At 59.5% G+C, this 55,546-nt stretch carries 58 protein-coding genes and 1 pseudogene (1 of these 59 only partly in view); 42 read left to right on the forward strand and 17 right to left on the reverse strand.

Translation table 11 applies throughout. The features are described from left to right. The 3 genes in view from pdxA to BT119_RS23355 are tightly spaced (each overlapping or abutting the next) and all read right to left on the reverse strand, a layout consistent with a single transcriptional unit that may run on beyond the window. Positions 1-683 carry the 5' portion of a 4-hydroxythreonine-4-phosphate dehydrogenase PdxA gene (gene pdxA, locus BT119_RS23345; RefSeq protein WP_003433247.1) on the reverse strand. It extends 307 nt beyond the left edge of the window, so 683 of the gene's 990 nt are visible here — the first part of the coding sequence; the start codon lies at positions 681-683; the stop codon falls past the left edge of the window. Next, positions 680-2,002: a peptidylprolyl isomerase gene (locus BT119_RS23350; RefSeq protein WP_003433245.1), complete on the reverse strand. Its 1,323-nt coding sequence runs from the start codon at positions 2,000-2,002 to the stop codon at positions 680-682. The genes pdxA and BT119_RS23350 overlap by 4 nt, the downstream gene beginning before the upstream one ends. Next, positions 1,983-4,763, reverse strand: a complete 2,781-nt coding sequence (locus BT119_RS23355) for an LPS-assembly protein LptD (RefSeq protein ID WP_060708352.1) — start codon at positions 4,761-4,763, stop codon at positions 1,983-1,985. The genes BT119_RS23350 and BT119_RS23355 overlap by 20 nt, the downstream gene beginning before the upstream one ends. A 129-nt stretch (positions 4,764-4,892) precedes the next feature. On the opposite strand from BT119_RS23355, the gene BT119_RS23360 reads away from it, so the two are divergent. From BT119_RS23360 to BT119_RS23370, 3 genes are all read left to right on the forward strand, one after another. Further along, the gene (locus BT119_RS23360) at positions 4,893-5,915 is read left to right on the forward strand and encodes an aminoglycoside phosphotransferase family protein (protein WP_003433240.1); all 1,023 of its coding nucleotides are present in this window, start codon (positions 4,893-4,895) and stop codon (positions 5,913-5,915) included. Positions 5,916-6,014: 99 nt separating this feature from the next. Beyond that, positions 6,015-6,686 carry an N-acetylmuramate alpha-1-phosphate uridylyltransferase MurU gene (gene murU / locus BT119_RS23365; RefSeq protein ID WP_003433236.1) on the forward strand — a complete coding sequence of 224 codons (672 nt, stop codon included), beginning with the start codon at positions 6,015-6,017 and terminating at the stop codon, positions 6,684-6,686. After that, positions 6,687-7,454 (forward strand): TerB family tellurite resistance protein, encoded by a 768-nt coding sequence (locus tag BT119_RS23370; RefSeq protein WP_072367006.1) that lies wholly within the window; start codon positions 6,687-6,689, stop codon positions 7,452-7,454. A gap of 8 nt (positions 7,455-7,462) precedes the next feature. Here BT119_RS23370 and BT119_RS23375 read toward each other — a convergent pair whose 3' ends face one another. Continuing rightward, a complete protein-coding gene (locus BT119_RS23375; protein WP_072367007.1) occupies positions 7,463-8,461 on the reverse strand; it encodes an alpha/beta hydrolase family protein in 999 nt (332 codons plus the stop codon). 78 nt (positions 8,462-8,539) lie between these two features. Here BT119_RS23375 and BT119_RS23380 point away from each other — a divergent pair, with 78 nt between their 5' ends. The 9 genes from BT119_RS23380 to trpE all read left to right on the forward strand — a co-directional run bounded on the left by BT119_RS23380 (position 8,540) and on the right by trpE (position 19,178). Then, complete coding sequence (locus BT119_RS23380) at positions 8,540-10,588, forward strand: sensor histidine kinase (RefSeq protein WP_044309476.1); 2,049 nt, start codon at positions 8,540-8,542, stop codon at positions 10,586-10,588. Next, positions 10,585-11,214: a response regulator gene (locus BT119_RS23385; RefSeq protein ID WP_003341145.1), complete on the forward strand. Its 630-nt coding sequence runs from the start codon at positions 10,585-10,587 to the stop codon at positions 11,212-11,214. The genes BT119_RS23380 and BT119_RS23385 overlap by 4 nt, the downstream gene beginning before the upstream one ends. 396 nt (positions 11,215-11,610) lie before the next feature. Beyond that, the gene (locus BT119_RS23390; RefSeq protein WP_003372763.1) at positions 11,611-12,735 is read left to right on the forward strand and encodes an ABC transporter ATP-binding protein; all 1,125 of its coding nucleotides are present in this window, start codon (positions 11,611-11,613) and stop codon (positions 12,733-12,735) included. A gap of 82 nt (positions 12,736-12,817) precedes the next feature. Beyond that, positions 12,818-13,852 carry a polyamine ABC transporter substrate-binding protein gene (locus BT119_RS23395; RefSeq protein WP_072367008.1) on the forward strand — a complete coding sequence of 345 codons (1,035 nt, stop codon included), beginning with the start codon at positions 12,818-12,820 and terminating at the stop codon, positions 13,850-13,852. Between the two features lie 77 nt (positions 13,853-13,929). Next, positions 13,930-15,177, forward strand: coding sequence for an ABC transporter permease (locus BT119_RS23400; RefSeq protein ID WP_003372759.1), 1,248 nt, complete (start codon positions 13,930-13,932; stop codon positions 15,175-15,177). An 11-nt stretch (positions 15,178-15,188) separates the two neighbouring features. Further along, positions 15,189-16,010 carry an ABC transporter permease gene (locus tag BT119_RS23405; protein WP_003394916.1) on the forward strand — a complete coding sequence of 274 codons (822 nt, stop codon included), beginning with the start codon at positions 15,189-15,191 and terminating at the stop codon, positions 16,008-16,010. 126 nt (positions 16,011-16,136) lie between these two features. After that, positions 16,137-16,811: a ribulose-phosphate 3-epimerase gene (rpe, locus tag BT119_RS23410; RefSeq protein WP_003304938.1), complete on the forward strand. Its 675-nt coding sequence runs from the start codon at positions 16,137-16,139 to the stop codon at positions 16,809-16,811. After that, the gene (locus BT119_RS23415) at positions 16,808-17,626 is read left to right on the forward strand and encodes a phosphoglycolate phosphatase (RefSeq protein WP_003433219.1); all 819 of its coding nucleotides are present in this window, start codon (positions 16,808-16,810) and stop codon (positions 17,624-17,626) included. The genes rpe and BT119_RS23415 overlap by 4 nt, the downstream gene beginning before the upstream one ends. A gap of 70 nt (positions 17,627-17,696) precedes the next feature. Beyond that, a complete protein-coding gene (gene trpE / locus BT119_RS23420; RefSeq protein WP_003433217.1) occupies positions 17,697-19,178 on the forward strand; it encodes an anthranilate synthase component I in 1,482 nt (493 codons plus the stop codon). 385 nt (positions 19,179-19,563) lie between these two features. On the opposite strand, the gene estP is transcribed toward trpE, so the two are convergent. The 4 genes from estP to BT119_RS23445 all read right to left on the reverse strand — a co-directional run bounded on the left by estP (position 19,564) and on the right by BT119_RS23445 (position 22,968). Next, positions 19,564-21,486: an esterase EstP gene (gene estP, locus BT119_RS23430; protein ID WP_072367021.1), complete on the reverse strand. Its 1,923-nt coding sequence runs from the start codon at positions 21,484-21,486 to the stop codon at positions 19,564-19,566. A gap of 105 nt (positions 21,487-21,591) precedes the next feature. Further along, complete coding sequence (locus BT119_RS23435) at positions 21,592-21,834, reverse strand: pyocin activator PrtN family protein (protein ID WP_003316268.1); 243 nt, start codon at positions 21,832-21,834, stop codon at positions 21,592-21,594. Positions 21,835-21,955: 121 nt separating this feature from the next. After that, positions 21,956-22,204: a DUF1654 domain-containing protein gene (locus BT119_RS23440; protein ID WP_002551908.1), complete on the reverse strand. Its 249-nt coding sequence runs from the start codon at positions 22,202-22,204 to the stop codon at positions 21,956-21,958. Between the two features lie 152 nt (positions 22,205-22,356). Continuing rightward, positions 22,357-22,968 carry a LexA family protein gene (locus tag BT119_RS23445; RefSeq protein ID WP_003372744.1) on the reverse strand — a complete coding sequence of 204 codons (612 nt, stop codon included), beginning with the start codon at positions 22,966-22,968 and terminating at the stop codon, positions 22,357-22,359. A gap of 189 nt (positions 22,969-23,157) precedes the next feature. Here BT119_RS23445 and BT119_RS23450 point away from each other — a divergent pair, with 189 nt between their 5' ends. From BT119_RS23450 to BT119_RS23575, 25 genes are all read left to right on the forward strand, one after another. Further along, a complete protein-coding gene (locus BT119_RS23450; RefSeq protein ID WP_003433209.1) occupies positions 23,158-23,601 on the forward strand; it encodes a hypothetical protein in 444 nt (147 codons plus the stop codon). A gap of 272 nt (positions 23,602-23,873) precedes the next feature. Beyond that, positions 23,874-24,068 carry a Com family DNA-binding transcriptional regulator gene (locus tag BT119_RS23460; protein ID WP_003372742.1) on the forward strand — a complete coding sequence of 65 codons (195 nt, stop codon included), beginning with the start codon at positions 23,874-23,876 and terminating at the stop codon, positions 24,066-24,068. A gap of 2 nt (positions 24,069-24,070) precedes the next feature. After that, positions 24,071-25,243 carry a cellulase family glycosylhydrolase gene (locus BT119_RS23465; protein ID WP_016982694.1) on the forward strand — a complete coding sequence of 391 codons (1,173 nt, stop codon included), beginning with the start codon at positions 24,071-24,073 and terminating at the stop codon, positions 25,241-25,243. Positions 25,244-25,365: 122 nt separating this feature from the next. Continuing rightward, on the forward strand, positions 25,366-25,755 hold the full coding sequence (locus BT119_RS23470; RefSeq protein WP_003411734.1) for a hypothetical protein: 390 nt from the start codon (positions 25,366-25,368) through the stop codon (positions 25,753-25,755). Further along, positions 25,736-26,074: a hypothetical protein gene (locus BT119_RS23475; RefSeq protein WP_003372736.1), complete on the forward strand. Its 339-nt coding sequence runs from the start codon at positions 25,736-25,738 to the stop codon at positions 26,072-26,074. Before BT119_RS23470 ends, BT119_RS23475 begins: the two co-directional genes overlap by 20 nt. A gap of 46 nt (positions 26,075-26,120) precedes the next feature. Next, positions 26,121-26,711 carry a phage tail terminator protein gene (locus BT119_RS23480; protein WP_003433201.1) on the forward strand — a complete coding sequence of 197 codons (591 nt, stop codon included), beginning with the start codon at positions 26,121-26,123 and terminating at the stop codon, positions 26,709-26,711. Then, the gene (locus BT119_RS23485; protein ID WP_003419716.1) at positions 26,708-26,896 is read left to right on the forward strand and encodes a DUF2635 domain-containing protein; all 189 of its coding nucleotides are present in this window, start codon (positions 26,708-26,710) and stop codon (positions 26,894-26,896) included. The genes BT119_RS23480 and BT119_RS23485 overlap by 4 nt, the downstream gene beginning before the upstream one ends. Positions 26,897-26,914: 18 nt before the next feature. Next, positions 26,915-28,411 (forward strand): phage tail sheath subtilisin-like domain-containing protein, encoded by a 1,497-nt coding sequence (locus BT119_RS23490; RefSeq protein ID WP_003433200.1) that lies wholly within the window; start codon positions 26,915-26,917, stop codon positions 28,409-28,411. Between the two features lie 60 nt (positions 28,412-28,471). Continuing rightward, the gene (locus tag BT119_RS23495; protein ID WP_003372729.1) at positions 28,472-28,819 is read left to right on the forward strand and encodes a phage tail tube protein; all 348 of its coding nucleotides are present in this window, start codon (positions 28,472-28,474) and stop codon (positions 28,817-28,819) included. Further along, a complete protein-coding gene (locus BT119_RS23500) occupies positions 28,816-29,112 on the forward strand; it encodes a phage tail assembly protein (RefSeq protein ID WP_003316280.1) in 297 nt (98 codons plus the stop codon). Before BT119_RS23495 ends, BT119_RS23500 begins: the two co-directional genes overlap by 4 nt. A gap of 130 nt (positions 29,113-29,242) precedes the next feature. Next, on the forward strand, positions 29,243-31,402 hold the full coding sequence (locus BT119_RS23505; protein WP_072367009.1) for a phage tail tape measure protein: 2,160 nt from the start codon (positions 29,243-29,245) through the stop codon (positions 31,400-31,402). Next, positions 31,399-32,823, forward strand: coding sequence for a DNA circularization protein (locus BT119_RS23510; RefSeq protein ID WP_003433198.1), 1,425 nt, complete (start codon positions 31,399-31,401; stop codon positions 32,821-32,823). The genes BT119_RS23505 and BT119_RS23510 overlap by 4 nt, the downstream gene beginning before the upstream one ends. A 3-nt stretch (positions 32,824-32,826) precedes the next feature. Next, on the forward strand, positions 32,827-33,954 hold the full coding sequence (locus BT119_RS23515; RefSeq protein WP_003372722.1) for a phage baseplate assembly protein: 1,128 nt from the start codon (positions 32,827-32,829) through the stop codon (positions 33,952-33,954). Next, positions 33,951-34,463, forward strand: coding sequence for a phage baseplate assembly protein V (locus BT119_RS23520; protein WP_003372720.1), 513 nt, complete (start codon positions 33,951-33,953; stop codon positions 34,461-34,463). The genes BT119_RS23515 and BT119_RS23520 overlap by 4 nt, the downstream gene beginning before the upstream one ends. Next, complete coding sequence (locus BT119_RS23525) at positions 34,460-34,858, forward strand: phage GP46 family protein (RefSeq protein WP_003394886.1); 399 nt, start codon at positions 34,460-34,462, stop codon at positions 34,856-34,858. Before BT119_RS23520 ends, BT119_RS23525 begins: the two co-directional genes overlap by 4 nt. Further along, the gene (locus BT119_RS23530) at positions 34,848-35,888 is read left to right on the forward strand and encodes a baseplate J/gp47 family protein (protein ID WP_003372716.1); all 1,041 of its coding nucleotides are present in this window, start codon (positions 34,848-34,850) and stop codon (positions 35,886-35,888) included. The genes BT119_RS23525 and BT119_RS23530 overlap by 11 nt, the downstream gene beginning before the upstream one ends. Next, positions 35,876-36,475 carry a YmfQ family protein gene (locus BT119_RS23535; RefSeq protein ID WP_024662983.1) on the forward strand — a complete coding sequence of 200 codons (600 nt, stop codon included), beginning with the start codon at positions 35,876-35,878 and terminating at the stop codon, positions 36,473-36,475. The genes BT119_RS23530 and BT119_RS23535 overlap by 13 nt, the downstream gene beginning before the upstream one ends. A gap of 10 nt (positions 36,476-36,485) precedes the next feature. Then, positions 36,486-38,360, forward strand: a complete 1,875-nt coding sequence (locus BT119_RS23540; protein WP_072367010.1) for a phage tail protein — start codon at positions 36,486-36,488, stop codon at positions 38,358-38,360. Between the two features lie 10 nt (positions 38,361-38,370). Next, entirely contained in the window at positions 38,371-38,916 is a 546-nt protein-coding gene (locus BT119_RS23545; RefSeq protein ID WP_058416469.1) for a tail fiber assembly protein, read from the forward strand. Positions 38,917-39,026: 110 nt separating this feature from the next. Continuing rightward, on the forward strand, positions 39,027-39,572 hold the full coding sequence (locus BT119_RS23550) for a glycoside hydrolase family 19 protein (protein WP_060708341.1): 546 nt from the start codon (positions 39,027-39,029) through the stop codon (positions 39,570-39,572). Beyond that, positions 39,569-40,081: a lysis system spanin subunit gene (locus tag BT119_RS23555; protein WP_003372700.1), complete on the forward strand. Its 513-nt coding sequence runs from the start codon at positions 39,569-39,571 to the stop codon at positions 40,079-40,081. The genes BT119_RS23550 and BT119_RS23555 overlap by 4 nt, the downstream gene beginning before the upstream one ends. 409 nt (positions 40,082-40,490) lie before the next feature. After that, positions 40,491-41,090 (forward strand): aminodeoxychorismate/anthranilate synthase component II, encoded by a 600-nt coding sequence (locus BT119_RS23560; protein WP_003433192.1) that lies wholly within the window; start codon positions 40,491-40,493, stop codon positions 41,088-41,090. Between the two features lie 21 nt (positions 41,091-41,111). Next, positions 41,112-42,161, forward strand: coding sequence for an anthranilate phosphoribosyltransferase (gene trpD, locus BT119_RS23565; protein ID WP_003372695.1), 1,050 nt, complete (start codon positions 41,112-41,114; stop codon positions 42,159-42,161). Continuing rightward, complete coding sequence (gene trpC, locus BT119_RS23570) at positions 42,158-42,994, forward strand: indole-3-glycerol phosphate synthase TrpC (RefSeq protein WP_072367011.1); 837 nt, start codon at positions 42,158-42,160, stop codon at positions 42,992-42,994. The genes trpD and trpC overlap by 4 nt, the downstream gene beginning before the upstream one ends. A 34-nt stretch (positions 42,995-43,028) precedes the next feature. Beyond that, entirely contained in the window at positions 43,029-43,724 is a 696-nt protein-coding gene (locus tag BT119_RS23575) for a lipoate--protein ligase family protein (RefSeq protein WP_072367012.1), read from the forward strand. An 11-nt stretch (positions 43,725-43,735) separates the two neighbouring features. Here BT119_RS23575 and crp read toward each other — a convergent pair whose 3' ends face one another. After that, positions 43,736-44,380: a cAMP-activated global transcriptional regulator CRP gene (crp, locus tag BT119_RS23580; protein WP_003433187.1), complete on the reverse strand. Its 645-nt coding sequence runs from the start codon at positions 44,378-44,380 to the stop codon at positions 43,736-43,738. A 202-nt stretch (positions 44,381-44,582) separates the two neighbouring features. On the opposite strand from crp, the gene BT119_RS23585 reads away from it, so the two are divergent. Next, positions 44,583-45,005: an OsmC family protein gene (locus tag BT119_RS23585; RefSeq protein WP_003372688.1), complete on the forward strand. Its 423-nt coding sequence runs from the start codon at positions 44,583-44,585 to the stop codon at positions 45,003-45,005. Between the two features lie 242 nt (positions 45,006-45,247). Further along, positions 45,248-46,042 (forward strand): adenosylmethionine decarboxylase, encoded by a 795-nt coding sequence (speD, locus tag BT119_RS23590; RefSeq protein ID WP_003316303.1) that lies wholly within the window; start codon positions 45,248-45,250, stop codon positions 46,040-46,042. A gap of 69 nt (positions 46,043-46,111) precedes the next feature. Here the strand turns inward: speD and coq7 are convergent, their stop codons facing one another. The 5 genes from coq7 to hemJ form a co-directional block, all read right to left on the reverse strand. Then, the gene (gene coq7, locus BT119_RS23595; RefSeq protein ID WP_003433185.1) at positions 46,112-46,759 is read right to left on the reverse strand and encodes a 2-polyprenyl-3-methyl-6-methoxy-1,4-benzoquinone monooxygenase; all 648 of its coding nucleotides are present in this window, start codon (positions 46,757-46,759) and stop codon (positions 46,112-46,114) included. Positions 46,760-46,880: 121 nt separating this feature from the next. After that, a complete protein-coding gene (locus BT119_RS23600; RefSeq protein ID WP_003316306.1) occupies positions 46,881-47,219 on the reverse strand; it encodes a histidine triad nucleotide-binding protein in 339 nt (112 codons plus the stop codon). A 103-nt stretch (positions 47,220-47,322) separates the two neighbouring features. Further along, positions 47,323-48,099: an SDR family NAD(P)-dependent oxidoreductase gene (locus BT119_RS23605; protein ID WP_003372679.1), complete on the reverse strand. Its 777-nt coding sequence runs from the start codon at positions 48,097-48,099 to the stop codon at positions 47,323-47,325. 57 nt (positions 48,100-48,156) lie between these two features. After that, positions 48,157-49,071, reverse strand: a complete 915-nt coding sequence (locus BT119_RS23610) for a DUF805 domain-containing protein (RefSeq protein WP_058416467.1) — start codon at positions 49,069-49,071, stop codon at positions 48,157-48,159. Between the two features lie 98 nt (positions 49,072-49,169). Then, positions 49,170-49,598 (reverse strand): protoporphyrinogen oxidase HemJ, encoded by a 429-nt coding sequence (gene hemJ, locus BT119_RS23615; RefSeq protein WP_003316309.1) that lies wholly within the window; start codon positions 49,596-49,598, stop codon positions 49,170-49,172. Positions 49,599-49,731: 133 nt separating this feature from the next. Between hemJ and argC the strand changes: the two genes are divergently transcribed. Together argC and erpA are read left to right on the forward strand one after the other, a co-directional pair. Continuing rightward, positions 49,732-50,766 carry an N-acetyl-gamma-glutamyl-phosphate reductase gene (gene argC / locus BT119_RS23620; protein ID WP_003433179.1) on the forward strand — a complete coding sequence of 345 codons (1,035 nt, stop codon included), beginning with the start codon at positions 49,732-49,734 and terminating at the stop codon, positions 50,764-50,766. A gap of 99 nt (positions 50,767-50,865) precedes the next feature. After that, positions 50,866-51,216 (forward strand): iron-sulfur cluster insertion protein ErpA, encoded by a 351-nt coding sequence (erpA, locus tag BT119_RS23625; protein ID WP_002551953.1) that lies wholly within the window; start codon positions 50,866-50,868, stop codon positions 51,214-51,216. A 62-nt stretch (positions 51,217-51,278) separates the two neighbouring features. Here erpA and BT119_RS23630 read toward each other — a convergent pair whose 3' ends face one another. Together BT119_RS23630 and BT119_RS23635 are read right to left on the reverse strand one after the other, a co-directional pair. Then, entirely contained in the window at positions 51,279-52,373 is a 1,095-nt protein-coding gene (locus tag BT119_RS23630; protein WP_032609444.1) for an anhydro-N-acetylmuramic acid kinase, read from the reverse strand. A gap of 3 nt (positions 52,374-52,376) precedes the next feature. Further along, positions 52,377-53,801 carry a peptidoglycan DD-metalloendopeptidase family protein gene (locus tag BT119_RS23635; RefSeq protein ID WP_072367013.1) on the reverse strand — a complete coding sequence of 475 codons (1,425 nt, stop codon included), beginning with the start codon at positions 53,799-53,801 and terminating at the stop codon, positions 52,377-52,379. 201 nt (positions 53,802-54,002) lie between these two features. Between BT119_RS23635 and tyrS the strand changes: the two genes are divergently transcribed. Further along, positions 54,003-55,214 (forward strand): tyrosine--tRNA ligase, encoded by a 1,212-nt coding sequence (gene tyrS, locus BT119_RS23640; RefSeq protein ID WP_044309503.1) that lies wholly within the window; start codon positions 54,003-54,005, stop codon positions 55,212-55,214. A gap of 75 nt (positions 55,215-55,289) precedes the next feature. Here the strand turns inward: tyrS and BT119_RS27385 are convergent. Further along, positions 55,290-55,546 (reverse strand): annotated as a pseudogene (locus tag BT119_RS27385) (hypothetical protein); the annotation flags it as partial.

A 55,546-nucleotide genomic window follows, 5' to 3' on the forward strand; every position in this document is an offset into this window, starting at 1 on the left:
GGTTCGATGATGTCGATTTCCTCACGACCCAGATGCCCGCTTTCGCCGGCATGAGGATTGAGGCCGCAGACCAGAATGCGTGGGTGGGCAATGCCGAACTTGTTGACCAGATCGGCGTGCAGGATGCGTGTCACGCGCTCCAGACGATCCGCTGTGATGGCGTCGGCCACATCGCGCAACGGCAGGTGAGTGGTCACCAGTGCTACGCGCAGGTCGCCGGTCGCCAGCATCATCACTACCTGTTCGGTGTGAGTCAGTTCAGCGAGAAATTCGGTGTGTCCGGAAAACGCGATACCGCCGTCGTTGATCACGCCTTTGTGCACCGGGGCGGTGATCATGCCGCTGAACAGCCCATCCAGGCAGCCCTGGCCCGCGCGAGTCAGGGTTTCCAGCACGAATGCAGCATTGGCCTTGTTCAGCACGCCGGTTTCCACCGGAGCAGCCAGTGGCGTATCCCAGACATACAGACTGCCGGCAGGTGCAGGCAGATCGGGAAGCGCGTCGGGCGTGACTGAGATCAGACTGACCGCCACACCCAGTTGCGCGGCCCGCTCAAGGAGCAGGTCACGACTGGTGATGGCAATCAGGGGGTATGGCTGAGGCTGCGTGGCGAGCAGCAGGCAAAGGTCGGGACCTATGCCGGCCGGCTCGCCGGGTGTCAGTGCGAAACGCTTGGGTTTCACTGTGCAGCCTGGGTCGCGCCAGGGAGTTTGATTTCAACGTAGGCTTCGTCGCGAATCTGACGCAGCCAGGTTTGCAGCTCTTCGTCGTACTTGCGGTTACGCAATACGTTCAGCGCCTGCTGTTCACGAGCCTGATCGGTAGCGTCCGTTGAGCGACGACCAAGTACTTCGAGAACATGCCAGCCATACTGGGTCTGGAACGGTTTGGACAATTCGCCTTGGGGCGTTTCGCTCATGACCTGACGGAATTCCGGAACCAGAGAGTTGGGATCAACCCAGTTCAGATCGCCGCCATTGAGCGCAGAACCCGGATCTTCCGAAAAGCTTTTCGCCAGCTCGGCGAAATCTTCGCCGTTCTGGATGCGGTCGTAGATCTTCTGGGCAAGACGCTTGGTCTCTGCCTCGTTACGAATTTCGCTTGGCTTGATCAGGATATGACGCACATGGACTTCATCACGCATTTGCGCCTGACCCTGGCCGCCACGCTTTTCCAGCAGCTTGAGAATGATGAAACCGCCCGGCGTACGTGCAGGAGGTGTCACGTCACCGACAGGCATCGAGCTGAGCATGTCACCGAACGGCGGTGGCAGTTGTGCAGCCTTGCGCCAGCCCATGTCGCCGCCTTCCAGTGCGTTTTCGCTGGACGAGGAGGTGGCTGCGAGCCGGGTGAAGTCAGCACCTTTCTTCAGCTGGTCGTAGATACCCTTGGCCTTGGCCGCTGCAGCCTGGATGGCGTCCGAAGAAGCGCTGTCAGGCGTAGCGATCAGAATGTTGGCCAGGTGAAACTCTTCAGACAACTGAGCCTTGCCCAGATCGGAGGCGAGGAAGTTCTTCACCTCCTGCTGGGACACCTGGATACGTTCGGCCACCCGGCGCTGACGCACGCGGCTGATGATCATTTCCCGGCGCACCTGTTCGCGCGCATCGTTATAGGACAGACCGTCATGCGCCAGCGCGGCGCGGAATTGATCAACGCTCATGTTGTTGCGCTGGGCAATAGTGCCAATGGCCTGATTCAACTCGTCGTCGGAGACGCGAATGCCAGAGCGTTCGCCCATCTGCAACTGCAGGTTTTCCAGGATCAGACGATCCAGAACCTGTGGTTGCAGGGCTTCTGCAGGCGGTACACCAGAACCACGCTTGGCAATGGTCTGCTGAACTTCACGTACACGTTGGTCCATCTGGCTTTTCATGATCACGTCGTTGTCGACGATAGCCACGACACTGTCCAGAGGTTGAACCGCAGCATGCACTGCACCGCTCAGGAGTAACGCGCCCAGCATCAGCGGGCGCAGACAATCAGAAAGCTTGGTCTTCACGTTCACGATAACCTTGAATGCCTTTGTCGAGGAAGCTGTCTACCTTGGCGCCAGTGACACCGCCGAGCCCCTTCAACACGATTTGTAGGAATATGCCGCGGTCGCCTTTCTCGTTCTGAGGTGCTGCCTGGCTGAACTCGTCGTAGTCGATCCAGTAGCGATTGACCAGACGCATTTTCCAGCAGCAGTTGTCGTACTCGAATCCGCCGAAAGCTTCGATGGTGCGTTCACGGTTGTAGTCATACTGCCAGCGGCTGATCAGGCTCCACTGCGGCACGATCGGCCAGATGACCGAGAAATCGTGCTGCTGAATCTTGTAGTAGTCCTTCACATAGTTTGGCGAACCCGGGGTGCCGTAGTCGCCACCACCCACGACCCAACGGCCGGTGCTTTCGTCGTAACGAATCTGGTCGTTGCGATAGCGGTAGCCAAGGTTGACGACCTTGTTCGGATTGTCTTCAGGCTGGTAGTGGAACATTGCGCTGCCCGAACGGGTGCTTCGGCTGTCCGGATCCCAGTTGAAATCGGAGTTGAAGCGCCAGTCGCGGTTGAAGCGGTATTCGTATTCCAGTGCATAAGGCGAAACGTTGGAGCGTGCATCATCACGATCCGCGAACACCACGCCCGGCAACTGCACCTTGCGGTCTTCGAAATACAGCGCCTGACCGATGCTGAAGCGTTGACGTTCGAAGCCGTTTTCCTCGATCCAGCGGTTGGTGACGCCCAGCGACAGTTTGTTCTCGTCGCCGATGCGGTCGGAACCGGTGAAGCGGTTGTCACGGAACAGCGAAGCGAAGTTGAAGGTGCTTTCGCTGGTGTCGAATACCGGGATGTCGGTCTGGTCTTTCTCTGGAACATAGAGATAGAACAGGCGCGGCTCCAGGGTCTGGCGATAATCCTTGCCGAACCAGTTGGTATTGCGGTCGAAGTACAGGCCGCTGTCGACGCTGAAGATCGGCACGCTGCGGCTTTGGCTGCTGCTGTACTCTTCGCCGGCCAGGAGCGTGTTTTTGCCCTGGCTGTCGAGATCCAGATCGTATTGCGTGTAGACATACTTCAGCTTCGGCGTGAGGAAGCCATAGGTCCAGTTCATCGGCAGGCTGACCGACGGTGCCAGGTTCAGACGATCGCCGTTGGCGCGAGCCAGGCCGGAGATGTTGTTGTCCAGGCGTGTCTCGGAGTTGCCGTCTTCATCGATGAACGCGCCGCTGCGCAGGTCACGTTCGAAGCGCACCGCTTCAGTCTGATAATCGAACTTCAGGCCGCCGGGGTTGTAGGGCAACGTACCGTTCAGTGTCAGCTGAGGCAGGCGGTTGTACGGCGTAACGTTGGCAACCGTCGCCAGCTTGTAGGCCTGAGCATTGAGCACTGCCGAGAAGCTGTCGCCACGGTAGGTCAGGGAGCCTTGCTGGTTGAGGAAGTCAGTCCTTTTAACGCCGATCTGATCGGTTTCCAGATCCTGGAAGTAGTACGGATCGCTGATGTCGGTGTAATCGACCTGGGTCAGCCAGCGCGTATCAAGCCCGCCCTTGTGCTGCCAGTTGATCATCCAGCGGGTCTTGTCGTAGTCCGACTGCAGTTTGCGGTCGTCGTTTTCGTCGTTCAGGTACGCGCCGCCAAACTGACCTTCGCTGCCTTTGGTCAGGTAGCGGAACTCGCCTTCCATCAGCAAGCCACGATCAGCCATGTAACGCGGGTACAACGTGGCGTCGTAGTTCGGCGCCAGGTTGAAGTAGTACGGGGTGACCAGCGTGAAGCCGTTGTCGCCGCCTGCTGCAATGGACGGCGGCAGGAAACCGGACTGACGACGGTCGTCGATCGGGAAGTAGATATACGGCGTGTACAGAACCGGTATGTCCTTGACCCGCAGGGTAACGTTGGTCGCTGTACCGAAGCCGGTGGCCGGGTTCAGCGTGATGTTGTTGCCCTTGAGCGTCCAGGCGTTGCTGTTCGGCTCGCACGTTGTGTAGGTACCGTCCTTGAGCCGGATGATCGCGTTCTCTGCACGCTTGGCGTACAGGGCGTTACCGCGAATGTTCGACTTGTGCAGGACGTACTCGGCGTTGTCGACACGGGCTTCGCCGGTATCGAGTTGCAGTTCGGCCTTGTCACCGACGATCAGTGCACCATTGTCGCGCAGACGGACATCGCCGTTCAGCTCGCCACGGTTCTCGGCCTGATGCAGTGCAGCCTCCTGGGCCTGCACCTGCATGCTGCCCTGGCGCATCACGACATCACCCGCCAGCGTGGCGACCTGCGCTTCCTGTTCGTAACGCGAAGCCTTGGCTCCGACGAACATCGGCGCGTCTTTCATCGGCGTCTTGTCGTCCATGCCAGGACGGATCGGCTCGACGTAGGCACCCGAGCAATACGGGCCGGTCTCGGCCAGTTGCGCTGCGGTAAGCTTTTCGCGAGGAACCCAATCGAGGTGGCTGTAGTCAGCACTACGCGACTTCAGACCTTTGCCCTTGGCTTCAGTGACCAGTTGCGTACCCGCAGACTGTTCACCCGAAGAGGTGCCCTGTGAGGTGACCGTGCCGTTGGAACTGACCGACGTCGTGTCATGCACGGGGCGCGGAGGCAGATCCACTGCAGCAGCATTGGATTTCGGCGCACAGTTCCAGGCACCCGAAGCAGAGACTGAGCAGTCATACTGTTCCGCGGCGACCACGAACTGAGTGGCCAGAGGTTGCATCGCCAGCAGACTGCCGGTTACGAGCAACGGAAATTTTTTACGAAACGCGGGGGATTTCAATGCCATCTTATTAGTCCGGGCTTCCTGCGCGCCATCTGCCCGCGGGGGGGCCGCACGCCTCTCGATGGGCTGAAAAAGATTCCGGATAATAAAGCATGACCCGCTTGACGGCTAGCGCCGTCGGAGACCCTTGTAATGTCAGATCAAGATATACGCCTGCAATCCCTGAAAGTTTGGCTCGATGAGCAGTTGCCGGCGCTGTTTTCGGCGCACGGTTGGGGCGCTGTGCCCCCGGCTACATTGACTGCGGCCAGTAGTGACGCAAGTTTTCGCCGTTATTTTCGCTGGGAGGGTGCGGACCGAACTTTTATTGTCATGGACGCCCCTCCACCGCAGGAAAACTGCAAACCGTTCGTGGATATCGCTCATTTATTGGAAAAGTCGGGCATTAATGTTCCAAAAATTTATGCCGAAGACCTGACACAAGGCTTTTTGCTGCTCAACGATCTGGGCCGCCAGACTTATCTGGATGTCATTGACGCCGATAATGCCGATGCCTTGTTCGCTGATGCTATCCAGGCGTTGCTGGCCTACCAGCAACTGCCTATGGACGCGCCGTTGCCCAGCTATGACGTGGCGTTGCTGCGCCGTGAGCTGGAGCTGTTTCCCGAGTGGTACGTAAAGCGGCACCTGGGTATCGAGATGGACGAGGCGCAGTTGAGCGACTGGCAGCAGGTCAGCGAGCTGTTGATCAACAGCGCCCTGGCACAGCCCAAGGTACTGGTGCATCGCGACTATATGCCGCGAAACCTGATGATCAGCGAGCCCAACCCGGGCGTGCTGGATTTCCAGGATGCGGTCTATGGCCCGGTCACCTATGACGTGACATGCCTGTTCAAGGACGCATTCCTGAGCTGGCCGCAGGAGCGTGTCAGTGACTGGCTGCGCACCTACTGGGATCAGGCGCGAGCCGTTGGAATTCCGGTACAGGAAGATTTTGCCGCATTCGAGCGCGCCAGTGATCTGATGGGTGTACAGCGACATTTGAAGGTGATCGGCATTTTTGCCCGCATTTGCCACCGCGATGGGAAACCGCGCTACCTGGAAGACGTTCCGCGCTTTTTCGCTTATATAGAAGCGGTTTTGTCGCGTCGCCCAGAGCTGGCGCAACTCGGGCAGTTGCTCACCAGTCTGCAACCGGTAGACGCGGCTGTCTGAAAAGACAGAGACGGCCAGCGTGAGAGGGCCGGTTTAGACATGGCCGCCTTGAAAGATGGCCATTTTGGAAAAGATCTTGATTGTGTCGAAGAGGACTGCATGAAAGCGATGATTCTCGCCGCCGGTAAAGGCGAGCGAATGCGCCCGTTGACCCTGCACACACCCAAACCGTTGGTACGTGTCGGTGATGTGCCGTTGATCGAATACCACCTGAGCGCCTTGCGCGATGCAGGGTTTCACCAACTGGTCATCAACCATGCGTGGCTGGGCCAGCAGATCGAGGATTACCTGGGTGACGGTCAGCGTTTCGACCTGAGCATTCGTTATTCGCCTGAAGGCATGCCGCTGGAAACGGGCGGTGGCATTCAGCGTGCATTGCCGCTGCTTGGCCTTGAGCCGTTCGTGGTAATCAACGGGGATATCTGGACCGATTACGACTTCGGCGCATTGCGCGTGCCGCTTGCGGGCCTTGCGCATCTGGTATTGGTCGATAACCCTGCGCACCATCCGACGGGTGATTTCTCACTGGTTGACGGTCAGGTGCGCGACGACGATTCGGCAGGTCAGCGGTTGACGTACAGCGGCATCGCCATCCTCCATCCACAGCTGTTTGCCAACTCTGAGCCCGGCGCGTTCAAGCTCGCGCCGCTGTTGCGCGAGGCGATGCATAAGGGACTGGTCACGGGCGAGCACTACCGAGGGCGCTGGGTCGATGTCGGTACCCACGAGCGCCTGGCTGAAGCCGAGCAGATGCTTGCGGAGACTCGCTGAATGCTTTGGCCCGGCACACTGATCGGCGCTGGAGTCGGTTACGCAATTGCCAGTATTCCAGGCGCAATGCTCGGTGCTCTATTGGGGCAGGCGCTGGACCGGCGCCTGAAGCTGCAAAGCTGGGCGCATCTGCGTGAGCGTCTGGGTGGGCGTGCAACGATCCCCCAGGACGACCTGCTGTTCGTGTTGCTGGGCCGTCTGGCCAAAAGTGACGGACGGGTTCTGGCCAGCCATATCCAACAGGCACGTATCGAGATGCGCCGTTTGAATCTGAACGAGACGGATCAGTTGCGCGCCATCAACGCTTTCAAGCGCGGCCGCGACGGCTCCGATGGGCTGCGCAGTTATCTGCGTGGTCTGCAACGGCAGCCGGACATTGCCGAAGACATGTTGCGCGCCTGTTGGCGGATGGCCTGGGCGGACGGCAAGGCTTCTCGGGTCGAGCGCGAGCTGATCGGGGTATGGGGCATGTGGCTTGGCTGGACAGGGCCGCAGGTCGAGGCGCTGGCGGCTGACCACGACCCTATGAAGCGTTCACCGATCAGCAGCGGCGACGACTACAAAAGTGCGATGACGCTGCTGGGGATAAGGTCGGACACGGATCCTCTGAGCATCAAGCGTGCCTACCGGCGTCTGCTCAGCCGGCATCACCCTGACAAGATTGCCGGCTCGGGCGCCAATCCGCAGCAAGTGCGGGTGGCGACCGAGAAGACCAGCGAGTTGCACAATGCCTATCGGGTGGTGAAAGCCCGACGCGGGTTCAACTGAACCTGCGCTTATTTTTCCTCTTTGGCGTCTATCCAGCCACGAACACGGCGAAATAGCTGCTCTTGTTCGGTATCTCCGCTGCCGGCGATGTTGATCAGACCAATCTGGGTAAAACCCGGCCCCTTGGTGCGTTTACTGGCCTGCAGGCGGGCTTTTGCAGCCTCGTCAGGCGAGTTTTTGTAGATGAAGTCGACGGCTTTTACTTTCAACTGAGGCACCATGTCCAGCAGCGAAGGCTTGGCATTCAGGGGTTCGCGCGCCGCCAGCATCACCAGCTTCTGCACCACAGGCGATGTCCGCTCGTTGAGGAACCTGGCCGTCCAGTACGCGCCGCTGCTGTGGCCGATCAACACGATACTGCGTGCCTTGTTCTGCTGCGCAAAGCTGATCGCGGCTTCGATCCGCGCAAAGATGCGCTCGGCCTGGGCCTTGTTAATCTCTTCGTCGGCTGCAGCCTTGGCTGTTTCAGCAGCCGCCAGAGCCTCGGCTTCTGCCGCCGGGTCCTTCGCTGTCGCGCTGGCGTCCTTGGGGGTTTCCTTCGGCGTTTCAGTGGCTTTGCTGGCGTTTGCATCTGCCGGAGTTGCATCGGGCTCGCGTGCCCCCGGCGTGTTGTCGAGCGGATCCGGCATGGTGATACTCAGGCTCGACCAGCCGACATCCGGAAACTTGCGACGCAGCGGGCCGACAGCGTCGGGCCAGTCCGGTGATTCAGCGTCGCCAGGCACAATGATGACCGCGCCTTCGGGGGCGTCGGTGTTGGCGGGTTTCCAGAGCGCGAGAAAGCTTTCGTCTCCGGCCTGAAGTTGCTGCTGGTCTTCGCGAGGCAATTGGCGTTCCAGTGCTATTGCGTCTTCCTGCGAGCGGCTGAGCAGCGGGGCTCTTTCGACCGGCGCATCCGCGGCAGCGTCTTTGGCAGGGGCCGGGTCGGCTGCGACGGCAGGCAAGGCGCAAGGCAGTATCAATGACAGAAACAATGCAGGAAACGTTGCGCGAAAGGTGTAGGACATCGGATATTCCAAGCCAGAAACTATCCCGGCAGCCTAATGGGTTGATCGGCTTTTGTCAGGCCTGAGCCTGCGCGGCACATGGCCGCGATACGCACACACGAGAGCGACATACTGATGATTCGTCTTCTGCGCACCGGTTTTATCGGCTGCCTGGCTTTGCTCTTGATGGCTCAGATGGTCGATACGCAGGCTGACGAACCTGAAACACCTGCCGTTGCGCAGTTGAGTTCGGCGCAGCGTAATTGGCTCGACCAGCATGGTCCGTTGCGCGTAGGGCTGGTACTGCGCGCGCCTTACGCGCAGTTCGATCAACGTTTGCAGCAGTTGTCCGGCGCCAACGTCGATTTGATGAATGCGCTGGCGGCGACGCTGCCGGTCGAGTTGCTGTGGCGAAACTTTCCTGACCAGAGCGCGCTGGAGAACGCGCTGGCCAAGGGTGAAATCGACGTTGCGCCCGGCTTGATGCAAACCCCGGCAGGCCTGCGTCTGTGGTTGTTTTCCGACCCGTATTTGCGTGTTTCGCAGTTGTTGATCGGCGAACGTGATGGCAGCACTGCCGTGGACCTGGAGAAACTCGACAGCCTTTCCCGCGTTGCGGTGCGCATGCCCGGCACCACGGCGGACTACCTGCGCAGCAATTTCCCGCACCTCAATCTGCAAGGAGTGCCGTTGGAGCGCCAGGCGCTGCAATTGTTGCTCAGTCAGCAAGCACGTTATGCCGTGGTGGACGAGGCGCAGCTCAGCCGTTTGCTGCGCGAGCCGGAGTTCGCAGGGCTGGCGGTGGTGGGGGATATCGGGCTGCCCCAATTGTTACGTGTGGCTTCACGTCGCGACATGCCGGAACTGGCGGCCATCGTCAGCGCAGCATTGCGGGCGATCCCAGCCAAGGAGCTGGAGCAACTGCATTCGCGCTGGATGCCGCTGACCCCCGCACATTTCATCGAGTCGACCAAGCTCTGGAAGAACCTGTGCATTCTGCTGCTGGTGATGTTGCTGGCGTGTTTCGCCATCGTGGTCTGGCAGCGACGCCAGCAGCAGGCGCTGGAGCAGGAACTGCTGGCTGCACGCGAAGAACTCGCCCTTCGTGTCGAGGGCGAGGAAGCCTTGCATCTGGCGCAATTCTCCATTGATCAAAGCACCGTCGGCATCCTGTGGGTCAACTGGGACAGCCGTGTGCGTTACGCCAACCGGGCAGCGGAGTCCATGCTGGGCTATGCGCCGGGGCAGGTGGTAGAGCGCCCGCTGATCGATTTCGAGCCCGGTCTGCATATGGATCGCTGGCTCAACCTGTGGAAGAACGCGCGCTCCAGCGAAGACAGCCCGCAAGTCTTCGAGACCCATTGCCTGCGCGCCGATGGCAGCCTGCTGCCCACCGATATCTCGTTGAGCTTCCTGCGCTTTCGTGACGCCGAATACTTGGTGGTATTCCTCACTGACGTCAGCGAACGACGCCGCGCGCATGACCAGTTACGTGACTTGTCGGCGCATCTGGAAAGCGTGCGTGAAGAGGAGAAGGCGCATATTGCCCGCGAGGTTCATGACGAACTGGGTCAGATGCTGACGGTATTGAAGCTCGAGACGTCGATGTGCGAGCTGGCCTATGCCGACCTCGACCCTGGCCTGAGCGAGCGACTGGACAGCATGAAGCGTCTGATCGCTCAGTTGTTTCAACTGGTGCGCGATGTGGCCACGGCCTTGCGGCCGCCGATTCTCGATGCCGGCATCGCATCAGCCATTGAATGGCAGGCGCGCCGTTTCGAGGCGCGCACGCAGATCCCTTGTCTGGTGCAGGTGCCGGACAATCTCCCGGCGCTCAGCGATGCCCGGGCTACAGGCATGTTCCGGATCCTTCAGGAGGCCCTGACCAATGTGATGCGCCATGCACGGGCACACACGGTAGAGATCAGTCTGACGCTGCAGGACGGCATGATGTGCATGAGCGTCGCCGATGACGGGCAGGGGTTTGTCATCGAGTCAGGCAGGGCGGTTTCGTTCGGTCTGGTCGGGATGCGCGAGCGGGTGCTGATGCTCGGTGGCCGACTGGAGCTGGACAGCGAGGTGGGTGAGGGCACAACCTTGCGCGCCTATATCCCGCTGGACACCCTCGCACAGGAGCGAAGACAGTGATTCGTGTTTTGGTAGCCGAAGACCACACCATCGTGCGCGAAGGAATCAAGCAATTGATTGGCTTGGCCAGAGATCTGCAAGTGGTGGGCGAGGCGAGCAATGGCGAACAGTTGCTCGAAACCCTGCGTCATGTGGCCTGCGAAGTGGTGCTGCTGGATATCTCCATGCCCGGCGTCAACGGGCTTGAGGCGATACCGAGGATTCTCGCATTGACCAACCCGCCGGCCATTCTGGTGCTGTCGATGCACAATGAGGCGCAGATGGCTGCGCGTGCATTGAAGGTCGGCGCGGCAGGTTATGCCACCAAGGACAGCGATCCGGCGCTGCTGCTGACGGCCATTCGCCGGGTGGCAGCCGGCGGGCGTTATATTGATCCGGATCTGGCCGACCGCATGGTCTTCGAAGTCGGCCTCACCGACAGCCGGCCTCTGCACTCGCTGCTGTCGGAGCGCGAGTTTTCAGTATTCGAGCGCCTCGCCCAGGGCGCCAACGTCAATGACATCGCTCAGCAACTGGCCTTGAGCAGCAAGACCATCAGCACCCACAAGGCGCGGCTGATGCAAAAAATGAAACTCAACTCGCTGGCCGATCTGGTCAAGTATGCAATGGAGCACAAGCTGCTCTGAGTCTGAAAACGACACCTGACACCCCGCGCCCCTTTGCGACGCAGAGCGTCGAGACCTGCATTCCCACGCGGAGCCTGCGGAACGACAGGCGTCCTTGAGAACGCTATTGTTCTCGTGCTCTGCGTGGGCATACCGTGCGGAACGATAGGCGTCCTTGAGAACGCTATCGTGCCCATGCTCCGCGTGGGCATGCCGTTCGGGACGCTCTGCGTCCTCTTGCGATGCCGCGCGTCGAGAAGGGGAGGAACCGACATATCCAATCGCGCCATCTCTGTAGGGCAATCCCTACCCCTGGCCTTCCAGCCAGCCTAGGCGATTCTCTCCCGGCCCCCGATTTGCCGGGGCTTCGGGCTGCTCTAGGCTTGAGCCCACGCAGACAAAACAAAGGTGTGGGTAATGAGCGACGTCGATACAAGCGCTGGAGCAAATGATGTTCTGGTCAGCTTTCGTGGTGTGCAGAAGAGCTACGACGGCGAAGCACTGATCGTCAAAGACCTCAACCTGGACATTCGCAAGGGCGAGTTCCTGACGCTGCTCGGTCCGTCCGGCTCGGGCAAGACCACCAGCCTGATGATGCTGGCCGGTTTCGAGACCCCGACGGCTGGTGAAATCCTCCTCGGTGGCCGCGCCATCAACAACGTGCCGCCGCACAAACGCGACATCGGCATGGTGTTTCAGAACTACGCCTTGTTTCCGCACATGACTGTGGCCGAGAACCTGGCGTTCCCGTTGTCGGTGCGTGGCATGAGCAAGACCGACGTCGGCGAGAAGGTCAAAAAGGCACTGGGCATGGTCCAGCTGGACACGTTTGCGCATCGCTACCCGGCGCAGTTGTCCGGTGGCCAGCAGCAACGCGTGGCGCTGGCACGCGCGCTGGTGTTCGAACCCCAGCTGGTGCTGATGGATGAGCCGCTCGGTGCTCTCGACAAGCAGCTGCGCGAACACATGCAGATGGAGATCAAGCACCTGCACCAGCGCCTGGGCGTGACCGTGGTCTATGTGACCCACGACCAGGGCGAAGCCCTGACCATGTCCGACCGGGTCGCCGTCTTCCATCAGGGCGAGATCCAGCAGATCGCACCGCCCCGCAGCCTGTACGAAGAGCCGAAGAACACCTTCGTGGCCAACTTCATCGGCGAGAACAACCGCCTCAATGGACGTCTGGTCAGCCAGGACGGCGACCGCTGTGTGGTCGAGCTGGAGCGTGGCGAGAAAGTCCACGCACTGGCGATCAACGTCGGTCAGCCTGGCGGTCCGGTGACCCTGTCGATCCGTCCCGAGCGCATTAACCTCAATGGTCGCAGCGAGAGCTGTGCCAACCGGTTTTCCGGTCGTGTGGCCGAGTTCATCTATCTGGGCGACCACGTTCGCGTGCGCCTGGAAGTGGCAGGCAAGAACGACTTCTTCGTCAAACAGCCGATTGCTGAACTGGACCCGACGCTCAGCGTGGGCGATGTCGTGCCGATCGGCTGGCAAGTCGAGCACGTCCGCGCGCTCGACCCCTTGCAGCAAGTGCATTGATCTATCAATAAAAGCAATAACAGAGGCGACCTGATCGCCCATCCCAATCGCTTACCAACACTGCTCGTGGAGAAAAGAACCTATGTTGAAGTCTTTGAAGTTCACCGCTATCACGTTGGGCCTGATGTGCGCCGCGCAGGCCATGGCTGCCACCGACCTGACCGTCATCTCCTTTGGCGGTGCCAACAAGGCCGCTCAGGAAAAAGCGTTTTACGCGCCTTGGGAAAAGGCCGGCAACGGCAAGATCATCGCCGGTGAGTACAACGGGGAAATGGCCAAGGTCAAAACCATGGTCGACACTAAGAGCGTTTCCTGGGACTTGGTAGAAGTCGAATCGCCGGAACTGGCGCGTGGTTGCGACGAAGACATGTTCGAAGAGCTGGACCCGAAACAGCTGGGCAATGCTGCTGACTTCGTGCCTGGCGCCATCACCACCTGTGGTGCCGGCTTCTTCGTCTGGTCCACCGTGCTGGCGTACAACGCTGACAAGGTCAGCACTGCACCCAGCGACTGGGCCGATTTCTGGGACACCAAGAAATTTCCAGGCAAGCGCGGCCTGCGCAAAGGCGCCAAGTACACCCTGGAATTCGCCCTGATGGCCGACGGCGTTGCGCCGAAAGACGTCTACAAGGTATTGGCCAGCAAAGATGGCCAGGACCGCGCGTTCAAAAAGCTGGATGAGCTCAAGCCAAACATTCAGTGGTGGGAAGCTGGCGCACAGCCGCCGCAGTACCTGGCTTCCGGTGATGTGGTGATGAGCTCGGCCTACAACGGCCGGATCGCCGCCGTGCAGAAGGAAAGCAACCTCAAGGTCGTGTGGACTGGCGGCGTGTACGACTTCGACGCCTGGGCCATCCCTAAGGGTTCGAAAAACGCCGATGCCGCGAAGAAGTTCATCGCCTACATGCTGAGCCCCGATCAACAGAAGACCTACTCGCAGAACATTGCCTACGGCCCGGCCAACACCCAAGCGGTCAAGCTGCTGGACAAGGAAACCCTGCAGAACATGCCGACCACGCCTGAGAACATCAAGGATCAGGTGCAGATGGACGTGGCGTTCTGGACCGACAACGGCGAATCCCTCGAGCAGCGTTTCACTGCCTGGGCTGCCAAGTAAATCATTTGCGTTGAGTCAGAACCGGGCGCTCCCTGAAACGGGGAGCGCCCCCTCGTTGAAAGATCCCGGAGTTCGCTATGGCCATCGCCGTGCCCCTGACTGAAGGCGCCAGCCCCAACTTGAAGCAACGTCTCGCTCGCGCCGAGCGGGTCAACCGCTGGAAGGCTCAGGCACTGATCGCGCCGTTGGTGATTTTCCTGTTGTTGGTGTTTCTGGTGCCCATCGCCGCGCTGCTCTACAAGAGTGTTGGCAATCCGGAAGTCGTGACTGCACTGCCGACCACTGTGGTCGAAGTGCAAAAGTGGGATGGAAAAGGGCTGCCGCCCGAGTCGGTCTACAAGGCAATGAGCCTGGACCTGGCCGAAACACGCAAGAATTCCACGCTGGGCGATCTGTCCAAGCGTTTGAACATGGAACTGGCCGGTTATCGCAGCCTGCTGAGCAAGACCGCCCGCGCGCTGCCGTTCAAGACCGAGCCTGCCTCTTATAAAGAAGCGCTCGAAGCATTGGACGAGCGCTGGGGCGACCCGGCGTACTGGCAGGCGGTGCGCCGCAATACCAGCAGTGTTACGCCGTATTACCTGCTGGCGGCCGTCGACCATCGTATCGATGACCTCGGCGAAGTCGCCCCGGCGACCCCGGACCAGGCGATCTATCTGGACATCTTCGCCCGCACGTTCTGGATGGGCCTGGTGATTACCGCGATCTGTCTGGTACTGGCTTATCCGCTGGCCTATCTGCTGGCCAGCCTGCCCGCCCGGCAGAGCAACCTGCTGATGATTCTGGTGCTGCTGCCGTTCTGGACCTCGATTCTGGTGCGCGTGGCTGCCTGGATCGTGTTGTTGCAGTCCAGCGGTCTGATCAACAGTGCGCTGCTGGCGATGGGTATCATCGACAAGCCGCTGGAGCTGGTCTTCAACCGCGTCGGCGTGTACATCTCGATGGTGCACATCATGCTGCCATTCATGATCCTGCCGATCTACAGCGTGATGAAGAACATCTCCCCGACCTACATGCGCGCTGCGATTTCGCTGGGCTGCCACCCGTTTGCGAGCTTCTGGCGCGTGTACTTCCCGCAGACTTACGCCGGGATCGGCGCCGGCTGCCTGCTGGTGTTCATTCTGTCGATTGGCTACTACATCACCCCGGCGTTGCTGGGCAGCCCGAACGATCAGATGGTCAGCTATTTCGTCGCCTTCTACACCAACACCAGCATCAACTGGGGCATGGCCACCGCGCTCGGCGGGCTGCTGCTGTTGGCGACCATCGTGCTGTACCTGATTTATAGCTGGCTGGTCGGCGCCAGCCGCCTGCGTCTGAGCTGAGGAGTGTCACCATGCTGAACCCTTACACATCGCCGATCGAGCGCCTCTGGTATTACGCCTTGCGCATCATCTGCACCCTGGTGCTGCTGTTTCTCGTGCTTCCGGTATTGGTCATCGTGCCGCTGTCATTCAACTCCGGCAGCTTTCTGGTCTACCCGCTGCAAGGCTTCTCGTTGCAGTGGTATCAGGACTTCTTCAACTCCGCCGAGTGGATGCGTGCGCTGAAGAACAGCATGATCGTCGCCCCGGCCGCGACCCTGCTGGCGATGGGCTTCGGCACGCTGGCAGCGATCGGCCTGACCCGCGGCAACTTCCCTGGCAAGGCGCTGGTCATGGCTTTGGTGATTTCGCCGATGGTGGTGCCGGTGGTGATTGTCGGCGTCGCCAGTTACCTGTTCTTCGCGCCGCTGGGCCTGGGCAACAGCTACACCTCGCTGATTCTGGTCCATGCGGTGCTGGGTGTGCCATTCGTGATCATCACCGTGTCGGCGACCTTGCAGGGTTTCAATCACAATCTGGTGCGTGCGGCTGCCAGCCTTGGTGCCTCGCCACTGACCGCCTTCCGGCGCGTGACCCTGCCACTGATTGCGCCGGGGGTGATTTCCGGCGCGCTGTTCGCCTTCGCGACCTCGTTCGACGAAGTGGTGGTCACGCTGTTCCTCGCCGGGCCGGAACAAGCCACCTTGCCTCGGCAGATGTTCAGCGGCATTCGCGAAAACCTCAGCCCGACCATCGCCGCCGCTGCGACCTTGCTGATCGGTTTTTCGGTGGTCTTGCTGCTGGTGCTTGAGTGGTTACGCGGGCGCAGCGAAAAACTCAGAACGGCTCAGTAACCGAGCGCGACAAGTCTCAAGCGGCCAGCCAGGGCGAATCCATTGGCGTGCAGCTTGAGGCTTACCGCTCCGGGCGAAGCTTGGCGTACAATCCGCGCACCGTGATTCTGCTCAAACAGGTGCGTCATGCAGCCCTTCGTTATTGCCCCATCGATTCTTTCCGCTGACTTCGCCCGTCTGGGTGAGGAAGTCGACAACGTGCTGTCCAGCGGCGCCGACTTTGTCCACTTCGATGTCATGGACAATCACTATGTCCCGAACCTGACCATTGGTCCGATGGTGTGCAGCGCGTTGCGCAAATATGGCGTCACCGCACCGATTGACGTGCACCTGATGGTCAGCCCGGTGGATCGCATCATCGGCGACTTCATTGAGGCCGGTGCCACCTACATTACCTTTCACCCGGAAGCGACCCAGCACATTGATCGTTCGCTGCAGTTGATCCGCGAGGGTGGCTGCAAGGCGGGCCTGGTGTTCAACCCGGCCACGCCGTTGAACCTGCTCGAATATGTCATGGACAAGGTCGACATGATCCTGCTCATGAGCGTCAACCCCGGTTTTGGCGGGCAGAAGTTCATTCCCGGCACGCTCAACAAGCTGCGTGAAGCACGCGCCTTGATCGATGCTTCTGGACGCGACATCCGCCTGGAAATCGACGGCGGCGTGAACGTCAACAATATCCGCGAAATTGCAGCGGCAGGTGCTGATACCTTCGTCGCCGGTTCAGCCATTTTCAATGCACCGGACTACCGCGAAGTGATCGAAAAGATGCGCACAGAACTGGCGTCATCCCGCGCATGAGCGGCTTCGAGCAGCTGTTTGCAGGCAAACTTCCCAAGCTGATCATGTTCGACCTGGACGGCACCCTGGTGGACTCGGTGCCCGATCTGGCCGTGGCGGTGGACACCATGCTCGCCGAGCTGGGGCGTCCGATCGCCGGGCTGGAATCGGTGCGGTCCTGGGTGGGCAACGGTGCGCCGGTGCTGGTACGCCGCGCGCTGGCCAACAACCTCGACCACAGCGGGGTCGATGACGCGCTGGCCGAGCAGGGCCTGGAGATCTTCATGCGCGCTTATGCGCAGAAGCATGAGTTCACCGTGGTCTATCCCGGCGTGCGCGAAACCCTCAAGTGGCTGCAGAAAATGGGTGTCGAAATGGCCCTCATCACCAACAAGCCGGAGCGCTTCGTCGCGCCGCTGCTGGACGAGATGAAACTGGGGCGTTTCTTTCGCTGGATCATCGGCGGCGACACCATGCCGCAGAAAAAGCCCGATCCTGCTGCACTGTTTTTCGTGATGAAAATGGCCGGCGTACCGGCCTCGCAATCACTGTTCGTTGGCGACTCGCGCAGTGATGTGCAGGCGGCCAAGGCTGCCGGTGTGGCCTGCGTCGCGCTGAGCTATGGCTACAACCATGGGCGGCCGATTGCCGAGGAAAACCCGGCGATGGTCATCGATGATCTGCGCAGGCTGATTCCCGGTTGCCTGGACATGGACGCTGAGATACTGTTGCCCGACATCAAACGTCCCTCCTCAAGAGAATCCATCGTGGTGGTCACTCGCAAACTCTGGATGAAAGTCATCAAGGCCCTGGCCCGCTGGCGTTGGCGCGCCTGACCTGATTCTGGCCGGCCTGCCGGCACGTTTGCCTACCTGACCGTTTTGTCCTCAAACCACGAGGTTGCTCATGAACCGTGAAGAATTCCTGCGTTTGGCCGCTGAAGGCTACAACCGCATCCCGCTTGCCCGCGAAACCCTGGCCGACTTCGACACACCGCTGTCGATCTATCTCAAGCTTGCCGACCAGCCCAACTCCTACCTGCTGGAGTCGGTTCAGGGCGGCGAGAAGTGGGGGCGTTATTCGATCATCGGCCTGCCATGCCGCACCGTGATGCGCGTGCATGGTCATCACGTCAGCGTGACCCATGATGGCGTCGAGATCGAAAGCCTGGATGTCGAAGACCCCCTGGACTTCGTCGAGACCTTCAAGGCGCGCTATAACGTGCCGACGATTGCCGGGCTGCCACGCTTCAACGGCGGGCTGGTGGGCTACTTTGGCTACGACTGTGTGCGCTATGTCGAGAAGCGTCTGGCCAACTGCCCGAATCCTGACCCGCTGGGCGTGCCGGATATCCTGTTGATGGTGTCTGACGCGGTCGTGGTGTTCGACAACCTGGCGGGCAAGATGCACGCCATCGTGCTGATCGATCCGGCTCAGCAGGACGCCTACGCAAGTGGTGTGGCGCAGCTCGATGAACTGATGCACAAGCTGCGCCAGCCGATCACGCCGCGCCGCGGTCTTGATCTGGACCGGCCTCCGGCTGCCGACCCGGTGTTTCGCTCCAGCTTTACTCAGGATGATTACGAGGCGGCGGTCGACACGATCAAGCAGTACATCCTCGCTGGCGACGTGATGCAGGTTGTCCCGTCACAGCGCATGTCCATCGATTTCAGCGCCGCGCCCATCGATCTGTATCGGGCGCTGCGCTGCTTCAACCCGACGCCTTACATGTATTTCTTCAACTTCGGCGACTTCCATGTCGTCGGTAGTTCGCCGGAAGTGCTGGTGCGGGTCGAGGACAACCTGATCACCGTGCGTCCGATTGCCGGTACTCGCCCTCGTGGCGCCACCGAAGAGGCGGATCGCGCGCTGGAAGAAGACCTGCTTTCCGATCACAAGGAAATCGCCGAACACCTGATGCTCATCGATCTTGGCCGCAACGATACCGGTCGGGTGTCCGAGATTGGCACGGTCAAACTGACCGAGAAAATGGTCATCGAGCGTTATTCCAACGTGATGCACATTGTGTCCAACGTTACAGGCCAGTTGAAAAGCGGGCTGAGCGCGATGGACGCTCTGCGCGCAATTCTGCCGGCTGGCACCCTGTCCGGAGCGCCGAAGATCCGCGCCATGGAAATCATCGATGAGCTGGAGCCGGTCAAGCGCGGCGTCTATGGCGGGGCAGTCGGTTATCTGGCCTGGAACGGCAACATGGACACGGCGATTGCGATTCGGACTGCGGTAATCAAGAACGGTGAGCTGCATGTACAGGCCGGTGGCGGCATTGTCGCCGACTCCGTGCCAGTGCTGGAATGGGAAGAAACCCTGAACAAACGCCGCGCCATGTTCCGCGCCGTGGCCCTGGCCTCGCAAACTGCCGAGGGTTGAGCAGGCTTGCTGCTCTGGTAATGAACGGTAGTTAGAGAGCTATCGTTCCTCACGCTCCAGCGTGGGAATGCCTTGGGTGACGCTCCGCGTCACCGATCCGCACTGCGCCGCAGTTCTCAGGATAGGACGCGGAGCGTCCAGAAAGGCATGCCCACGCGGAGCATGGGCACGATAGTGAAACCCTGAAAAAGCGCCACGCACGATAGTTGAGATTATCGTTCCTCACGCTCCAGCGTGGGAATGCCGTGGGTGACGCTCCGCGTCACCGATCCGCACCGCGTCACAGTTCTCAGGATAGGACGCGGAGCGCCCAGAACGGCATGCCCACGCGGAGCATGGGCACGATAGTCAGATCATCGTCCCTCACGCTCCCTCCTGCGGCAGTCTAAAAACTCAGACTCAACGCGACATTCACTCCTTGCTGGGTAACGTCATCGTTCTTGCGCCAGTTGTAATTGCCGCGCAGTGTCAGGTCCTGAGTCAGCTTCTGGCTGACGCCCAGCGTTGCCCGGTTCAGGTCGCGTTGCGGCGTGTAGCCTTCCAGCGTGAAACCCACTGACTGGACACTGTTGAGCGCCATGGTTACGTCCTGCTGATCGGTCTCGAACTCCCGCTCATGGGCAACTTCTCCCCATACCTGTGTGCTCGGTGTCACCTGGAATTTGCCCTGTACACCCACGCCTGCACGCCGCGATTTGCGCGTCTGGTCACTGAAGGTCAGCGCGGTCGAGCGGTCGCCTTTTTCCGAGTAGCCATCGACATCGATGTGCGCGTAATCGGCGCTGACGAAAGGCGACAGATGCCAGCGACTGGTCGGGCCCGCGATGTCGAAGCCCACTCGCCCGCTGGCAGCCCACATTTCACCGTCGGTATCGCCTTTTTCCTGACCTTCGCTGACGCCCAGCGCGAACTTGCGCTCGGCATTTTCGTAGTCCAGTTTGCCGCCCGACACTGCCAGATCACCCCACCAGTGGTTGGCCTGATACTGCAGGAACGCAGTGGCGATGTAGCTGTTGAGTTTGTAGTCCGAGTCTCTTGGGCCGGCCTCAAGATTCTGGCGATACGCGCCGGCGACAACCCCTGTGCGCCAGTTTTCGGCAAACCGGTAGCTGCCGCCTATGGTCAGGTTATAGCCTCTTCCGTCAGCATCAGCCGAGCTGTCCTGCGCGTCGAAGTCCATTTTCTGACCGCCTGCCGAAAGCATGCTCTGCCACTGCCCGACACCTTGCCAGTTACCCCAGTCGCTGAGCCACTGGGCGCGAATTTCGTCCTGATGCATACGCAGCGTGCCATTGGCCATTTCCGGCAGCAGGGAGACTTCCCAAGGGGCCGAAAGCAGCGAGTAGGCGTAGTCGGCCAGCAACCTCTGTCCGGCCTCGGTCGGGTGCACGCGATCGTTGAAGAACAGCCGGTTCGGATTCGGCGTCGCACTGGACCTGCCGTTGGTGGTGCTTTCCCGGCAGCTATTGCCGCTGAAACAGGTGCTGACCAGATTCTCGTTGGGATCGAACCCGAAGCGTGCCGGTTCAGCGAGGATCTCATTGATCAGCAACGGAACGTTCAGCGGAATGATCTGCGCATTGATCTGCGCCAGTCGGCTGACCAGTTGCTGATTGAAACCCGCGCTGAGTGCCGAGGTGGCCGAAGCCAGTGGCGAACCGCTCAAGGCTGGCGTTTTACCGATGTCCGGCAGCAACCAGACCATGATGTAGCGCGCACCGGCCTGTTGCAGGGCTTGCGCGCTGTCTGCCAGCTGATTGGCAGCTTGCGCGGCGCTGCTGGCACTCAACACGCGACCTTGCAGAAAGTCGTTGCCGCCTCCGGTCAGGTAGTAAAGAGCGTTGGGGTCAGCGCGAAAACCGTTGGCGGGCAGATAACCTGTCCGGCTGCGCAGCAGCGTGCCGGTGTTCGGGTCTACGACGGTGGATTGCGAGTTGATCGAGTCGAGAATCTGATCGGTCCGATAGCCGCCGACCGCCCAGTTATTGCCATCGGGCACTCCCAGCGCAGCATTGACCGGTGACGTCGACGCCGCCAGATCTCCTGACGGCACACCGAGCATCCTGCCGATCAGCGTCGACGAGTTCAGGTTGAACACTTCACCGCTGCCGTCCTGATAGGTGGGGCCGACACGATTGGTGAACCTGAGCGTGGAGCCTCTGGGCCCGGCGGTGTCCGGAAACTGCCCGGCATCGGCGAGACTGTCACCGAACGCCACCATGGTCGAATAGGGCGCGGCAGCAGCGCTGCCGCAGGCAAGCGATAACAGGCAGGCCGCGAAGGGCCAGCGCCTCGATGTCTTGGTCATGAACGGATCCCGATTGTTTTTGTTTTGTACCGGAAACGTAGCAAGATTTTTCATGACTGCAAAGTTCGATGAACATTATCGCGCTGCGGCGGTGCTTTTTTGACCTCAGGCTGCCCTGTTGGTCACGATGGCGCTCAGGTAGTTGGCCAAGTCATGCAGGTACACGAAGGGGTGACCCTGACGACTGCCGCCTGTGCGGCTGACCTTCAAGTCGATGCGTCCTGCGTTGATCTTGCGCAGCAGATTTCTGTCGTTCGACAGGTGCGAAAAATAACGCTCTCGGACGGCGCTCAGTGAAGGGCACGGCGTGGCGAATTCTTTGCGAAGTTGATCCAGTATTTCGTTCATTCCATGACTCCCTGTGGTTTGCATGTGAGTACTCCCGAGATGGAGTGCAGACAAACAATACGATATGTAGCGCGTCGTGACAATACAGTTTGTATTTTAAATACGATTTGTATTGTTCGTCTCACAGGGAATCGATGTACCAGGACACGCGAGCAGTGCCGTTTTCAGGGTTGCGGGTGACGCTGATACCTTCGGCCTCGCTGATCTGATCCATGATGCGCTCCCAGTGAGCCACCGATTCGCCAGGCTCCCTGATCAGCAGGACCTGATGCTCGATCTGCGCCTTGTCACTGGTGATAGCGTCCTGAATGCGCTGTGCCAAGGCCAGGTAAGCGTCATGTTGCGAGGTGTCGGGGAACTGCTTGAGCATGAGTGAACTCCTTTTTACTGTATGTGCATACAGTAATTGAGGGGTGTTTCTCACGCAAGCTACAAATGTTTCCTACACGGACACCTGCCCGGGACGAAACAGTGGCGCATGAAAAAGCCCCGGTTATCGGGGCTTGGACGTGGCATGCCGGGTCAGAGACGCATCGTCATCTGCCTGATGACACCGATCAGTTTGCACTCCTCGGTCACCGCAAGGGTCGGGTAGGCGGGGTTCAACGGCTTGAGAAAGTAGCGTCCGGCGTCTTCGACCAGTTTTTTGAACGTGGCCTCATTACTTTCCGGCAGTTTGGCGATGACCAGCTTGCCGGCAGTGGGCTCGATTCCGGTGTCGACCAGAATCAACATGCCTTCAGGAATGCTCTGGCCTGCGGGTGCGGTCATCGAATCGCCACGGACCACCAGCCAGAAGGCTCTGCCCTTGGCTTTATAGTCGCTGATCTCGAAGGTGTCCGAATAGCCGGCAGGGTAGGGCTCGACGGCTTCACTCCAGCCACCGGCCTCTACCCAGCTGATGACCGGATAGCGATAGAAACGCGAGGGCTGCACCGTGGGCTCCACGTTGTGCATGCCGGGCTCGCTGGCCGGAATGGAGGTGGTGAGAATCGGCAGGCCGAGTTCTGTCAGGAATCGATTGATAACCTCGATCTTCGGCTCACGCTTGCCATTCAGCCAATGCCCTACCGCGCCGGGCGTCACGCCCATCCGCTCAGCCATCTCTTCCTGGCTGATCTGCTGGGTTTCCATGACCTGTCTTGCGACTTCATACCATTTTCTGTTCATGCGTCGAATCATACAGGCTGTAGGGTGTTGAGCAATATACATAATGTAATGCTTCGTTGTGTCATAAAAATACAAAATGTATTGTAAGGCCTTGGTTCTGCGCAGCGAAAGACGTTGCGCAGCGTTTCCGAAAGGTCCTACAGGAGAGACACGATGATCGAGAAAATAGAAGCCGTGATGCAGCATTGGGGTGAACAGCGCATGCGCATTGGCCTGGGCGGCGGACTGAGCAGCCCGATGGCCGGGATCATGGAATGGGGCGCGTACATTCCGCGCCGCACACCCGGCTCGCGCGCACTGGTGGGTAATGGCAGCGGCCTGGACTATATAAGCAGCGAAGTCGAGGCGGCTGTGGCGCAGCTTTCGCGCAGCCCTGCAAAGAGCCGCGGGCCTGAACTGGCGCAACTGGCGACATTGCGTTATGTCGAGTCGTTGCCGGTGCGCGAGCAGATGCGTCTGGTGGGCATCAATGAAGGCGCAGACCGCACCTATCGCAACTGGATCGACAAGCTTCACCAGCAAGTGCTGGCGATTCTCGCTGAGCGCAGCGCTTCCAGAAGCAACAACGCCGTCGCCGACAAGGCTGCGCAAGGGTAAATGAAGACACGGTTTCACGCCGTTTATCCGGGTCGATTGCACAGCTGTGGCCGAACTCGTGTTGAACTCCGGTCAAACTCGACCCACCCCGAAACTGCCCCTTCCCAGGCTTTCCGGAGGGGGGTAAAAAGGTCCCACGATATGCGATTTGCGCCTCAGGGCAGCAGCCGGAAACAGGCTGATCAACAGCCACAACCGGTCACTCGCGACCCATCTCAAACCCCGCCTCGGCGGGGTTTTTTATTGGGCCAGGCACACGGAGGCCAGTGCACATGTTGAAGGACTATCGATGCGGGCAGTGCAAAAAGCTGCTGGCCCGCATGGGTGAGTACACAGAGCTCCAGATCAAATGTTCCCGCTGCGGAACGTTGAATCATGTGAAGGCCACGAGCCTCGAGTTATCGCCGTTGAGCGACAGAGGTACAGCAGCGTCGTTGCTGCCTCGCGGTGCTAACCAGAGGTATTAATCATGTCCAATAGCAGTTCTGCTGTCAGCCAGCTCAAGAATATTCCGCTGGTAGGTATCAACCTGGGTTCAGTGGCAAACGCCGGGCAGATCGTGCCGGGCGAGGCAGGGACTCATTATCAGTGGCCCAATCGTGGAACCATCACTACCTGGGTCAAGAATCGGGGCGTGCGTCTGATCCGTTTCCCGTTCGAACTTCAGCGCGCTATTCAGCTGTCGACTCTGGACGGCTTGCCAGGCCAAGGGGCGAACCTGAATACCGACTTCGTGAAGCGCTGGAAAGAAATGCTTGGCTGGATTCGTGAAGACTCCAATGGCGAGGCCAGAATCATTCCTGATCCGCACCACTACATGCGTTTGCATCGCTACGAAACCGATGCAAACGGGAACCTGACCGGGCGCATTCTTCCTGCCGCGGAGGCCGGTAATCAGAACGGCTGGAAGGCAACCGAGTCGGTATTGATCAAGGATGGGAACGGTGTCAGTGGCACTTTCTGGAGCGCCGTTCACCTGGCCAACTTTCACCAGAAGCTGGTCACCGAATGCGACGATCCGATGGTGCTGGGCTGGGGGTTGGGTAACGAGCCGTATTCGAATACTACGGTGGGTGCCAAGGACTACATTACGTTCCCTGCTCTTGAGGCGCTGTACATCAGCACGATGAATACCGTGCTGCAGGCGTTGCGCAACAGCTCGAAAAAGCCGGTGTTCATTTGTGGGCTTGAGTTTGCAAGCGCCAGAAACTGGGCCACCGTCTCTGCCAACCTTCAGTCGAAGATCGTCGACCCGGCCAATGCAATTGTCTGGGAAGCCCATGCTTACGGCGATTACGATAAAAGCTCCAGCGGTGCCTACGCCAATAACAACGACCTGATCTCGCCGACCGTTCTGCGCGATGAAATCGTGGGTCCGTTTCTGACCTATGCCAAGACCAACAAGATGGCCGCATTTATCGGCGAAACAGGGATTCCGCCAACGGCTGCCGGTCGCACCGCGCTGAAAAACCTGCTCGATAAAGCGAAGGCGGAAAAAGTGCCAGTGACACTGTGGGTCACAGGGCCAGGCACCGATGGCGAAAAGATGAGCCTGGAGGCCAGCAATCAGGCGGAGACCGTCGCACTGGTCACACCGTACTTTGCCGAGCGTATTGCCCTGTGGGGTTATGCACAGGCATGACGGTGCAAGTCATTCCGTTCTGACCCAGCAACGGAGCCCCGCATCAAGGGGCTCTTTCCAGTTTATTCAGGCTTTCGATTTTCGAGGGCCTTGAGAGTCCACCACCCTATTACGGAGCACCAATGGACCCAACCGACCTAGGCCCAGGCACAGCTACCTGGCTGGGCGGCACGGGCACAATTCTGCTTGGCGGCTTTCTATGGCTGCGCAAGTTTCTTTCCAGAGATGCAACAGACCGGGCGATGGACAACGCGGACATCGGTACGGTGCGCCGCCTCAATGAACTGCTCGACTCCGAGCGCCAGGCGCGCAAGGAAGCTGAAGCGCGGGCTGATCAGTTCGCCAAGGAGCGCAACGAGCTCGCCGCAGCGGTTGGGCGGATGGAGGGCAAGATCGAAGCCCTCACCAGCCACATCGTTCAACTCACCGACAAGGTCACCACGCAAAGCGCCGAAATAGCCCGGCTGCGATCCCAACTCGGAGGTGCAAACGATGCACAGATGCGCAATTGATTTCATCGCTCGCCATTGGTGGCGGCGCCTGGAGGTCTGGCTGATTTCCGTGCTGCTGATCGCTGGCTGCCTGATGCTCGGTTTTCAGGCCGGGCAGTGGTCGGCGAATGCCGAGCATACGCAGCAGCTGGCCGAGGTTCGCAATGCCTACGACGCGGCACTGGGCAAGCGCGACCGGCGCCTGGACAGGCTGGCCGAAACCACCACCCAGGCGGCAGACAAGGTCGAGAGTGCTGCATCAATTGCCAATCAGGCCGCTCACACGGCCAGCCGTGCTGCAGACAAGGCTGATGAGGCGTTGGGCAAGGCGAACCAGTAGGCGTTTCCCACGCCGCAATCAACCTTCAACACACGCGGAACCCCTCATGAAGATAACCCCGATAGTTGCCCACTTGCAGGCGACCTGCCCGAGCTTTGCCGGGCGAATCAGTGCCGGTATCGACTGGGCGGCGGTCGCCCTCGGTGATCAGCTGGCCCACCCGTCGGCGTACGTGATTGCCACTGGCGATCAGTCCACCGCCAACGATTTGCAGAACGTCATTCGCCAGAACATCACCGACACGATCGATGTCGTGGTGGTGCTCGATGGCGGTGACAAGCGCGGGCAGGAAGCCAGTGAGCAACTGCATGCCCTGCGCGCCGAACTGTGGCGTGCGCTGGTGGGCTGGAACCCGGATCACGATTACGACGCGATGCAGTACACCGGTGGCGCGCTGGTGCAGATCAGCGGCGACCGGGTGACGTATCGCTTCGGCTTTGCAGCGCAGTTTCAACTGGGCCGCAATACCTCCGATCAGCCTGCCGAGACCTGGCACGAAGCGTATCTGGATGGTTTGCCCGGGTTTACCGGCGCCACCATTGAGATGGACTGCGTTGACCCCGCAGATCCGAACCTGAAATCCCCCGGCCCTGATGGCCGTATCGAAGCGAAGTTCACAGCAGAGGTAACCCCATGACTCAACGCATCACTGTAGTACCGGCCGAGGGCCGCACTGTGCCGGATCCGGAGGCGGGCGATTTGCTGCCCGTCGAAGGCCGGCAGGTGACCTTCAACGCCTGGTGGCAGCGTCGTCAGAACGACGGCGACATCACCCTTAAAACCGAGCAATCCACCACCACCCATCAAGCCTTCACGGCTTAACCAAGAGGAAGCCAAACAATGGCTATCAGCTTTAACAACATTCCATCCGATGTTCGCGTTCCGCTGTTTTATGCGGAGATGGACAACTCGGCCGCCAACAGCGCGTCGGCCAGCATGCGTCGACTGATCGTTGCGCAGGTCAACGACGATGTGTCCGGCCCCGAACTGGGTTCTCTGGTGCTGGTGCCAAGCGTGGCGCTGGCGAAAAACATCGGCGGTCAGGGCTCCATGCTGGCCTCGATGTATGAAACCTGGCGCAAGGCGGACCCCACCGGCGAAGTCTGGTGCCTGCCGCTGCTCAATACCGAAGGCGCCAAGGCCGGCGCGAAAGTCACCCTCAGCGGGGCGGCGACCGAAGCCGGTCTGCTGAACCTGTATGTCGGCGGCATGCGAGTGCAGGCCACTGTCGTTAACGGCGCAACCGCTGCCCAAGCGGCCACGGCACTGTCGGTGAAGATCAATGCCACACCTGATCTGCCGATCACCGCGGCTGTCGAAGCGGGTGTGCTGACCCTTTCCTGCAAATGGAGCGGGGCAAGCGGCAATGACATCCAGCTGGAATTCAATCGCCAGGGCAAGACCAATGGCGAAGTCATTCCTGCCGGCCTGACGGCGGCAGTCACCGCCATGACTGGTGGCGTAGGTACGCCTGATCAGCTCAAGGCACTGGCTGCGCTGGGCGATGAGCCGTTCGAGTTCATCTGCATGCCCTGGACCGACACCGCCACGCTGGATGCCTGGAAAGCGGCAATGGACGACAGCACCGGTCGCTGGAGCTGGGCGCGTCAGTTGTACGGTCACGTTTACAGCGCCAAGCGCGGCACGGTCGGTACGCTGGTGGCCGCAGGTCAACTGCGCAACGATCAGCACATCACCCTGCAGGGTGTCGAAAATGGTGTTCCGCAACCGGTCTGGCTGCAAGCCGCTGCCCTGGCTGCGCGCACGGCGGTGTTCATTTCTGCCGACGCCAGCCGTCCGACCCAGAGCGGCACCATGCCCGGTATCGATCCGGCGCCGGCCAGTCAGCGTTTCACCCTGACCGAGCGTGAGTCGCTGCTGCGTTACGGCATCGCCACGGCGTACTACGAAGGCGGTTACGTGCGCATTCAGCGTTCGATCACCACCTACCAGAAGAACGCTTACGGCCAGGCGGACAACTCGTACCTGGACAGTGAAACCATGCACCAGTCGGCGTTCATCATCCGTCGTCTGCAAGGCATCATCACCAGCAAGTACGGCCGCCACAAGCTGGCCAACGATGGCACGCGCTTCGGTGCCGGCCAGCCGATCATCACGCCGAGCACCATCCGTGGCGAGTTGATTGCGCAATACGCACGTCTTGAAGAAGAGGGTCATGTGGAGAACGCCGAAACGTTCGCCCAGCACCTGATTGTCGAGCGTGACGGCAATGACCCAAGCCGCGTGAACGTGATGTTCCCGCCTGACTACATCAACGGCCTGCGCGTGTTCGCGCTGCTCAACCAGTTCCGCTTGCAGTACGACGAAGCGGCATAAGCCTAACCAACCCTTTCAAGCCCGCCTCGTGCGGGTTTTTTCATTCTGGAGATAAACAACATGGGTCAGAAAGTTGCGGGTACCTGCTACATCAAAGTGGATGGCACCCAATTGACCATCAGCGGCGGCGGCGAAGCGCCTCTGATGAACATCAAGCGCGAGACGGTCGTGCCTGGTTACTACAAGGAAACCGAAAAGGCTGCCTGGTTGAAATTCACCGCCGTGCATACCGCGGATCTGCCGCTCAAGCTGCTCACTACCGGTGTGGACATGACCATCACCTGTGAATTCAAGAACGGCAAGACCTACGTCCTGTCCGGCGCCTACCTGGTGGATACGCCGAGCAGCAAAGCTGACGACGGCACCATCGAGCTGCAATTCGACGGCAATCAGGGGAGCTGGCAATGAGTGAAGTCATCGACCTGGCCAGCCCGATCGAAGCGCACGGCGAAACCCTTTCGCAACTGACCTTCCGGCGCCCTACGGCGCAGGAAGCGCGGGCCATCAAGGCTCTGCCGTACAGGATCGACAAGAACGAGGAAGTTTCCCTGGATCTGGACGTGGCGGCGAAGTACATCGCCGTCTGCGCCGGCATCCCGCCCTCGTCGGTCAATCAGATGGACCTGTGCGACATCAATACGCTGAGCTGGAAGGTTGCGAGTTTTTTCATGGCAGCGGCATCAGCGACCTCGAAGGACTGATCGCCGTCGTTTACGACCTCGCGTATTTCTGGAAGACCGATCCCGCACTGATGATGTCCAGGGAGCTGGACGTCATCACCGAGTCGATCTTGCAGACGCAACGCATCAACCAGATCCTGCAGGGGGAGTGATGGCAGACACTATCAAGACGCTGATTACCGGCGTCGACAAGCTGTCTCCAACGCTGGCAACTATCCGCAACAACGTTGAAGGCTTCGAGGACAGGCTTAAAGGCTCTGGTCTTGGGGGCGTCGAGGTGGGCGAGATGATCAAGGGCAATGCTTTGGCAGAGCCCTTGATTGCCGGGGTAAAGGCAGCGATCGGTTTCGAGACCAGCATGGCCGGCGTGAAACGGTCGGTCACCTTTGAAACACCGCAACAGTTCCAGCAGATGAGTTCCGGCATTCTGGACCTCAGTGAACGACTGCCGGAAAGCGCCAACGGTATCGCGGCGATTGTCGCCGCGGGCGCCAAGGCCAATGTACCGCGCGAAGAACTGACCGGGTTTGCCAGCGACGCCGTGAAAATGGGCGTCGCATTCGATCAGACAGCGGCCGAGTCGGGCGACATGATGGCTTCGTGGCGGTCATCGCTTCAGATGACTCAGCCGCAGGTCGCGGCGTTGTCCGAGAAGATCAACGTGCTCGGCGGCAACAACCTGGAAAAGAAAATCGCCACCATGGTCACTGCAATGGGCCCGCTCGGGCCGGTTGCGGGGATGGCCTCCGGGCAACTGGCGGCCATGGGCGCAACCCTGGCCAGCGTCGATGTGCCGGCCGATGTGGCCGCCAGCGGCATGAAGCGTTTCATGCAGTCGTTGACCGAAGGTGGCGCGGCGAAAGCCGGGGCGTTCGAAGCGTTGCAGCTCGACGTCAATCAGCTGACCCAGGGCATGCAGAGCGACCCGTCCGGGACCATTGAAAAGGTTCTGACGGCGGTTTCCAGTGTTGATCCCGGCAAACAGTCGGACGTCATCACGCAGCTGTTCGGTGCCGAATCGCTGGGCGCGATCACGCCGCTGCTGGCCCACCTCGATGTGCTCAGGTCCAACCTGGCCAAGGTCGGGGAGGGCGTGCAAAACAGCGGCTCCATCGAGAAGGAGTTCGCAGACAACTCCCAGACCACGGCCACTGCCATCAAAGAGATGACCAACCGTGTCGATCGTCTGGGCATCAATATCGGCAGTATGTTCCTGCCGGCGATGAACGAAGCAATGGCCGTGATCGGGCCGATGATTTCTCAGGTCGCCGCGCTGGCGGCCGAACATCCAGAGGTGATCAAGGGCGTCGTGGGCGCCGCGATTGCTTTCGGCGTGCTGCAAGTCGCCGTTCTCGCTGCGACGAGTGCCGCCAAGCTGCTGGCTGCGGTCATGGGCATGTCACCGTTGGGCCTGATCGTGCGCGGCCTCGCGCTGGCGGCAGGTTTTCTGATCGCCAACTGGTCGACCGTCGCACCTTATTTCCAGGCGGTCTGGGAGGCGATTCGCGGACCGGTGATGGCGCTGTGGGACGTACTCAAGGCGGTCTTCGCCTGGACGCCGCTGGGCATGATCGCAGCCAACTGGCAGCCACTGACCGAATTCTTTGCTGCGCTGTGGGACGTGATCAAGGCGCTGGCCACGCCGTTTTTTGATTTTCTGCAGACGCTGTTTGCGTGGTCGCCATTGGGCATGGTTGTGGCCAACTGGCAGCCGCTGTCCGAGTACCTGGCCGGCCTGTGGGAAACCATCAAGGCCGAGGCGCAACCGTTTACCGATGTGCTGGCAACGCTGTTCAGTTTTTCGCCGCTGGGCATGGTCATCGAGAACTGGCAGCCGATCAAAACCTGGTTCGCAGGTCTGTGGGCGGGCATCAAGCCATTCATCGAACCGATCATGAGCCGGTTTGGTGGCGACACTGATAAGACCGTCCTGCAGAGGGCGACCGAGACGGCCAATCGGTTCGCGGAAGAACAGCGGATACGCAACGCAGGGCCGGGCGGCGGGACCGGTGCGTTTCTGGCGGCCGGTGCCGTCGAGAACGTTCGCATGAATCAGCAGTTGCTCAATCAGGCCACTGGCGTGCCGTCGACCAGCCAATTGCTCGGCGTACCCACCCCGCTGGCGCCCGGCAGCCTGTTGTTGCAACAGGGCGCAGCCGGGGCCGGCCCGCGACTTGAAGGCGAGCTCAACATTCGCTTTGAAAACGCGCCGTTGGGCATGCGCGCCGTACAAGTGCAAACCAACCAGCCGGGTTTGACGATATCGCCAAACGTCGGTTATCGAACCCTCGGCGCAGGAGCCGGATCATGAGTACATGGCGTGACAGCCTGCTGCCGGCGTCTTTCCGTGGCGTCGGTTTTTTCATTGAAAAAGCCGTCGTTCCGGCAGGTCGCAAGGGGCAGTTGCATGAGTTTCCACAACGCGACGAGCCTTATTTCGAGTCGCTGGGCAAACAGTCGAAAGTGCATACGCTGACGGGGTTCATTGTCGGTCCCGACTGTTTCGAACAGCGAGACAGACTGCTACAGGCACTGGAGCAGGAAGGTGCCGGCGAGCTGGTGCATCCGTGGCTGGGTCGTGTGCAGGTCCAGGTTGGCGAGTGCGGCGTCACACACAACCTGAACGAAGGCGGACTCGTCCGACTGGACCTGAAATTCTATCCGGCCAACCCGCTCAAGTTTCCCGTGTCGACGCTCAATACGCGACGGCAGTTGCTGGGCGCGTCCGAGAGCCTGCTGGATTCGGCGCTCAGGCGCTACCGCTCGGTGATGGCCACAGTGGACGCGGTACGTATCAACATTCAGGCGCTGCGCAGCGCCCTGTCGGGCGTATTCGCGACCATTCAGCGGCAGTTCACACCGTTCATGACGATCTATTCGGATGTCACCGCGCTGGTGCATTCGCTGGTCAATGCGCCGTTGACGGTCAGCACGCTGTTTACCACGTTCTTCGCCAGTTTCGACGGCGACAGCCGTCGAGCCAGAAGAGCGAACGGCACCAGCAGTATTGGCGGGGCGAGTACCGGAACGAATGCCGGGTCAGGTTCCGGCAGCTCGACAGGGGGCGGTTCAGGCAGCGGTTCCGCGAGTGGCAGTAACGGCACCGCTGCGAGCAGCACGGCAGCAAGGTCCGGCAGCAATGGCGGCGTGTCCTCTGTTGAAACGGTCGATTATCGCTCCGTGATTTCCGAGGCCACGCAACAGGCGGAAGCGGTGTCCGGCATCAATCTGGTTAGCCAGGGCAGCGGGCTGGATACCGGCGTGACGGCTCAGGCCGCGGCCAATCTGGTTCAGGATGCCTTGTTGGTCAAGGTGGCGAAAATCGTCGCGAGCATGCCGGTTGCGACGACCGTCACGCCGCTCACCGTGGTGCCGTCGCTGGATCAGCAAGTGACGCAAGCGCTGCAGCGCGTCGATGTGCCGGTTGCCGATGACGTCATCGAACTGCGTGACACGCTGAGTTCGGCGATCTGGGAAGCGTCGTTGAAAGCCGATCCCGAACATTACCTGGCGCTCAACACGTTGCGTCAGGCGTTGATCAGGCACCTCAACGCGGTGGCGGCCTCCGGTGTACGTCTGGTGGACATGAAGGTCTCCGAGCCTTTGCCCGCGCTGGTGCTGGCCTATCGCCGATTCGGTGACGCCAGCCGGGCGCAGGAAATGGTGCAGCGCAATCGGCTGGCCCACCCGGGTTTCGTACCGCCAGGCACGCTGAAGATCGCACAGGAGTGACCCATGATCGACCCTAACGTTGTCACCCTGACGGTTGACGAGCACGACTATGCCGGCTGGAAGTCGGTGGAAATCTCTGCCGGGATCGAGCGTCAGGCGCGCAGCTTTGACGTGAGCATTACCTGGCAGTGGCCGGGCACTGAAATCTCGCATCCGATCACGCCCGGCGCAGCGTGCGAAGTACGTATCGGCGGCGAGTTGATTCTGACCGGCTGGGTGTTTGCCGCGCCGATCAGCTATGACGGCAAGCAAATCACGCTAAAGATTTCCGGACGCTCGAAAACCGCCGACCTCATCGACTGCTCGGCCATCAACAGGCCGAGCCAGTGGAAGGAGGTGGGGGTGTTGAAGATTGTTGAAGCGCTGGCTGCTCCTTATGGTTTGTCGGTGATCAGCGAAATACCGGAGACCTCGAAGATGGCCGATCACACCATCGAGCCTGCCGAAACCGTGTTCAAGTCCATTGACCGGCTGCTGACCCTGTTCCGGATTTTTTCCACCGATGACGAATACGGCAATGTGGTGCTGGCCAGGCCGGGTAGTCGTGGGCAGAGCGCAGACGCGCTCGAACTCGGCAAGAATGTGTTGAGCGCCGTCATCACGCGGGACTTTTCCGGGCTTTTTTCCGAGTACCGGGTTATTGGTCAACAGACCGGTAATGACCAGACGTTCGGCAAGGAGTCGTCGGAAGTCTCGGCAGAAGTCACGGATAACCGGCATGACGACCCTGCGCATAAAAAGCGTCTTCGCGTACTGGTCGTTCATGAGGATGCGCCGATCACACCGAAACTTGCCCTGAGTCGCGCCAATTGGGAGCGTGGTCAGCGGGCCGGCAAGGCGCTGCTCACCACCTACAAGGTCCAGGGCTGGCGGCAGTCCAATGGGGCGCTCTGGCGGCACAACACCATGGTCCGGGTGATTGATCCGGTCATCGGTTTCACAAGCCGCAACATGCTGATTTCAGCCGTGACCTACTCGCTGAGCGACCAAGGCACGATCACCACACTGGTGGTCGGTCCGCCTGAAGGTTTCCAGGCCGAGCCAGGTGACCCCAACAAGCGCAGCAAGGTGCAGGTCAATCAGGACGCTTACTCCTGGCTGCTGCCCATCGACGAGGAAACAACCTCATGAGCTTACTCAATCGCATGCTGGTGCGCGGCACGGTGGTGCTCGCCAGGGCCAGCAGCAAAATGCAGGCGCTGCAAATGCGCCTCACCGCCGGAGAGGTCAAGGACGACATGGAGCACTTCGAACCCTATGGCTTCACCAGCAACCCGCTGGCTGGCGCCGAGGGCATTGCCGCCTTCATTGGTGGCGACCGGTCGCACGGTCTGCTGCTGGTGGTGGCCGACCGGCGCTATCGCCTCAAGGGCCTGGAGTCGGGCGAAGTGGCGATCTATACCGACGAGGGCGACAAGATTCACCTCAAGCGCGGCAAGGTCATCGACATTGAAACCGACACCCTGAACATCAAGGCAACGGTGGCCGTGAACTTCGACACACCGCAGATCACCCAGACCGGAAAGATCGTTTCCCAGGGAGACCAGCTTGCCGCTGGCATCAGCCAGATCAGCCATCTGCACGGCAACGTGCAGGGCGGTAATGGCCAGAGCGGGCCGCCCGTTGGAGGTGCTGGATGATTATCGAAGGCTCTCTGCAAGCGTCCTTGCTGCGCTCGGTGGTCATCAGCCTGTTCACCTGGCGGCGTGCCGAAGCGGACGACCCGTTCGACGATGCCGAGCGCTATGGCTGGTGGGGCGACACCTACCCGGCACAGGCCAATGACCGCATTGGTTCCAGGCTGTGGCTGCTGCGCCGGGTCAGGCTGACTGCCCAGACCCAGCGCGACGCCGAGTTCTATGCCCGCGAAGCGCTCGACTGGCTGATCGAAGATGGCCAGGTCAAGCACATCAACATCCTTACCGAACAGGTTCAGAGCAACCGCCTGAACCTGGGCGTCGAGCTGGTCGTCTCGGACGGTCAGCTCGTGCGTTTCAACCCTTCTGAACAGTGGCAGGTGATTTATGCCGTTTGAAACACCTACGTTACCGGCGCTGATCAACCGAACCCAGGTCGACCTCGCCGACGAAGCGCTGCGTCAGTCCGATGCTCGGGTATTGTCCCGTGCGCACAGCGGCGCGGCCTACGGTCTGTACGGCTATCAGGACTGGATCGCCGACCAGATTCTGCCGGACACCGCCGACGAGGAAACTCTCGAGCGGCAGGCCATCCTGCGCCTGAGGCAGCCGCGTAAGGTGGCACAGGCGGCTACCGGCACGGTGCGCTTTACCGCTGCAGCCGGCGCGGTGCTGGATGCGGACACTGTGCTGCAGTTCAGTGATGGACGCTTCTACCGCGTCACTAAAGGCGTCACCACGGTTGCGGGCAATAACACCACCACGGTCGAAGCGGTGGATGCCGGTGTTCTGGGTAATGCGGATGCCGGTCTGGTGATGACTGCCGTGCAACCGGTCGAAGGCATCGACAGCACTTTCACCGTCATTGCCGACGGACTTTCCGGCGGCATCTCGCAGGAAAGTATCGAGTCGTTGCGTGCGCGTGTCGTGCGCTCCTACCGGGTCATCCCGCATGGCGGCAATCAGGATGATTACGTGACCTGGGCGCTGGAAGTGCCGGGCGTGACACGCGCCTGGTGTGTGCGCCGGTTCATGGGGCCGGGGACGGTGGCGGTGTTCTTCATGCGTGACGACCAGGCCGATCCCATTCCTGACGCCGAGCAGCTGGCTGCGGTCGCTGCGTATATCGAGCCGCTGCGTCCGGTCACCGCAGACGTGTATGTGCTGGCGCCGGTGCAGAAACCGGTGGTCTACACCATCCGGCTCACACCGGATACCTCCGCCGTGCGGGCGGCGGTCGAAGCGCAACTGCTGGACCTGCACAACCGTGAGGGCGGACTGGGCGAAACCCTGTTGCTCACGCACATCGCCGAGGCCATCAGCCGCGCGACAGGCGAAACCGATCATGTGCTGGTTTCACCCGTGGCCAACGTTACTGCGGCGGCCAACCAGTTGCTCACGTTCGGGGGTATTCAATGGTCGTCATAAGAACTGCCGAACACTACGCCGGACAACTGCAGGCGCTGTTGCCACCTGGTCCCGCGTGGGACCCGGAGCGGGTGCCGGAATTGCAGCAGGTGATTACCGGCCTGTCCCGCGAGTTCGCACGCATCGATGGCCGCGCGTTCGACCTGCTCAACGAGATGGACCCCGCCACCGTCAGTGAGCTGGTCCCGGACTGGGAGCGGGTGATGAACCTGCCTGACCCGTGCCTGGGGCTCAAACCCTTGTTCGCAGACCGGCGCCTGTCGGTGCGCCAGCGGCTCGTGGCGACAGGAGGGCAGAACGCAGCGTTCTACATCGACATTGCCATCAGCCAGGGCTACCCCGATGCCACTGTGACCGAGCACCGAGCGCCCCGTATGGGGCGTTCGCGTTTTGGCCGGGCGCACTTCGGCACCTGGAGCGCGCAATTCATGTGGACCCTGAACACCGGCGGGCGCCAGCGCCTGGGCCGACGCTTTGGGGCCAGCTACTGGGGAGAGCGGTTCGGGGTGAATCCCGGGCTCGCCATCGAATGTTTGATCCGTCGAGCAGCACCGGCGCACAGCGTCGAATTCGTAAACTTCAACTGAGGAACACAATGTGGATTATCCCAAGAGTGTGCCGGGCGTAGGCTTGGCAAGCGGCAAGTTTGTAGATGAAAACCCGGCGACCGGCACCCCTGGTTCGCTGATCCCGGCGCAGTGGGGCAACTCGGTGACGCAGGAGATCTTGAACGTGATCCTGGGGGCTGGTCTCGTACCTAACGAGGAGGATGTCACCCAGTTACATCGAGCCATTCTTGGTCTGGCAGCATCCGATTACAAAAAATCGGTGCGTTGCGCCACGACAGTTTCCATTGGGCTGAGCGGTTTGCAGACCATCGATGACGTCACACTGGTGGCCGGTGATCGGGTGCTGGTCAAGAATCAGGACACTGCGTCGCAGAACTGGATTTATGTGGCCGCGGCAGGCGCCTGGGCTCGTGCGCAGGATGCGAACGAAAGCACCGAATGCACGCCGGGTCATATGGTGCCGGTGCAGGCCGGCACGAAAAACGCGGGCACCGTATGGCAGCTGGTCAATACGACGGTGCCGGTGCTGGGTACAACTGACCTTGCGTTCGAGCGTCTGCTGGGACGCAGTGGTGTGGCCGCGGGTGATTACACGCGGGTCAAGGTCAATAAATATGGGCAGGTGGAAGAGGGGAGCAATCCGACAACACTCAGCGGCAATGGTATTTCGGATGCGTACACCAAGGCCGAGGCCGATCTGCGCGATCTTCAGCGGCCGCTACGTGATTCCATTACCTATGTGGGGCTGGCCAATAACAAGCCTGATGCGCCTTACATGCGCCGTGAGTCAGATGGTGCTTTGGTTGCCCTGCAACCGAGCCTGGGATTCACTCCGGTACAACAAGGAGGAGGTACCGGTCAGCTAGACAACAAGGTGAAGATCGGCTGGTCGAATAATGGCCTCAAGGCGATGGTCGATAATACTGACCTTGGCAATATCTGGTATGCGAACAACTTTAATCCAGCCACCAAAGCTGACTGGGGCACTACGCTGGCGTCTTATAAAATTACTGACGCTTATACCAAGGCTGAGGTGTATGCCAAAAGCGAAGTGGATACGCGTTTGGCAACCAGAGCATTGGCTGACAGCATTACTTATGTGGGGCTGGGCAGTGGGGATCTAGGGCAGCCCTACATGCGGCGTGCTGCTGACTCTGTCATTAGCTGGCTTCAGACAAAGTTGGGGTACACGCCCGTCCAGCAAGGTACAGGCACAGGTCAATTCAATAACGTTGTGAAGATAGGCTGGTCGGATAACGGCCTCAAACTGACCGTGGACGCTACAGACTTGGGACGCATTTGGTATGCGGCCAACTTTGATCCCAATGGAAAGGCCAACTGGGGGACCACGCTTGCTGCGTATGGCATCACCGACGCTTATACCAAGGCCGAGACGGATGCTCGTGACGCGCAGCGACCCACAGCGGACTCCATAACTGTTCTCGGCTTTGCCGGTAATGACGTAAACCTGCCTTATATGCGCAGAGCCTCTGACGGTCAGGTCTATTACCTGCAACCGCGTCTTGGCTACACGCCAGTCGAGCAGGGCGGCGGTGCCAACATGTCCGCTAACAAGGTTCGCCTTGGCTACAACGGTGCCGGTAGTTTGCGCCTTCAGGTCGACAGCTCTGACTTTGGCGACATGATCAACGATCAGAATTTGCCGGCAAAGGTTGCCGCACTGGGACTCGGCGGCATCGGTTCCTATGCATTTGCACGTGTCATCAACTCCCAGGGACAGGTCAATCAGGGAGGCACGGTATCCGGTAACAACCTGATCTATAGCTCCACAAACGGTAGCGATGGCGCCTCTAACAACTCCGGGTTTATCGGCGTAGGCACTTGGCGTGCACACGGTGCTTTTTCAGGCGGCGAACGCACACTCTTTCAACGAGTTGGATAAAGGTTTTTATATGAACACAGTAATAAGTGCGCGAAACCCTCGCTGGGCCGATCTGGCCCATACCTCTATCGTCCTGTCGGTGATTTTCGAGGAAACAAAGGATATCTTCGGTGAGGTGCCTTTTGCTGCCTCTGCCCAAGACCCTGAGCCACACGGTGTAGACCTTTTCAATCGTGCAGTTGCAGGCGAATTTGGCGAGATTCTCGAACCCACCGAGCAGATGGTTCAGGCGCAGGTAATGTGTCAGCGTGGTATTTACTCGGCCGAGGTCACTGCGAAAGTCAACGAATTGGTTGCCGATCTGGATATGTTGCAAGATGCCATAACGTTGGACATGGCCACTGACGATCAGCGTAAATCACTGCCTGCTGTAAAAGCCGAGCTCGACGCGCTGCGCCTGTATCGGGTGCAACTTGCCCAACTCGAGACACTGCCAGGCTATCCAATGTCGTTCGATTGGCCGGTGCCGCCTGCAACTCCATTTGTATACGTTAAGCCGTCTGAGGCACCGCCGTTGTCAATAGGCGTAAGTGAAGACGAACTGCCCAAGCCATAACGCCCCGCACTGACGGGGCGTTGTTTTATCTGCCGTTCAACTTGCTTTTACACAGGGGACTTTATCGGCTCAGAGGGCGGGTGAGTCCTGTAACCCCTATAGGAGGACCAATGCCTATCAACCAGCAACAACTACTGCAAATCCTCCCCAACGCCGGCCCTAAAGCCGGCGTTTTCGTTCCTGCTCTCAACACCGCCATGGCCCGGTACGCCATCGACACTCGCCTGCGTATCGCCGCGTTCATCGCTCAGATAGGGCATGAGTCCGGGCAGCTTCGTTATGTGCGCGAGCTGGGTAGCGACAGCTATCTGGCCAAGTACGACACGGGCCAGTTGGCGCTGCGTTTGGGCAATACGCCAGAGGCAGATGGCGACGGTCAGTTATATCGGGGCCGTGGGCTGATTCAGGTGACGGGGCGGACCAACTACGAGGCGTGCGGGGAGGCGCTCGGACTGGACTTGCTTGCCCAGCCGCAAATGCTCGAACAACCCGACCACGCCGCCATGTCGGCGGCATGGTTCTGGGACCGGGCCAACCTCAATGCGCTGGCAGACAAGGGTGATTTTCTGATGATCACCCGCCGCATCAACGGCGGTACCAATGGCCTGGCGGATCGCCAGGCGCTTTACCAGCGGGCATTGGAGGTGCTGCCGTGAAAGTGCTGGATATGCGATTCCTGATCCTCGCATTCGTGCTGGGGTCAGGGCTGGGTACATGGGCCGCCTGGAAATGGCAGGCGGCCCGCTATGGCCTGCAACTGTCCGCGCAACAGCTGACGTGGCAGCGCGAGCGCGAGCAGGCGGCGCTCGCGCTAGTCGACTGGCAGAACGCCGAGCAGGCACAACGACGGGCGCTGGAAGTCCGTTTGCACACCAACGATACAACCATCCACAAGGAGTTGAGCGATGCACAGACTGCTCAGGCTCGTTTGCGTGATCGCCTGGCTACCGCTGATTTGCGGTTGTCAGTCCTCCTCGCCAACAGCCCCGCCAACCGTGATGGCATGCCAGCCGGCACCGATACCGGCGGCGTGGTTCATGGAAGCTCGCGAGGCGAACTTGACCCAGCGGCTGCTGGACGAATTGTCGCCATCACCGACTACGGCGATCAGGGATTGATCGCTTTGAAGGCCTGCCAAGCCTACGTGCGCGAGATTGCGCACTGATGTTCCTCTCGGCTCCCCACCCTCGGCCATCGTGCCCCTGCCTCAATCCCGCCTCCGCGAGGAGGCGCGGCCCTCTTTTCAGCCTTTAACCGCTTTTCAATCGGCGCAGCCCGGTACATTCATATTGCACCGGCCGATTCGGTACGCTAATGTCCTGAAACGTACCGATGAGACCCCTTCCGTGACGACAGTCAGCAAGCTTTTGATGCGCGTTATCAAGGCTCACGCCCGTTGGCGTTGGCGCGCCTGACTATTTCCTTGCCGGCCCTGCCGGTCCCGTACCTGTATGCCTTCGATTTTGTGATGTTTTTCTCCGTCCCCCGGCCTTATGGCTGACGAGGGGATGCATGAGTGAAGCAGAATCCGGAAGGCCTGAATCAAGTCAGTAAATCAAAAGGTTGATAGCAAAATGCTGCTGATGATCGATAACTACGATTCGTTTACCTACAACGTCGTGCAGTACTTTGGTGAGCTGGGGGCAGACGTCAAAGTCATTCGCAATGACGAACTGAGCATCGCCGAGATCGAAGCCCTGAACCCGGAGCACATCGTGGTCTCGCCTGGCCCGTGCACGCCCAATGAAGCCGGCGTCTCGCTGGATGTGATCAAGCACTTCGCGGGCAAGCTGCCGATTCTGGGCGTGTGCCTGGGGCATCAGTCCATCGGTCAGGCATTTGGCGGCGACGTGGTTCGTGCGCGTCAGGTCATGCATGGCAAAACCAGCCCGGTCATTCACGAAGATGGCGGGGTGTTCGATGGTTTGAATCATCCGCTGGTGGTCACCCGCTACCACTCGCTGGTGGTCAAGCAGGATACGCTCCCCGACTGCCTGGAAGTGACGGCCTGGACCGCGCTGGAAGACGGTTCGGTCGATGAGATCATGGGCCTGCGCCACAAGACACTGAACGTCGAAGGGGTGCAGTTTCACCCCGAGTCGATCCTGACCGAGCAGGGCCACGAGCTGTTCGCCAATTTTCTCAAGCAGAGTGGCGGCCATCGTCAGGGCTAAGGATTTTTTATGAGTACCCCCATGAATATCAAAAGCGCGCTGAATCGCGTGGTCAACCAACTGGACCTGACCACTGAAGAGATGAGCGATGTCATGCGCGAAATCATGACCGGCCAATGCACTGAAGCGCAGATCGGTGCGTTTCTGATGGGCATGCGCATGAAGAGCGAAACCATCGATGAAATCGTTGGTGCGGTTTCGGTGATGCGCGAGCTGGCCGGCAAGGTCGAACTGAAAACCCTGGACGGCGTGGTCGACATCGTGGGGACGGGCGGCGACGGCGCGAACATCTTCAACGTGTCGACGGCTTCTGCCTTCGTCATCGCAGCCGCCGGTTGCACCGTGGCCAAGCACGGTAATCGTGCTGTCTCGGGCAAAAGCGGCAGTGCCGATCTGCTTGAGGCTGCCGGGGTTTATCTGAACCTCACGCCTGTTCAGGTGGCGCGTTGCATCGACAGCGTGGGCATCGGTTTCATGTTCGCCCAGTCTCATCACACGGCCATGAAGCACACGGCCGGGCCGCGCCGCGAGCTGGGCCTGCGCACACTGTTCAATATGCTCGGCCCGCTGACCAATCCGGCGGGTGTTCGTCATCAGATCGTCGGCGTGTTCAACCAGGCGCTGTGCCGCCCGCTGGCCGAGGTGCTGCTGCGTCTGGGCAGCAAGCATGTGCTGGTGGTCCATTCGCAGGACGGCCTGGATGAATTCAGTCTGGCGGCACCGACCTTCGTGGCCGAGCTGAAAAACGGCGAAGTCACTGAATACTGGGTACAGCCCGAAGACCTCGGCATCAAAAGCCAGAGCCTGTACGGCCTTGCCGTGGAAAGCCCGGCGGCGTCGCTGGAGCTGATTCGCGATGCGCTGGGACGTCGCAAGACCGAGAACGGTCAGAAAGCTGCGGAAATGATCGTGCTCAATGCCGGCGCCGCGCTTTATGCTGCAGATCACGCCACCAGCCTGAAAGAGGGCGTGGCCCTGGCACACGATGCGCTGCACACTGGCCTGGCGCGGGAAAAACTGGAAGAGCTGGGTGCCTTCACGGCGGTATTCAAGCAGGAGAACGAAGCATGAGTGTGCCAACCGTACTGGAAAAGATCCTCGCCCGAAAGGTCGAGGAAGTCGCGGCTCGTCGTGCGATTGTGAGCCTGACCGAGCTTGAACAACAGACAGCCCGGGCCGACGCGCCACGTGGCTTTGCCAAGGCATTGATCACTCAGGCCAAGGTAAAGCAGCCTGCCGTTATCGCCGAGATCAAGAAGGCCTCGCCAAGCAAGGGTGTCATCCGCGAACACTTCCTGCCGGGCGAGATCGCCAGAAGTTATCAGTCCGGTGGCGCGACCTGTCTGTCAGTGCTCACCGACGTGGACTTCTTTCAGGGCGCCGATGCCTATTTGCAGGAAGCACGTGCAGCGTGCAACCTGCCGGTGATCCGCAAGGATTTCATGATCGACCCTTATCAGGTGGTCGAAGCACGTGCTTTGGGCGCTGACTGCATTCTGCTGATCGTGTCGGCACTGGATGACGTGCAACTGGCTGAACTGGCTGCCGTTGCCAAAAGCTTGGAGCTGGATGTGCTGGTCGAGGTGCACGACGGCAACGAGCTGGACCGTGCACTCAAGACGCTCGATACACCGCTGGTGGGCATCAACAATCGCAACCTTCACACGTTTGAAGTGAGCCTGGAAACCACGCTGGACTTGCTGCCGCGTATTCCGCGTGATCGTCTCGTCATCACTGAAAGCGGCATTCTCAATCGTGCGGATGTCGAGCTGATGGAAATCAGCGATGTCTATTCGTTTCTGGTGGGGGAGGCCTTCATGCGTGCCGAACACCCTGGCGCCGAGCTGCAGCGGTTGTTCTTCCCTGAGCGCAAAATCGCGGTAAGTGCTTCGTCCATCGACTGAGCGCATTGAGCTGAACACCCTCCCGAGGTCCGGCATGCAAGACGCGATCATCGACATTTGTGTCGAACAAGGCCTGCAGGCCGAGCAGGATCTTCTCGCCTCGGTATGCTCCGGGGCGGCAGATCACGGGCTGCTGTTCTGGCGGCCCAATGATCGAGCGCTGGTCATGCCACGGCGGATGAGCCGGTTATCGGGTTTTGCCGAGGCCAGCGAGACCCTGTCGGACAATGCATGGCCCGTCCTCTTGCGTGAGACCGGCGGCGAGCCAGTGCCACAGTCCTCTGCCACGCTGAACATCGCGCTGGTCTATGCGCAGCCGCCCACTGATGTCGATCGCGACCGCATAGAAACCGCCTACCTGCGATTGTGTCAGCCGATTCTCGACCTGTTGACCGAGCTTGGCGGCAAGGCTTCACTGGGTGAGGTGGCAGGCGCATTCTGCGATGGCCGTTTCAATGTCAATCTCGATGGTCGCAAGATGGTTGGAACGGCTCAGCGCTGGCGTCAGAGCCAGGGCGGAACGCGTCCTGTAGTGCTGGCGCATGGTGCGCTGTTGCTGGATAACGAGCGCGTCCAGATGGCCGCTGCGGTAAACCGCTTCAATGAGCTGTGCGAGCTCGAGCCGCGTGTTCAGGCCGAAAGCCACATCGCCTTTTACGAAGCGTTTCCGGGCGCTGATGTCCTGGAGCGTCTGGCGCAGGCTTACCGGAAACTGCTCGCCGGGCTCTGAATAGCAAGGGCTCAGCGTGTCCCGTAGACCACCATGGTCTTTCCTTTGACGTTGACCAAGCGCTGTTCTTCAAGGGCCTTGAGCACACGTCCGACCATTTCCCTTGAACAGCCGACAATGCGTCCGATTTCCTGTCGGGTAATCTTGATTTGCATGCCGTCCGGATGAGTCATTGCATCCGGCTGCTTGCACAGCTCGAGCAACGTGCGAGCCACTCGCCCGGTGACATCGAGAAACGCCAGATCACCCACCTTGCGCGTTGTGTTGCGTAGGCGCTCGGCCATCTGGCTGCCGAGCGCATACAGAATTTCCGGCTCTTGCCTGGTCAGCTCGCGGAACGTGTCATATGAAATCTCGGCCACTTCGCACTCTGTCTTGGCCCGCACCCAGGCGCTGCGTACGGATTCCTTGCCCGGTTGCTCGAACAGGCCCAGTTCGCCGAAGAAATCCCCGCTGTTGAGGTAGGCGACGATCATCTCCCGGCGCTCGTCATCCTCGATCAGAACCGTGACTGAACCCTTGAGGATCAGAAACAACGACTCGGAGCGCTCACCGGCATTGATGATGTTGGTTTTCGCGGGGCAGCGGCGGCGTTCTGCATGGGGCAGCAGCTTGTCCAGACTGTTTGCTTTGGGCGTAAAAGTTATTGCGACCATGCGAGACTTCCGAAATAAGGTGTATGGCCAAATGGCATACCTATAGGTATCGGCTGCGCCTTTATTCTCGCCAGCTTTTCCAGACGTGTAGGAAGCTATTTGCGAACATTCCTACGCGTTTCCTACAAAAAGCATTTCTTCCGGGCAGCTTTTGGCCCTGTGCTAAGCTGGCGACCCCTTTTTTTACAGTGGAGTCTTGGCGATGAAGGCACGCATCCAATGGGCTGGCGAAGCCATGTTCCTCGGCGAGTCCGGCAGCGGTCATGTGGTGGTAATGGATGGTCCGCCGGAAAGCGGCGGTCGCAACCTGGGTGTACGCCCGATGGAAATGGTCTTGATCGGTCTGGGTGGCTGCAGCAACTTCGATGTTGTGAGCATTTTGAAGAAGTCGCGCCAACCCGTGGAAAGCTGCGAGGCGTTTCTGGATGCCGAGCGTGCGGATGAAGACCCGAAAGTGTTCACCAAAATCCACCTGCACTTTGTCGTCAAAGGGCGCGGGTTGAAAGAAGCGCAGGTCAAGCGCGCGATCGAACTGTCCGCAGAGAAGTATTGCTCTGCCTCGATCATGCTCGGCAACGCGGGTGTGAAGATCACTCACGATTATGAAATTGTCGAACTGGGCTGAACGCCAGACATCCAACGATCATAAAAACGGCGCACACTCTGGCAGACGGCTTCGGACGTCTGCATAATGCGCCACTTTTTACGGGCGCAGCATGTATTGGTTTTCTGCTGCCGGTCCGAACAGACAACCAAAATCGCCAACGCGAAGAGGTGTTAACCGTCCTACGCAGATGAGCCGGGCTCACCTGACGGGCATGCTTGATCACGCGGCTGGCGCCGCACCCATATAGAGAGTTTTTAACGGTGAAAAGCAAACTCAAGCTCCACGGGTTCAATAACCTGACAAAGACCTTGAGCTTCAACATTTATGACATCTGCTATGCGGAAACCCCGCAGGACCAGCAGGCGTATGTCGAGTACATCAACAGTGTGTACGACGCAGAACGCCTGACGCGGATTCTGACTGATGTTGTCGATATCATTGGTGCCAACATCCTGAACATTGCGCGTCAGGATTACGATCCACAAGGTGCCAGTGTGACCATTCTGATCTCTGAGCAGCCGGTGACGCCTACCGAAAGCCAGATCGAAGAGTCGCCAGGTCCACTGCCGGAAACCATCCTGGCGCACCTGGACAAGAGCCATATCACGGTCCACACCTACCCGGAAATTCACCCGGTTGACGGTATTGCCACGTTCCGCGTGGATATCGATGTGTCGACCTGTGGCGTTATTTCACCGCTCAAGGCGTTGAACTACCTGATCCATAAATTCGAGTCGGATATCGTGACGGTCGACTATCGCGTGCGCGGCTTTACCCGTGACGTGGAAGGCAAGAAGCACTTCATCGACCACGAGATCAACTCGATCCAGAACTACCTCTCCGAAGACACGCGCAACGGTTACCAGATGACCGACGTGAACGTGTATCAGGAAAACCTGTTCCACACCAAGATGCTGCTCAAGCAGTTCGAACTGGACAACTACCTGTTTGGCGATGCCACCAGCAACTTGTCTCCCGAGCAGCGCGAGCAAGTGACCGCCAAGGTCAAACACGAAATGCTGGAAATCTTCTACGGCCGCAACGTCGCCGTATAAGCCCGGATTCCGGACATTAAAAAGGCGCCTGATTCAGGCGCCTTTTTTATGGGCGTTGTATACGCCTCGTCAGATGCGATAAGTCGACTTGGTCATGACCTTGGCCAGCACACTCATGCCGAACTTGACCGGTGCCGGGAAACGAAAACCGCCTGCCTCCAGTGCGGATTCAGCGTGGTGTTCTTCATCGCTGAGCATCTGTTGCAGGATAGCCCGGGACTTTCCGTCCTCGGTCGGCAGTTGCTCCAGATGTTCAGCCAGGTGCTTGCAGACCTGATCTTCAGTCGCCGCGACAAAACCCAGGCTGACCCGGTCGCTGATAACACCGGCTATTGCGCCCATCCCGAAGGACAGGCTGTAGAACAGCGGGTTCAGCACACTGGTATGGCTGCCAAGCTGATGGATGCGCTGTTCGCACCAGACCAGATGGTCGATTTCTTCTTCAGCCGCATGCTCCATCGCCTTGCGCACCTTGGGCAGCTTTGCCGTCAGCGCCTGGCCCTGATAAAGCGCCTGGGCGCAGACTTCGCCAGTATGGTTGATGCGCATCAGACCCGCGACGTGGCGCGTATCCACTTCGCTCATCTTGTGTTCGGGCTGAACGACGGCAGGGGAAGGGCGCTGCGAGTGCGCGCTGGACGGCAGCAAGGTGCGCATCGCGCTGTCGGCTTGCAGTAACAGACGGTCGAGGGGGGAGTATTGACGTTCGGTAGCCATGGGCACCTCCGGAAGATCATGCGGGCAGTTTACCCCAATCGGCCGGAGCGGACAGGGCTTGTGTGGTCCGACCAGCGCTGATCCCACGCGCTGGTCGGCCGGAAAGCCCGAAAACGCTGGCTCAGCCCGGTGGCCAGTTCATCTGACGCTGACCGAGTACGTGCATGTGAATGTGGTAGACGGTCTGCCCGCCCAGCTCATTGCAGTTCATCACCACGCGGAAGCCTTCTTCGCAGCCCAGTTCGAGGGCCAGACGCTGCGCCGTGAACAGAATATGCCCGGCCAGGCCTTTGTCTTCCTCGGTCAGATCGTTCAGGGTGCGGATAGGCTTTTTCGGGATAACCAGAAAATGCACGGGTGCCTGTGGGGCGATGTCGTGAAAGGCCAGTACCTGATCATCCTCATAGATGATCTTCGCCGGGATTTCCCGATTGATGATCTTGGTAAACAAAGTGTCCACAGCCGTTTGCTCCTTGTCGGTTGATGGTCGTCACAGGGTATCGCTGTGCTTCAGCGCGTCCGAGTGTACTGAGCGGGACGCGGCTCGCCCAGCCGTTTGTCGCTCAGCGCGGGCAGTATTTCTTGTTGATATAGCCGCTGATCTGGCGAGCCAGCCAGCGTGAAACCAGGCGCGGGCCGAGCGTCCACAACCGGTTACCGAAACCGGGAGTGATCACCGCACGGTTTTTTGCCAGCGCGCGAACGGTATACAGCGCCACTTCTTCCGGGCTCATCAGGTTATCCACATTGACCTGCAACTGTGCGGTGCGAAAAAAAGCCGTCCTGGTCGGACCGGGGCACAGCACCGATACCTTCACCCCGGCCTTCTTCACTTCCTCGCGCAGCCCTTCGGAAAAATGCAGCACATACGCCTTGCTCGCGTAGTAAGTGCTCATCCATGGCCCAGGCTGAAACGCCGCCACCGAGGCGATGTTGAGTATCTGGCCGCCGCCCTGAATGGCCATCAGGTTGCCGACCGTGTGGCACAGGCGCGTCAGGGCCAGGATGTTCAGATCGATCAGGTCCTGCTCGGCACTCCAGTCCTGAGCCAGAAAAGGTCCGCATGTGCCGATGCCCGCAGCGTTGACCAGCAGATCGATCTGGTGGGCACCGTCTTCCAGCTCCAGCAGAAAGCCCGAGAGCCTCAGTGGCTCGCCCAGATCGCATGCTCGAAACAGCACTTCCACGCCAAAACGCTGAGTCAACTCCAGTGCAATTGTTTCCAGCAGGTCGCGCTGGCGGGCGACCAGGATCAGGTTGCGACCGCGACGTGCCAGTGCTTCGGCCATCGCCAGGCCTATGCCGCTGGACGCGCCGGTGATCAGGGCGTAACGGGTCATGCAGTTCTCCATTGAGCGTGTTGCGACCGGCAGTCTGCCGAACCGTGGGGCAGTCTATTACTTGTCGCTTTGTTCTTCGGGCTCTATGTTGACATCCGCTGGCGCGGTCAAGGCACTGTCGCGGCTTTCTTCGTCGTCATAGGGGAGGGATTGCTCGTATTCATCGGTCTGCAATTCCAGCTCATCGCGCAGCATGCCTGCGCCGCCAGCGGTGAGCACCATCACGACTATGGGGATGAGTAACACCCACAGAATCGCCAGTGTCTTCACACCTCTGGAGTTCGGTGGCGGCGGTGGGCCGAAAGCGTTGGGACCTTTTGTTCCGGGCAGCAGGATCATCAGGAACGGGAAGACGCTGCCTACGAATGGCACCATGGTCAGCAGCAGAAGCCAGCCTGACCAACCCAGATCGTGCAGCCGCTGAACGCCGATCTGTGCGCCGATGACCGCGAACACGACGAGCACCACCGCCATCAGCAGGCCACCGGCGACCAGCGAACCGTTCATGACCAGCAGGCACACACCTACCAGCACCAGCGTCGCGGCGCTCAAGACCATGCTCCACGCCAGATAGCGCAAGCGCCCGATACGCCCGTTGATGCTCAGCACCTTCAGCGTCGAATGGCCGGGCTGATCAGCGCCAACCTGTGCCTTGGGCGGTGCGTAGGGTGATATGTCCAGATGCGCGGGTTTGGGGGAGGGCTGGCTGACCACTTCATCCAGACTCAGGCTGATTTCAATGTCGGGTTCGATACGCGCTTCGACGCCTGCATCGTTCAGCGCCTTCAGGTAGCGTTCCGCGTCCTCGTAAGCAAGCCCGCGCTTGAGCGCAACGGGTTGACCACTGAACAGTTTCTGCACTGCAGACGGTTCGCTTTTGAACAGCCCCGCCAGGTTGGCCTTTGCGGTGTCGAGCTCGACGCCTTCACGCACCTGCCCTTCAAATACGATCTTGAAGTGTGAATCGGCCATACGGGGCTTCCTTGTCTTTAAATGGAAAACAATGCCGGGCGCCTGTCTGAGACAGGGCGCCCTGCCGCGTTACTGATGAGGCCGGGTGACTCCTGGAATCAGAAGGGTTTGACGATAACCAGAATGACGATGGCGATCAGAATCAGTACCGGGATTTCATTGAACCAGCGATAAAACACATGGCTGCGGCCATTTTCACCACGGGCAAAGCGTTTCATCTGTGCGCCGCAGACGTGGTGATAGCCGATCAGCAGGACAACCAGTGCGAGCTTGGCGTGCATCCAGCCCTGACTGAAATAACCGCTGGGGTCGAAGCTGATCAGCCAGCCGCCGAAGACCAGGGTTGCGATCATTGCCGGGGTCATGATGCCACGGTACAGCTTGCGCTCCATGACGATGAAACGCTCGCGGCTGACTGTGTCCTCACTCATTGAGTGATAGACGAACAGTCTTGGCAGATAGAACAGGGCTGCAAACCAGCAGACCATTGAAATGACATGAAGCGCCTTTATCCATAGATAGAGCATTTTTGATTATTCCCAGGTTCACGGTGGCCGAATAGTAGTGTCTTGTGCGCCCATACGTCACGTTGTCGGTTGTCGCAGAGGCGATAGGCTCCTATTATCGACCGCTTTCCAGTTGTTTCGTTGAGGGCAGGTTATGGTCAAGGTCGGTATCGTCGGCGGCACGGGTTACACCGGGGTCGAGCTGCTGCGTCTGTTGGCACAGCATCCGCAGGCAGAAGTAGTGGTCATTACCTCGCGCTCGGAGGCCGGCATGCCAGTCGCCGAGATGTATCCGAACCTGCGCGGGCACTATGACGGCCTTGCGTTCAGCGTGCCTGACGTGAAAACCCTGGGTGCCTGTGACGTTGTGTTCTTCGCCACGCCCCACGGTGTCGCTCATGCCCTGGCCGGTGAACTGCTCGCGGCAGGCACCAAGGTGATCGACCTGTCTGCCGACTTCCGTCTGCAGGACCCGGTCGAGTGGGCCAAGTGGTACGGCCAGCCTCATGGTGCTCCGCAACTGTTGGAAGACGCGGTGTACGGGCTGCCGGAAGTCAATCGCGAACAGATCAGGAACGCGCGACTCATCGCCGTACCGGGTTGCTATCCGACCGCTACCCAGTTGGGTTTCCTGCCGCTGCTTGAAGCCGGTATTGCCGATAACACTCGTCTGATTGCCGACTGCAAATCTGGCGTGAGCGGCGCTGGACGTGGTCTGAACATCGGTTCGCTGTACTCGGAAGCCAATGAAAGCTTCAAGGCCTACGCCGTGAAGGGCCACCGTCACCTGCCTGAAATTACCCAGGGGCTGCGTCGCGCAGCGGGTGGGGATATCGGCCTGACGTTCGTGCCACATCTGGTGCCGATGATTCGCGGCATTCACTCAACGCTCTATGCAACGGTCACTGATCGCTCGGTGGACCTGCAGGCACTGTTCGAGAAGCGCTACGCCGATGAGCCATTCGTGGATGTGATGCCAGCAGGCAGTCATCCCGAAACCCGCAGCGTGCGTGGCGCCAACGTGTGTCGCATCGCAGTGCATCGTCCGCAGGGCGGCGATCTGGTCGTCGTGCTTTCGGTGATCGATAACCTGGTCAAAGGTGCGTCCGGTCAGGCAGTGCAGAACATGAACATCCTGTTCGGCCTTGATGAGCGCGCCGGGTTGTCTCATGCGGGCATGATGCCGTAAGGACTGCCGCCGTCCAGCAAATAGTTGACCGATTTTCTAGGAGAAGCGGATAATGCCGTCATTACGCATTACGACGGCTAACGCCGGGAGATATCTGACATGAGTGTCGAATCCTTCACGCCTACCGCTTTGGAGTTCACTCCAAATGCAGCGCACAAGGTGAAAACCCTGGTCGACGAAGAGGGCAATGATCGTCTCAAACTGCGTGTATTCGTTACAGGTGGCGGTTGCTCAGGTTTTCAGTACGGTTTTACTTTCGATGAAGATGTGGCAGACGATGACACCATCGTCGAGCGCGAGGGCGTAAGCCTGGTTGTCGATCCAATGAGCTTTCAGTACCTGGCCGGCGCAGAAGTCGATTATCAGGAAGGGCTTGAAGGGTCGCGCTTCGTGATCAAGAACCCGAATGCCTCCACGACCTGTGGTTGTGGCTCTTCGTTTTCGATCTGATTGAAGCTTGCTGTAAACAAAAACGCCGCTCATTGAGCGGCGTTTTGCATTGTGGCATCGCGTCAGGCGGGGTAGATGGCGCCCAGAACGCGTCTGCCTTTGGCGCCGGTCACCGTCGGACGGTTGGCCGGAACGCCTTCGAGGCAACAATGAGCCAGCCAGGCAAACGCCATCGCCTCAACCCAGTCAGGGTCTACGCCGAACTTCTCGGTACTGCTGACCTCGGTGCCGGGCAGCAGTTCTGCGAGGCGTTTCATCAGCGCCTTGTTATGCGCACCGCCCCCACAGACCAGAAGCTCCCGGGTAATCGCTTGCGCCGATTGCAGGGATTCGGTGATCGTCAACGCCGTCAGTTCCAGCAGAGTGGCCTGCACATCCTCGGGCGCCAGGGTTGGCAACTGGAACAGATGGTGGTGAACCCAGCCCAGGTTGAATACTTCCCGGCCTGTACTCTTGGGGCCCTTGGTCAGGAAAAACTGATCGCTGAGCAGTTTCTTGAGCAGCGCAGAATCAACCTTGCCGCTCGCCGACCACGCGCCATCCTTGTCGTAGCTCTCGTGGCGCTGTGATTGTATCCACGCATCGAGCAGGACGTTACCGGGTCCGCAGTCGAAGCCTTCGACCGGGCGATCGGACTCGATCAGGCTCAGGTTACTGAACCCGCCGATGTTCAATACGGCGCGATGATCCTTGTTGTCGTCGAACAGCGCTTCGTGGAAAGCCGGTACCAGAGGGGCGCCCTGGCCGCCTGCTGCGATATCGCGGCGGCGGAAGTCGCTGACCACGGTAATTTCAGTCAGCTCTGCCAGCAGCGCAGGGTTGCCGATCTGAATGCTGTAGCCGCGCGCGGGCTCATGACGAATAGTCTGGCCGTGGCTGCCGATGGCGCGAATCTGAGCGGGCACCATGTTTTGATCTTTCAGCAAGGTATGCACGCCCTGTGCGACCAGCCTGCACCACTTTTGCTCTGCAATTGCAGCACGCGCAAGCTCATCAGCGCCGCTGGAGCAAAGCCCCAGCAGCTCGGCATGCAGGTCTTCCGGCATGGGGATGTAGTGAGTGGCCAGAAGCCTTGATCGGTCATCCTGCTTCAAAAGGGCGATATCAATCCCATCGAGACTGCTGCCGGACATCACACCTATATAGAAGAAGTCCATGGATTACCTTTTATTCGAGGCCAGCGTGGTGGCTTTTTCCTGGTCCATGCGTGCCATCAACGGCTGGCTTTGCTGCATGAACCGCTGTTTTTCGGATTTGGCGATCGGGTCCGCCATTGGGAGCTTCTGGCCCAGTGGATCTACGTGAACGCCATTGACCTGAAACTCATAGTGCAAGTGCGGGCCTGTGGACAGGCCGGTAGTTCCAATATAGCCGATAACCTGACCTTGCTTGACAGTGCCGCCGGTCTGTATGCCTTTGGCGAAGCCCTGCATGTGGCCGTACAGCGTGCGGTAGGTGTCACCGTGCTGAATGATAACGGTATTGCCGTATCCGCCACGGCGGCCGGCGAGCAGCACCTTGCCATCGCCGGTTGCCTTGATCGGCGTACCGCGTGGCGCTGCGTAATCGACGCCTTTATGGGCGCGGATCTTGTTGAGGATCGGGTGCTTGCGGCCCATCGAGAACATCGAGCTGATGCGGGCGAAGTCTACCGGGGTACGGATGAAGGCCTTGCGCATGCTGTTGCCATCAGCCGTGTAGTAATTGGTATTACCTTGCTTATTAGTGTAACGAACGGCGGTGTAGGTCTTGCCCCGGTTAGTGAAGCGGGCGGACAGGATATTCCCCGTACCTACGCTCTTGCCGTTGACCACTTTCTGTTCGTATACCACATCGAATTCATCACCCTTGCGGATGTCCTGCGCGAAGTCGATGTCGTAGCCGAAGATGTTGGCCATGTCCATCGTCATGCTATGAGTCAGGCCGGCACGTTGCGCGGACTGCGACAGGGAGCTGTTGATCACCCCGTGGACGTAGACGTTACGCACGTTGGGCTTGCTGATTTCGCGATTGAACGCGTAGCCCGTTGCCGTCTTCGACAGGCTGATGGACTCGACTTCGCTGAGTTTTGTGTGCAATTGCTTGAGCTGGCCATCCGGCGTCAGCTCGAACTGCAGCGTCTGTCCGTTTTGCAGCTTGCTGAACTGCTTGGCCTGCTTGTCGCTGGCCAGTACTTCGTGAACAGTGGCGGCGGGCAATCCGACCTTTTCAAACAGGGTCGACAGCGTGTCGCCTTTGCTGACGGTGACTTCCTTGTGCGCAGAATCCTTCGCAGCGGCTGGCGCGGGGTTCTCTGCCTGAGGCTGTGCGTTGGCGGTGTCTTGAGCCTGATCGTCGGCAGTGTCGATCTGGGCAAATGGCGATTCGGTGGTTTCAGGTGTGGCTTGAGTGGCTTGTTGAGCGTCTTGATCTTGTACGTCCTGATCCGGTGCTTCCAGATCGAGGGGAATGTTCGTTCGTTTGGCTTCGACTTCGCTGGATGGAAAAACCAGGAGAGCCAGGCTCAACAATGCGGCGATGCCGCTTGCAGCGAGCAGGTGACTCTTCGGATAAAGCGGGGGCGCTTTAGGCGGTGTGTCTTTCATAGGTAATTTGACTTTGAAAAAGGTGAAATGGAAAAGATGAATGACATGATGAAGATGAAATAACTGTATAAAATATAACCAAAACCTGCTCGAAGCAACCCTTCCCGCGTATCAGTGACTGATTCGCAGGCAAACGCTGGGCAAAACTTGTAATTGGGCTCTGATCTTGTAAGGTTGGTTCCCTTTGAATTGGGGACTGAAATGAAGTCGGTTGAAGAGCAGCTGGCGCTGATAAAGCGCGGTGCAGATGAACTCCTGGTCGAGGCCGAGCTGGTCGAGAAGCTGAAGCGTGGCCAGCCACTGCGTATCAAGGCTGGTTTTGATCCGACGGCACCCGATCTGCACCTTGGACATACTGTGCTTATTAACAAGCTGCGGCAGTTCCAGGATCTGGGGCATCAGATCATCTTCCTGATCGGTGATTTCACCGGCATGATCGGCGACCCGAGCGGTAAAAGCGCTACGCGTCCGCCGCTCACCCGGGAGCAGGTTCTCGACTATGCCGAAACCTACAAGTCTCAGGTCTTCAAGATTCTCGATCCGGCCAAGACCGAAGTTGCGTTCAACTCGACCTGGATGGACCAGCTGAGTCCGGCTGACTTCATTCGCTTGTCTTCGCAGTACACGGTCGCACGGATGCTTGAGCGCGACGATTTCGACAAGCGCTATAAAAGCAATCAGTCCATCGCCATTCACGAATTCCTATACCCGCTGGTGCAGGGCTATGACTCCGTGGCCTTGAAGGCCGACGTAGAGTTGGGTGGCACCGATCAGAAATTCAATCTGCTGATGGGGCGCGAGCTTCAGCGCGCTTATGGGCAGGAGCCGCAATGCATCCTGACCATGCCGCTGTTGGAAGGCCTGGATGGCGTGAAGAAGATGTCCAAGTCGCTGGGCAACTACGTCGGCATTCAAGAAGCACCGGGCATTATGTACAGCAAGCTCGTGTCGATTCCTGATTCCCTGATGTGGCGCTACTTTGAGCTGCTGAGCTTCCGCTCGATGGAAGAGATCAATAGCTTGAAGGCTGATTGCGAAGCGGGTGCAAACCCTCGCGATATCAAGATCAAACTGGCCGAAGAGCTGGTCGCTCGTTTTCATGGCGAGGAAGCTGCGGCCAATGCGCATCGTTCTGCGGGCAACCGTATGAAGGAAGGCGAGCTGCCGGATGATCTGCCTGAGATATCGGTGGCTGCTGCCGAGGACATGCCGATCTCTGCGGTCCTTAATAAAGCAGGCCTGGTAAAGAACGCAGCAGTCGCTCGTGATCTGCTGGCTTCTGGTGGTGTACGTATAGATGGTGAGGTCGTGGATCGCAGCTTTGTATTCAAGCTGGGGGCTACCCATGTTTGTCAGGCCGGCAAGAAGGCTTTCGGACGCGTTACGCTGGTTTCCGAAGAAAGTTCAAAATAACGGTTGACGCCCTCTGTGAGGTGTCTATAATTCGCCCCACTTCCGGCGCAGACGGAAACGAAAAAGCCTTGTAGATCAATAGTTTGCAAGGTTTTGGGGTGAAGAGTCAGCGAGGAAGTAGGTCGGGTCTGGATTGATCGACAGCGGTGAGAAAAAAGAGTTTGACACGCGGTTGTAACGCTGTAGAATTCGCCTCCCGCTGATGAGCAACTCCAGAGTTGATCGCAGTGCAAGTGGTTGAAGTTGCAAAGAAAACTTTGAAAACTTCTTGAAATAACCGCTTGACAGATACAGAGGACGCTGTAGAATGCGCGCCTCGGTTGAGATGAAAG

Origin of the sequence: Pseudomonas sp. NFACC10-1, from assembly GCF_900119195.1 — a bacterium.
Taxonomy (GTDB): domain Bacteria; phylum Pseudomonadota; class Gammaproteobacteria; order Pseudomonadales; family Pseudomonadaceae; genus Aquipseudomonas; species Aquipseudomonas cerasi.

Bases quoted from the DNA above. Each gene is read 5' to 3' on its own strand.
- BT119_RS23355 (WP_060708352.1), bottom strand. From the start codon at position 4,763: ATGGCATTGAAATCCCCCGCGTTTCGTAAAAAATTTCCGTTGCTCGTA.
- BT119_RS23360 (WP_003433240.1), top strand. From the start codon at position 4,893: ATGTCAGATCAAGATATACGCCTGCAATCCCTGAAAGTTTGGCTCGAT.
- murU (WP_003433236.1), top strand. From the start codon at position 6,015: ATGAAAGCGATGATTCTCGCCGCCGGTAAAGGCGAGCGAATGCGCCCG.
- BT119_RS23370 (WP_072367006.1), top strand. From the start codon at position 6,687: ATGCTTTGGCCCGGCACACTGATCGGCGCTGGAGTCGGTTACGCAATT.
- BT119_RS23375 (WP_072367007.1), bottom strand. From the start codon at position 8,461: ATGTCCTACACCTTTCGCGCAACGTTTCCTGCATTGTTTCTGTCATTG.
- BT119_RS23380 (WP_044309476.1), top strand. From the start codon at position 8,540: ATGGCCGCGATACGCACACACGAGAGCGACATACTGATGATTCGTCTT.
- BT119_RS23390 (WP_003372763.1), top strand. From the start codon at position 11,611: ATGAGCGACGTCGATACAAGCGCTGGAGCAAATGATGTTCTGGTCAGC.
- BT119_RS23395 (WP_072367008.1), top strand. From the start codon at position 12,818: ATGTTGAAGTCTTTGAAGTTCACCGCTATCACGTTGGGCCTGATGTGC.
- BT119_RS23400 (WP_003372759.1), top strand. From the start codon at position 13,930: ATGGCCATCGCCGTGCCCCTGACTGAAGGCGCCAGCCCCAACTTGAAG.
- BT119_RS23405 (WP_003394916.1), top strand. From the start codon at position 15,189: ATGCTGAACCCTTACACATCGCCGATCGAGCGCCTCTGGTATTACGCC.
- rpe (WP_003304938.1), top strand. From the start codon at position 16,137: ATGCAGCCCTTCGTTATTGCCCCATCGATTCTTTCCGCTGACTTCGCC.
- BT119_RS23415 (WP_003433219.1), top strand. From the start codon at position 16,808: ATGAGCGGCTTCGAGCAGCTGTTTGCAGGCAAACTTCCCAAGCTGATC.
- trpE (WP_003433217.1), top strand. From the start codon at position 17,697: ATGAACCGTGAAGAATTCCTGCGTTTGGCCGCTGAAGGCTACAACCGC.
- estP (WP_072367021.1), bottom strand. From the start codon at position 21,486: ATGACCAAGACATCGAGGCGCTGGCCCTTCGCGGCCTGCCTGTTATCG.
- BT119_RS23435 (WP_003316268.1), bottom strand. From the start codon at position 21,834: ATGAACGAAATACTGGATCAACTTCGCAAAGAATTCGCCACGCCGTGC.
- BT119_RS23440 (WP_002551908.1), bottom strand. From the start codon at position 22,204: ATGCTCAAGCAGTTCCCCGACACCTCGCAACATGACGCTTACCTGGCC.
- BT119_RS23445 (WP_003372744.1), bottom strand. From the start codon at position 22,968: ATGGAAACCCAGCAGATCAGCCAGGAAGAGATGGCTGAGCGGATGGGC.
- BT119_RS23450 (WP_003433209.1), top strand. From the start codon at position 23,158: ATGATCGAGAAAATAGAAGCCGTGATGCAGCATTGGGGTGAACAGCGC.
- BT119_RS23460 (WP_003372742.1), top strand. From the start codon at position 23,874: ATGTTGAAGGACTATCGATGCGGGCAGTGCAAAAAGCTGCTGGCCCGC.
- BT119_RS23465 (WP_016982694.1), top strand. From the start codon at position 24,071: ATGTCCAATAGCAGTTCTGCTGTCAGCCAGCTCAAGAATATTCCGCTG.
- BT119_RS23470 (WP_003411734.1), top strand. From the start codon at position 25,366: ATGGACCCAACCGACCTAGGCCCAGGCACAGCTACCTGGCTGGGCGGC.
- BT119_RS23475 (WP_003372736.1), top strand. From the start codon at position 25,736: ATGCACAGATGCGCAATTGATTTCATCGCTCGCCATTGGTGGCGGCGC.
- BT119_RS23480 (WP_003433201.1), top strand. From the start codon at position 26,121: ATGAAGATAACCCCGATAGTTGCCCACTTGCAGGCGACCTGCCCGAGC.
- BT119_RS23485 (WP_003419716.1), top strand. From the start codon at position 26,708: ATGACTCAACGCATCACTGTAGTACCGGCCGAGGGCCGCACTGTGCCG.
- BT119_RS23490 (WP_003433200.1), top strand. From the start codon at position 26,915: ATGGCTATCAGCTTTAACAACATTCCATCCGATGTTCGCGTTCCGCTG.
- BT119_RS23495 (WP_003372729.1), top strand. From the start codon at position 28,472: ATGGGTCAGAAAGTTGCGGGTACCTGCTACATCAAAGTGGATGGCACC.
- BT119_RS23500 (WP_003316280.1), top strand. From the start codon at position 28,816: ATGAGTGAAGTCATCGACCTGGCCAGCCCGATCGAAGCGCACGGCGAA.
- BT119_RS23505 (WP_072367009.1), top strand. From the start codon at position 29,243: ATGGCAGACACTATCAAGACGCTGATTACCGGCGTCGACAAGCTGTCT.
- BT119_RS23510 (WP_003433198.1), top strand. From the start codon at position 31,399: ATGAGTACATGGCGTGACAGCCTGCTGCCGGCGTCTTTCCGTGGCGTC.
- BT119_RS23515 (WP_003372722.1), top strand. From the start codon at position 32,827: ATGATCGACCCTAACGTTGTCACCCTGACGGTTGACGAGCACGACTAT.
- BT119_RS23520 (WP_003372720.1), top strand. From the start codon at position 33,951: ATGAGCTTACTCAATCGCATGCTGGTGCGCGGCACGGTGGTGCTCGCC.
- BT119_RS23525 (WP_003394886.1), top strand. From the start codon at position 34,460: ATGATTATCGAAGGCTCTCTGCAAGCGTCCTTGCTGCGCTCGGTGGTC.
- BT119_RS23530 (WP_003372716.1), top strand. From the start codon at position 34,848: ATGCCGTTTGAAACACCTACGTTACCGGCGCTGATCAACCGAACCCAG.
- BT119_RS23535 (WP_024662983.1), top strand. From the start codon at position 35,876: ATGGTCGTCATAAGAACTGCCGAACACTACGCCGGACAACTGCAGGCG.
- BT119_RS23545 (WP_058416469.1), top strand. From the start codon at position 38,371: ATGAACACAGTAATAAGTGCGCGAAACCCTCGCTGGGCCGATCTGGCC.
- BT119_RS23550 (WP_060708341.1), top strand. From the start codon at position 39,027: ATGCCTATCAACCAGCAACAACTACTGCAAATCCTCCCCAACGCCGGC.
- BT119_RS23560 (WP_003433192.1), top strand. From the start codon at position 40,491: ATGCTGCTGATGATCGATAACTACGATTCGTTTACCTACAACGTCGTG.
- trpD (WP_003372695.1), top strand. From the start codon at position 41,112: ATGAATATCAAAAGCGCGCTGAATCGCGTGGTCAACCAACTGGACCTG.
- trpC (WP_072367011.1), top strand. From the start codon at position 42,158: ATGAGTGTGCCAACCGTACTGGAAAAGATCCTCGCCCGAAAGGTCGAG.
- BT119_RS23575 (WP_072367012.1), top strand. From the start codon at position 43,029: ATGCAAGACGCGATCATCGACATTTGTGTCGAACAAGGCCTGCAGGCC.
- crp (WP_003433187.1), bottom strand. From the start codon at position 44,380: ATGGTCGCAATAACTTTTACGCCCAAAGCAAACAGTCTGGACAAGCTG.
- BT119_RS23585 (WP_003372688.1), top strand. From the start codon at position 44,583: ATGAAGGCACGCATCCAATGGGCTGGCGAAGCCATGTTCCTCGGCGAG.
- coq7 (WP_003433185.1), bottom strand. From the start codon at position 46,759: ATGGCTACCGAACGTCAATACTCCCCCCTCGACCGTCTGTTACTGCAA.
- BT119_RS23605 (WP_003372679.1), bottom strand. From the start codon at position 48,099: ATGACCCGTTACGCCCTGATCACCGGCGCGTCCAGCGGCATAGGCCTG.
- BT119_RS23610 (WP_058416467.1), bottom strand. From the start codon at position 49,071: ATGGCCGATTCACACTTCAAGATCGTATTTGAAGGGCAGGTGCGTGAA.
- hemJ (WP_003316309.1), bottom strand. From the start codon at position 49,598: ATGCTCTATCTATGGATAAAGGCGCTTCATGTCATTTCAATGGTCTGC.
- argC (WP_003433179.1), top strand. From the start codon at position 49,732: ATGGTCAAGGTCGGTATCGTCGGCGGCACGGGTTACACCGGGGTCGAG.
- erpA (WP_002551953.1), top strand. From the start codon at position 50,866: ATGAGTGTCGAATCCTTCACGCCTACCGCTTTGGAGTTCACTCCAAAT.
- BT119_RS23630 (WP_032609444.1), bottom strand. From the start codon at position 52,373: ATGGACTTCTTCTATATAGGTGTGATGTCCGGCAGCAGTCTCGATGGG.
- BT119_RS23635 (WP_072367013.1), bottom strand. From the start codon at position 53,801: ATGAAAGACACACCGCCTAAAGCGCCCCCGCTTTATCCGAAGAGTCAC.
- tyrS (WP_044309503.1), top strand. From the start codon at position 54,003: ATGAAGTCGGTTGAAGAGCAGCTGGCGCTGATAAAGCGCGGTGCAGAT.